At 60.7% G+C, this 57671-nt stretch carries 42 protein-coding genes and 1 tRNA gene (1 of these 43 running past the window's edge); 10 read left to right on the forward strand and 33 right to left on the reverse strand.

Features of this window, described 5'->3' with window-relative positions; all coding sequences use genetic code 11:
* The first annotated feature begins 289 nt into the window (after positions 1–289).
* Entirely contained in the window at positions 290–2092 is a 1803-nt protein-coding gene (locus tag CRI93_RS02585; RefSeq protein ID WP_098061061.1) for an ABC transporter ATP-binding protein, read from the forward strand.
* Positions 2093–2110: 18 nt separating this feature from the next.
* Here the strand turns inward: CRI93_RS02585 and CRI93_RS02590 are convergent, their stop codons facing one another.
* The 7 genes from CRI93_RS02590 to CRI93_RS02620 all read right to left on the reverse strand — a co-directional run bounded on the left by CRI93_RS02590 (position 2111) and on the right by CRI93_RS02620 (position 9942).
* Positions 2111–3076: a metal ABC transporter substrate-binding protein gene (locus CRI93_RS02590; RefSeq protein WP_098061062.1), complete on the reverse strand. Its 966-nt coding sequence runs from the start codon at positions 3074–3076 to the stop codon at positions 2111–2113.
* Positions 3077–3255: 179 nt separating this feature from the next.
* Positions 3256–4422: a DUF2914 domain-containing protein gene (locus CRI93_RS02595; protein WP_245850272.1), complete on the reverse strand. Its 1167-nt coding sequence runs from the start codon at positions 4420–4422 to the stop codon at positions 3256–3258.
* An 18-nt stretch (positions 4423–4440) separates the two neighbouring features.
* Complete coding sequence (locus CRI93_RS02600) at positions 4441–4848, reverse strand: CBS domain-containing protein (protein ID WP_098061063.1); 408 nt, start codon at positions 4846–4848, stop codon at positions 4441–4443.
* A gap of 149 nt (positions 4849–4997) precedes the next feature.
* Complete coding sequence (locus tag CRI93_RS02605) at positions 4998–6575, reverse strand: SLC13 family permease (RefSeq protein ID WP_176521637.1); 1578 nt, start codon at positions 6573–6575, stop codon at positions 4998–5000.
* Positions 6576–6647: 72 nt separating this feature from the next.
* Positions 6648–7754: a sensor histidine kinase gene (locus tag CRI93_RS02610; RefSeq protein ID WP_098061065.1), complete on the reverse strand. Its 1107-nt coding sequence runs from the start codon at positions 7752–7754 to the stop codon at positions 6648–6650.
* 80 nt (positions 7755–7834) lie between these two features.
* Positions 7835–8752 carry a universal stress protein gene (locus CRI93_RS02615; RefSeq protein WP_098061066.1) on the reverse strand — a complete coding sequence of 306 codons (918 nt, stop codon included), beginning with the start codon at positions 8750–8752 and terminating at the stop codon, positions 7835–7837.
* A gap of 365 nt (positions 8753–9117) precedes the next feature.
* Positions 9118–9942 (reverse strand): class I SAM-dependent methyltransferase, encoded by an 825-nt coding sequence (locus CRI93_RS02620; RefSeq protein WP_098061067.1) that lies wholly within the window; start codon positions 9940–9942, stop codon positions 9118–9120.
* Positions 9943–10143: 201 nt separating this feature from the next.
* Between CRI93_RS02620 and CRI93_RS02625 the strand changes: the two genes are divergently transcribed.
* From CRI93_RS02625 to CRI93_RS02640, 4 genes are all read left to right on the forward strand, one after another.
* Positions 10144–10692 (forward strand): macro domain-containing protein, encoded by a 549-nt coding sequence (locus tag CRI93_RS02625; RefSeq protein ID WP_098061068.1) that lies wholly within the window; start codon positions 10144–10146, stop codon positions 10690–10692.
* A 7-nt stretch (positions 10693–10699) separates the two neighbouring features.
* Complete coding sequence (locus CRI93_RS02630) at positions 10700–11464, forward strand: acyl-[acyl-carrier-protein] thioesterase (protein WP_176521638.1); 765 nt, start codon at positions 10700–10702, stop codon at positions 11462–11464.
* 320 nt (positions 11465–11784) lie between these two features.
* Positions 11785–12930, forward strand: a complete 1146-nt coding sequence (locus CRI93_RS02635) for a cysteine desulfurase family protein (RefSeq protein ID WP_098061070.1) — start codon at positions 11785–11787, stop codon at positions 12928–12930.
* A 39-nt stretch (positions 12931–12969) separates the two neighbouring features.
* Entirely contained in the window at positions 12970–13551 is a 582-nt protein-coding gene (locus tag CRI93_RS02640; protein WP_098061071.1) for a DUF2480 family protein, read from the forward strand.
* 15 nt (positions 13552–13566) lie between these two features.
* On the opposite strand, the gene CRI93_RS02645 is transcribed toward CRI93_RS02640, so the two are convergent.
* The 7 genes from CRI93_RS02645 to CRI93_RS02675 form a co-directional block, all read right to left on the reverse strand.
* The gene (locus CRI93_RS02645) at positions 13567–14373 is read right to left on the reverse strand and encodes an alpha/beta fold hydrolase (protein ID WP_245850274.1); all 807 of its coding nucleotides are present in this window, start codon (positions 14371–14373) and stop codon (positions 13567–13569) included.
* 113 nt (positions 14374–14486) lie between these two features.
* The gene (locus tag CRI93_RS02650; RefSeq protein WP_098061072.1) at positions 14487–17141 is read right to left on the reverse strand and encodes a serine/threonine-protein kinase; all 2655 of its coding nucleotides are present in this window, start codon (positions 17139–17141) and stop codon (positions 14487–14489) included.
* Between the two features lie 272 nt (positions 17142–17413).
* A complete protein-coding gene (locus tag CRI93_RS02655) occupies positions 17414–18022 on the reverse strand; it encodes a porin family protein (protein WP_176521639.1) in 609 nt (202 codons plus the stop codon).
* Positions 18023–18235: 213 nt separating this feature from the next.
* Positions 18236–18308: transfer RNA gene (locus CRI93_RS02660), tRNA-Ala, on the reverse strand.
* A gap of 95 nt (positions 18309–18403) precedes the next feature.
* On the reverse strand, positions 18404–19354 hold the full coding sequence (locus CRI93_RS02665) for a ribose-phosphate diphosphokinase (RefSeq protein ID WP_176521640.1): 951 nt from the start codon (positions 19352–19354) through the stop codon (positions 18404–18406).
* 58 nt (positions 19355–19412) lie between these two features.
* On the reverse strand, positions 19413–19748 hold the full coding sequence (locus CRI93_RS02670) for a hypothetical protein (protein ID WP_098061075.1): 336 nt from the start codon (positions 19746–19748) through the stop codon (positions 19413–19415).
* Between the two features lie 112 nt (positions 19749–19860).
* Positions 19861–20562, reverse strand: a complete 702-nt coding sequence (locus tag CRI93_RS02675; RefSeq protein WP_176521641.1) for a metallophosphoesterase family protein — start codon at positions 20560–20562, stop codon at positions 19861–19863.
* Positions 20563–20846: 284 nt separating this feature from the next.
* On the opposite strand from CRI93_RS02675, the gene CRI93_RS02680 reads away from it, so the two are divergent.
* Entirely contained in the window at positions 20847–22085 is a 1239-nt protein-coding gene (locus tag CRI93_RS02680) for a D-alanine--D-alanine ligase family protein (RefSeq protein WP_245850275.1), read from the forward strand.
* A 3-nt stretch (positions 22086–22088) separates the two neighbouring features.
* Here CRI93_RS02680 and CRI93_RS15025 read toward each other — a convergent pair whose 3' ends face one another.
* The 5 genes from CRI93_RS15025 to CRI93_RS02700 all read right to left on the reverse strand — a co-directional run bounded on the left by CRI93_RS15025 (position 22089) and on the right by CRI93_RS02700 (position 34193).
* Positions 22089–22553: a hypothetical protein gene (locus tag CRI93_RS15025; RefSeq protein ID WP_141491531.1), complete on the reverse strand. Its 465-nt coding sequence runs from the start codon at positions 22551–22553 to the stop codon at positions 22089–22091.
* Positions 22550–23110, reverse strand: a complete 561-nt coding sequence (gene xrtX, locus CRI93_RS02685; protein WP_098061078.1) for an exosortase X — start codon at positions 23108–23110, stop codon at positions 22550–22552. Before xrtX ends, CRI93_RS15025 begins: the two co-directional genes overlap by 4 nt.
* Positions 23111–23436: 326 nt before the next feature.
* Positions 23437–23886, reverse strand: a complete 450-nt coding sequence (locus tag CRI93_RS02690) for a fibronectin type III domain-containing protein (RefSeq protein WP_098061079.1) — start codon at positions 23884–23886, stop codon at positions 23437–23439.
* Positions 23887–24011: 125 nt separating this feature from the next.
* Positions 24012–32558 carry an Ig-like domain-containing protein gene (locus tag CRI93_RS02695; RefSeq protein WP_098061080.1) on the reverse strand — a complete coding sequence of 2849 codons (8547 nt, stop codon included), beginning with the start codon at positions 32556–32558 and terminating at the stop codon, positions 24012–24014.
* A 438-nt stretch (positions 32559–32996) separates the two neighbouring features.
* A complete protein-coding gene (locus tag CRI93_RS02700; RefSeq protein WP_098061298.1) occupies positions 32997–34193 on the reverse strand; it encodes an MFS transporter in 1197 nt (398 codons plus the stop codon).
* 661 nt (positions 34194–34854) lie between these two features.
* Here CRI93_RS02700 and hmgA point away from each other — a divergent pair.
* The 4 genes from hmgA to CRI93_RS02720 all read left to right on the forward strand — a co-directional run bounded on the left by hmgA (position 34855) and on the right by CRI93_RS02720 (position 39228).
* Entirely contained in the window at positions 34855–36171 is a 1317-nt protein-coding gene (hmgA, locus tag CRI93_RS02705; protein ID WP_098061081.1) for a hydroxymethylglutaryl-CoA reductase (NADPH), read from the forward strand.
* A gap of 35 nt (positions 36172–36206) precedes the next feature.
* Complete coding sequence (locus tag CRI93_RS02710; RefSeq protein ID WP_098061082.1) at positions 36207–37292, forward strand: mevalonate kinase family protein; 1086 nt, start codon at positions 36207–36209, stop codon at positions 37290–37292.
* Entirely contained in the window at positions 37285–38280 is a 996-nt protein-coding gene (mvaD, locus tag CRI93_RS02715; RefSeq protein WP_098061083.1) for a diphosphomevalonate decarboxylase, read from the forward strand. The genes CRI93_RS02710 and mvaD overlap by 8 nt, the downstream gene beginning before the upstream one ends.
* A gap of 141 nt (positions 38281–38421) precedes the next feature.
* The gene (locus CRI93_RS02720; protein WP_098061084.1) at positions 38422–39228 is read left to right on the forward strand and encodes an isopentenyl phosphate kinase; all 807 of its coding nucleotides are present in this window, start codon (positions 38422–38424) and stop codon (positions 39226–39228) included.
* 105 nt (positions 39229–39333) lie between these two features.
* On the opposite strand, the gene pgm is transcribed toward CRI93_RS02720, so the two are convergent.
* From pgm to nuoD, 14 genes are all read right to left on the reverse strand, one after another.
* Positions 39334–40992, reverse strand: coding sequence for a phosphoglucomutase (alpha-D-glucose-1,6-bisphosphate-dependent) (gene pgm / locus CRI93_RS02725; protein WP_098061085.1), 1659 nt, complete (start codon positions 40990–40992; stop codon positions 39334–39336).
* Between the two features lie 110 nt (positions 40993–41102).
* Positions 41103–41645 carry a crossover junction endodeoxyribonuclease RuvC gene (gene ruvC / locus CRI93_RS02730; RefSeq protein ID WP_098061086.1) on the reverse strand — a complete coding sequence of 181 codons (543 nt, stop codon included), beginning with the start codon at positions 41643–41645 and terminating at the stop codon, positions 41103–41105.
* Between the two features lie 38 nt (positions 41646–41683).
* Positions 41684–42436 carry a YebC/PmpR family DNA-binding transcriptional regulator gene (locus CRI93_RS02735; RefSeq protein WP_098061087.1) on the reverse strand — a complete coding sequence of 251 codons (753 nt, stop codon included), beginning with the start codon at positions 42434–42436 and terminating at the stop codon, positions 41684–41686.
* 120 nt (positions 42437–42556) lie between these two features.
* Positions 42557–45361: a phosphoenolpyruvate carboxylase gene (locus tag CRI93_RS02740; RefSeq protein WP_098061088.1), complete on the reverse strand. Its 2805-nt coding sequence runs from the start codon at positions 45359–45361 to the stop codon at positions 42557–42559.
* A 156-nt stretch (positions 45362–45517) separates the two neighbouring features.
* Positions 45518–46072, reverse strand: coding sequence for a DUF421 domain-containing protein (locus tag CRI93_RS02745; RefSeq protein WP_098061089.1), 555 nt, complete (start codon positions 46070–46072; stop codon positions 45518–45520).
* A 274-nt stretch (positions 46073–46346) separates the two neighbouring features.
* Entirely contained in the window at positions 46347–47333 is a 987-nt protein-coding gene (locus CRI93_RS02750) for a sulfotransferase family protein (protein ID WP_098061090.1), read from the reverse strand.
* A gap of 84 nt (positions 47334–47417) precedes the next feature.
* Entirely contained in the window at positions 47418–47627 is a 210-nt protein-coding gene (locus CRI93_RS02755) for a DUF4177 domain-containing protein (protein WP_098061091.1), read from the reverse strand.
* A gap of 248 nt (positions 47628–47875) precedes the next feature.
* Positions 47876–51193 (reverse strand): CheR family methyltransferase, encoded by a 3318-nt coding sequence (locus CRI93_RS02760; protein ID WP_176521642.1) that lies wholly within the window; start codon positions 51191–51193, stop codon positions 47876–47878.
* 531 nt (positions 51194–51724) lie between these two features.
* Positions 51725–53470 carry an NADH-quinone oxidoreductase subunit G gene (locus CRI93_RS02765; RefSeq protein ID WP_098061093.1) on the reverse strand — a complete coding sequence of 582 codons (1746 nt, stop codon included), beginning with the start codon at positions 53468–53470 and terminating at the stop codon, positions 51725–51727.
* Positions 53471–53521: 51 nt separating this feature from the next.
* On the reverse strand, positions 53522–54028 hold the full coding sequence (locus CRI93_RS02770; RefSeq protein ID WP_176521643.1) for a DUF4920 domain-containing protein: 507 nt from the start codon (positions 54026–54028) through the stop codon (positions 53522–53524).
* Positions 54029–54052: 24 nt separating this feature from the next.
* Entirely contained in the window at positions 54053–55399 is a 1347-nt protein-coding gene (nuoF, locus tag CRI93_RS02775; protein ID WP_098061095.1) for an NADH-quinone oxidoreductase subunit NuoF, read from the reverse strand.
* A gap of 141 nt (positions 55400–55540) precedes the next feature.
* Positions 55541–55924, reverse strand: a complete 384-nt coding sequence (locus tag CRI93_RS02780; RefSeq protein WP_141491534.1) for a hypothetical protein — start codon at positions 55922–55924, stop codon at positions 55541–55543.
* Positions 55925–55984: 60 nt separating this feature from the next.
* Entirely contained in the window at positions 55985–56662 is a 678-nt protein-coding gene (locus CRI93_RS02785) for an NADH-quinone oxidoreductase subunit NuoE family protein (RefSeq protein WP_098061097.1), read from the reverse strand.
* Positions 56663–56743: 81 nt separating this feature from the next.
* Positions 56744–57671, reverse strand: the 3' portion of a protein-coding gene (gene nuoD / locus CRI93_RS02790; RefSeq protein ID WP_098061098.1) for an NADH dehydrogenase (quinone) subunit D. Its footprint extends 455 nt past the window's final position; the window shows 928 of its 1383 coding nt (coding positions 456–1383); its start codon lies off the right edge, out of view — the gene reads right to left on this strand; it ends in the stop codon at positions 56744–56746.

Raw genomic sequence — 57671 nt, forward strand, 5'->3', positions numbered from 1 at the left:
CACGTAAGGCATAGGCAGACGGGTCTATTCTTCAGCACAGGTCATGGTTTGTCTCACGACCTGTACCGCTGGAGGATAGGCCCGTTCTGTTTTGTTAAGACCCGCCTGAGTTTTGTCATGTACTGTGCGCGGACCCTCTCTTCACTGAGAGAGCCCTATTCTTTATGTATGCGCATAGAACATGCCACGATTGTATTTCTTTGTCTCTCTCTTGAACGCGGCTTTCTGAAACCGCGTATCTATTGATCGTGGTTCGTTTCTGCCGAATCCCTTATTTACCTCTTGCTGCATGGCTGATGATTCTTCGTTCCCTTCTTCGTCCTCTTCAGCGCTTCCGACCCGGCTGTGGACGACCGTCCGCCGCATTCTGCGGCTGGCCTGGCCGTATCGCTGGCGGCTTGGTGGGGCGGTGTTAGCTACGGCATTGGGTGCGATGGTTGCACTGGTGGTGCCCCTGGGACTACGCGAACTGCTGAACGCGGTCTTTGAAACCGCCAACCGCGCCCTGCTCGACCGCCTCACGCTGGGCCTGCTGGTGCTGTTTGTACTGCAAGCCCTGTTCAGCTTTCTGGGCCGGTACGGACTGGAGTGGACCGGCGAGCGCGTCGTTACGGATCTGCGCAAGCGGCTCTACGCTCACCTGCACGGGCAGTCGCTCCGCTTCTTTGCCAATCGCCGCACGGGCGATCTCACCTCGCGCCTCACCAACGACGTCAGTTCGGTTCGCGATGCCGTCACGCAGGCCCTCGCCGAGTCGTTTACGCAGGTGCTCTCGCTCGTGGGCTCGGTTGCGCTCATGATTGTGCTGAACTGGCGGCTGAGTCTCATCATCTTCGTGGTGGTGCCCGTCGTGACCGCCGCCGCCATCGGGTTTGGGCGATGGATTCGCCGCCTGGCGCGCACGCTCCAGGATGAACTGGCCGACACCACCGCCATTGCCGAGGAGTCGATTGCAGGCATTCGCACCGTGAAGGGCTTCGCGCGCAGTGCCTACGAAACGAGCCGCTACCATGAGGCCGTGGAGCGCCTTTTCGACACGGCGCACCGCAAGGTGTGGGCCTCCGCGCTGTTCTCGGCCTTGGTTGGGTTCCTGTTCTTTGGCGCGCTTGTGGCCATCTTCTGGTACGGCGGCCTCGAAGTGCTGGCCGGACGCCTAACGACCGGCGATCTCGTTGCGTTCATCTTCTATGCGTTCAACATTGCCCGCAGCGTGGGCGGACTCTCGCGCCTGTACAGCACCCTCAACAGCGCCGCAGGTGCCTCCGAGCGCATCTTCCAACTGCTCGACGAGCCCGCCACCGACACCGATCCGAGCGGCATGCCTGCGCTTCCCCCGATTAACGGAGCGGTTGCGTTCGACCACGTCACGTTTGCCTATGACCCTGGCACGCCTGTACTGCACGACCTGTCATTCGCCGTGCCTGCCGGCCAGACCGTAGCGCTCGTAGGTCCCAGCGGAGCGGGCAAGACCACGCTTATGAGCCTCATCCCGCGCTTCTACGACCCGCAGTCCGGTTCCATTCGGGTGGATGCGACGGATATTCGCTCCGTGACGCGGCAGAGCCTGCGCGAACAGCTTGCGGTGGTTTCGCAGGATGTGCACCTCTTTAACGACACCATTCGCGCCAACATCTGCTACGGCAACCTCGACGCGTCAGATGCTGCGATTGAAGACGCCGCCCGCGCCGCCAATGCTCACGGGTTCATCGCGGCCCTCGATGACGGATACGAGGCCGCCGTGGGCGAGCGCGGGGTGAAGCTGAGCGGTGGCCAACGACAGCGCATTGCCATTGCCCGGGCGCTGCTGCGCGATGCGCGCATTCTGCTGCTCGACGAAGCCACGTCGGCGCTGGATGCGGAGTCGGAAGCCGAAGTGCAAGACGCGCTTACGCGGCTCATGGAATCGCGCACCACCTTCGTGATTGCGCATCGCCTGGCCACGGTGCAAGATGCTGACCGCATCTTGGTGCTTGACGACGGCCGCCTGGTGCAAGACGGCACCCACGACGAGTTGCGCACCCAGCCGGGCCTCTACCAGCGTCTGGCCGACCTGCAGTTTCGGGAAGGCTCCGACGCTTCCGCATCCCCCTGAATGCGTTCGTAGTTAGTGCTACTCAGCCAGCGCGTCACGGAGCATGCGGGCGTTGTGCCGCATGAGCGCCATGTAGGTGTCGATGTCCGCTCCGCCCAGCGGATCCAGCGCTACCATGGGCAGCCCGGCGCCCTCGGCCACCGCCTGTGCTGCCGTGGCCGGAAGCTGGCGCTGATACACTATCGCGCGCACATTGGCGGCCTGCGCACGCTGCGTAAGCTGGTGGATGCGCCGCGCCGACGGCTCGTGCGCGGGGCTGGTCTCAACCACAGCGACCTGCGACAGTCCATAGCGCCGCACGAAGTAGTGCAGAAACGGCTGCGAGGCCATAAACGGACGATCCTGTACTGGCGCGAGCATCTCCTCCAGTTCGTGGTGCAACGCCTGGAGCGAGTCCGTAAGGGCCTCGGCGTTCGACTGGTAGGTGTTGCAACCTTCTGGATCAGCGGTGCAGAGCGTATCGGCCAAAGGCGGCACCAGCGCGCGCACGGCCTGCGGGTCGAGCCAGAAGTGGGGATCGAGCGTGCCTGTGCTGTGGTTGTGCGCTGTGTCATCATGCGTCGTGTCGGCCCCCGATGCACGCGTGGATTCCGAAGCGTGGCGGTCTTGCGGGAACGTATGCACGTACTGCGGGGGCACCAGATCGAGAAGCGCATGCGAGCGCGGGGCCTGCATGTTGGCTGCCCAGCCGTCGAGCACATCGGCACCGTAGAAGAGCGCCTGGCTCTGGCGCACTGCCCGCACCGTCGACGGGCGCGGCTCGAACGTGTGTGGCGAGTCGCCTGCGCTAAGCACCGTGCGTGTGGTAGCGCGGCCCTCGGCAACCGGCGCAACAATGGACGCCAGGACGGGCAGCGTGACCACGTAATGCGGCTGCGTAGTAGCGCGGGATGCTGCCGAATCCGGCTCGTTCTCGCATCCCGCCACCAACCCCATCATCCACACGCTTGCTACAACATACGCGATCCACCAAGTGCGTGTCATTCAGAACGAGGTCTGGTGCGTGCTCTTACGAGATGCAGGCGAGGCGGCCCAAAGCGGACCCTCGGCATCAACTCCGCCACGGCTACATACCAGGTGTGTATAATGTTGACACCGGTACGTGAACCCTTGTCCAAGAAGCTGTCCAGTGCTGTCACCGATCTTATTTTCTGCCAGCGCACCTACTCATAGAGACGGGTCTGAAACGTACGCTCGTCTGCGTTGGAGGCGGCCACGACCTCGAAGTGCACACGCCCCAGCATGCGTCCGCCCGTTGTTTTTACGTCGATGCGCCACTCGCCGGGTGTGATGTTGCTCTTAAACGTGTAGCCACGATACCCCCGCATGCGTCCGCCCTGCACCGTGTACGGAATGCGATCAGTCGTTTGCCAGGTGGGGGTGTCATCGCTTAGCGAGCGGCGTTGCCAGTGATGCACAACGCCGGTTTCGAGGGCGGTAGGCGCAAAGATTGCGGCAAAGAAATAGACACTATCGCCTTCGGCATAGGCAAAGGGGGTGCTACTACGGCGCCAGAAGCGCGTCCACGGAGGCGTTTCGTAGGTCAGTTTGTAGCCGTCGGGGGTTACCTCTACGTTGTGATACACGTTGCCTGCCTGCATAGAGAGCGGGACCGGCGGAATCCAGTTCTGCACGTATGCGATGTTCATAGCCACGAGGAGCGCCCCCATGGCCGCAAACGTGCGCGCAAGCTGCTGGGTGGATTCGAAGGCGCCCCACCGATCCAGCAGCATCGCCAGCCCCCCAACCAGCGCCAGGCTGAGCAGTCCCCCGGCCACGAACAACGCGTAGCTCATGCTCCCCACAACGATGGGCAGGAAAAACGTAAAGAAGCAGAACGTGGCGAGGAAATACAGCCCCAGCATGAGGACCAGGTTGATCGAGTCGCGCCAGATAAACTCGTTGGCGACCAGCACCCCCACCAGAATCACCAGAAACACCGCCGATGCGGTGAGCGAGGCGCTACGCGTAAAGTAGACCACATACGCGCTGAACAATCCGCCCATAAAGAACTGCACCCCCGACACCGAGAACGGCCCGATGGTTTCAAGCAGCGGCTGTGCAGGCAGGCGCTGCACCATGCGGAGGGCCGCCAGCACAATGCATCCGCCCAGCAGTACCAGGTAGGCGCCCAGAATGAGGTTGTCAACGGTATGGTCGATGCGGCGCAGGGTCATGGCATCCCAAAACACACCGCCACCAAAGAACACGGCGGGGGCTATGTCGGCATAGCGCATGTAGAGGCGGCGCATCCACCGGTAGTGGCGGTTGCGCTCCAGACGATTGGCCCACGCGGCCCAGGGCCCATCGGCAGTAGACGAGAACTCCATACAAGCAGGCGGCCCAGGCTATGCGGCAGTGTAGTAGCGCAGCAGGTCTTTCGTGGTGATGATGCCAACCAGCTCGTCACCCTCGACCACGGGGAGTGCCGAGATCGCACCATCCAGCAGTACAGATGCGGCTTCTTGGGCGGGTGTATCGGGCGTTACGGTGTGAGGCGTCTTGTTCATGAGCTCGCGTGCGGGCTGGGCGAGCGTGCGCACGTCGCGCTGCGTTTCGGCGCTTGTGTTGAGAAATGGACTCAGCGCCTTGAGCACGTCGCGGTTGGAGAGCACGCCCGAGAGCGCCCCGTCATCGTCCACTACCACGAGGTGCCGAAAGCCGTGCTGCTTGAGCAGGTTCTGCACTTCGAGCAGAGGGGTATCAGGATGAACGCTGATGACGTCGCGCGTCATGAGAGCAGATACAGATTCCATAAGCTTGTACGGGTGGTAAGCGATCAGGAATACGAGCGGAGGAGCAGTGTTTTCAATCTATGCATTACAAAAATGGCAAGTTCATAGGCCGTGGGACTTTCGTCTGAATTTGTGCAAGCGCGGGTGGTTTCTATGCAGACGCTGCTCGGTTATGCCGGTATCCAAAACGCAATGATCGGTCCTCCAAGCGCTACGATGAGCAGTACGGCCACGGCCCCAATGAGCAGGCCCGCCCGCACGAAGTCGCGCGTGTTACATACGCCGCTGGCATAGGCAATCGCGTTGGGCGGCGTGCTTACGGGCAGCGCCATTGATACAGAGGCAGCCAGCGCAATGCTTATCGCCACCTGCACGGGGCTCAGGGCCCCGGCGGATCCAGTTGCCAGAGCAACGCCCACGGGAACGAGCAAGTTAGCCGCAGCGGTGTTCGACATGAGCGTACTGATGAGCACGGTAGCAAGTGCCAACGCCCCAATCACAAACGGCCCGCGCCCAGGCACAATGCCAATAAGCACTTCATCGAGACCTGTCTGCTGCATGCCTACGCCAAGTGCAATCCCCCCCGCAATGAGAAAGAGAATATTCCACTCCAGACTGTCGAAGTCGGCCTGTGTGAGTACGCCCGTAGTGGTAAACGCAACGACCGGAAGCAATGCCACCACGGCGGTGGGCAGCCCATGCAGGCTATCGGTGCACCACAGCGCAATCGTTACGCCCATCACGCCAAGTACGAACAGCCCGCGCGTACCCAGTGAGACATTGGAGGTCGGCAGGTCGATGTCGTCTTGGCGGGGCGGATACATCCAGTACAGCACGGCCCACGACAGCAGCAGCAATCCTGCAGCCAGCGGCACCGCCACCAGCATCCACTCTAAGAACGAAATCGAGTAGCCTGCGCTGTTCAGAAAGCCAATGGCCACGGCGTTGGGCGGCGAGGAAATGGGCGTGCTCATCCCGCCGATGTTGGCTGCAAACGGCACGGCCAGCACCAAGCCTATGCGCAACGGATCGGACGTATCGACGTCGGCGATGATGGGCATTACGAGGGTGATCATCATAGCGGTGGCAGCCGTGTTACTCATCCACATGGAAAAGAGTGCGGTGATGAGCATGAGCCCCATCATAACGTGCCGGGGCTGCGTGCCGAAGCCTCCCAGGATGAGGCGTGCCAGCGCGCGGTCCACATTTTCCTTGACGGCCGCACGGGCCATGATGAATCCACCCAGGAAGAGCACAATGATCGGATCAGCCAGCGGCGCCAGAAACACCTCGTACGAGGGTCCAGCCCCGCCTGTGAACCCGAGTCCCGGCCATGCTCCCGGATTGGCAAGCAGAATGATTTCGAGTCCGATGATAAGCAGCCCGGTGGCAAAGAGCGGGAGGGCCTCGGTGGCCCAGAGCAGTGCGGCTGCCGCAAAGATGCCCGCCATGAGCGCCGTTTCGCGCGGTAGCACGGGGGCCGTTGCCACGACAATGCCTACCGCAACCAGCAGCGCACCCAGTACAATAAGCACGTTTTTGGAGCGAAGCGGAGGGGGCACATGCCGGATGCGACGCCGCGTGCGATGCCAGGCAATCTCGGCGCGTACCGACGACCGGCTCCACACCCGGCGCAGCTGCCTCTCGGTGGCATGCAGCAGGGCTTCGACTTCACGACGGGCCCGCGATTCACGCCGTGCTCTACGCTCAGACGTGGCGTCGTGCTCAGGATCGGAGTCAGCAGGCATAGGAGCGGGAGCGTTGGGCGGGGGCAGCATAGACAGTATCGAGGCACTGTAGTCTGCACTGAGCTACGTCTGTTAGGACACGGCGGAAGCCTCCAAGACATCGCGCGGAAATTGCACCACGAAGGTCGTGCCATTGCTGGAGGTATCGGCTACGTCGATGGCACCGCCCAGTGCCTCGGTAAAGGTCTTGCAGATCCACAGGCCCAGCCCTACCGAGTCAGTTCCGGGACCGGCGTCGGCGCGATAGGCGTCGAACAGCTCATCGCGCAGTTCTTCTGAGATGCCCGGCCCTGTATCCGACACAGCAAAGACAATGGCGTCTTTGGTGGTGCGCATTGCAAGTTCTACCGTGCCACCGGGGGGCGTGTACTTGAGCGCATTCGTGCCTAAATTATTCAGGATCTGCTCCAGCTTACCAATGTCGGTGTGCAGTTCCAGATCAGGCGGCTCAGCGCGCACAGTGAGGTCATGGTTGCGGTTGTGAGCCAGCATGTGCAAGTTCTGGCCCACCCGCTGCATGACGGCGTCGGCCCGGTCGGTTTCTTTGTGCAGGGTGATTTTTCCTTCGCCATAGCGGGCCATGTCGAGCATGGACTGGAACACATCGAGCTGGTACTCGACCGTGTGCTCCACCTGCTCGGTGAGGCTACGCACGTAGTCCATGTTGGGCTGCTCGGTATCCAACTGCTTAGAAATAACGTCTACCGCCATCAGGACCGACGAGGCAGGGCCGCGCGCATCGTGGGAGACAATGCCGAGCATGCGATCCTTGAAGGCCAGCAGCGTGCTCAGCTTGGTAAGCGTGCGCTGCGTGTTATGCATCAGTTGCCCGGCGCGGTCGTTGAAGTGCGTGGGCAGGTCGGGCGGGTCGTGGGTGTCTACGTAGTGCTGCATGGCCTCGGCCGTACAGCGAAGGGGCGCAAGCAGTCGGTGTAGCACCCAGAGCGTGCAGCCCGTGCCTATGAGCGTAGCCCCGAGCGTAACCTGCAGGATGGGCCCTGCCTGCTGCCACGTTAGGCTCGACAGCGCCGTGTACCCGACCGCTGTAAGCAGTGGAATGTGCGTGCCCAGAAACGCGACAAGAAAGATCTTGCCTGTGTAGGAGCGGGGTGCGGGCAGCTGCGAGAGCGCGCTGTAAATGCGAAGTGCATCGGCATGGGAGGAGGAAGCCGAAGCCATAGCACGTTAAACACTGTGAGACGGATAAACCAAGCGCAGGCCTTCTGAATGCACTGTGAGGCCCCATTTCCGAGTAGCACCTATAGCACGTTGGCGAAAGAGCGTGCGGTAATTACGGGCCCTACTGCTTTCCGAAGGACCGACTCGGCCACGCTGCCCAGCACCATACGCTCCATACCAGTGCGGCCCTCGGTGGCCATCACAACCAGATCGTGAGGGGCAGGGGCCGCTTCGCAAATCACGGAAGCAGGCCCACCGCTGTGCACCTTCATATCGACAGAAGGTGGGTTGTTCAGATCAACCGTCGCCTGCTCGATCCACTCACCCAGCGCGCGGTATACGCGGCGCTTGAGGGACTCGCTACTTGCACTTTGCGTCGTTTCACCAACCTCAATGCCGTACACGAGCGGTGCCGAGGGCTCCTCAATGGCATGCACCACAACCGCTTCAGCCTCCACCCGCTCTGCTAACTGCAACCCGTACGCCAGCGCCTGCCGCGACGGCTCCGAGAAGTCAATCGGAATTACTACGCGCTCGGGTACGGTGGGAGGCTTGCTCTCGGCGGTAGCGCGCACGGTACATACCGGACACGGCGCGGTGCGTACGACTTCTTCGGCCACGCTGCCCAGCATGGCCCGGCGCACGCCCCGGCGCCCTGTGGTGCCCATCATAATCAGGTCGATTTCAGCGCGCTCGGCATAGCGCACGATGGCCGGTCCGGCAGCCTCACCGCGCTGCACCTCGTGTTTAACCGACACGCTGCCCGGATCGTAACCCGACTGCGCCATGTCGCTGTGGGTACGGTCTTTTAGTTGCTCGCGCAGCCGCTCCAACGGACCCGAGCGCTGCTCAGCGGGCTCAAACGGGTTGTCGTTCGTTACCTGAATCGCCAGAAGATGCACGGTTGAGCCGATGGGACGGGCCCATGCAAAAGCGGCATGCAGGGCACGGTCGGAGGAGGTTGAGAAATCGCGTGCAACAAGGAGATCGTTGATCATAACAGCCCGAAGCAGATCAGCCAGAAGGTATGCGAGTTGCCGTAGCGTCTGTCTGACATCGTTGGGAGTCGATGTGTATCGACCGTGAAGACGCTATGCGTGGATAAACATACGCATCGGCGCGCACGGTGTCCAGTCTACAGCCTCCGATCTCTGCCTTCAGGCGAATTGGGGCGTAGCGCGTGCGGGATTTCCCTACACGGCGGCTCGATGAACGCATAATAGCATCTTCCCTGATAAAAACCTTTTCTGGGGCGAACGGTCCCCCGTTCGCCCCGCCAGTCTCCGACGACCACCTGGGTTCAGGCTGCTGGTAGCGTTAAACTCTTGCCCGAGAATCTTTCTTGCGGCAAGCCGTGCCCTTACTACTGCGCGGGCTTCTGTGCTACCACGAGTACGCCGGTGCCGGTGTCGTTGTCATGCGCTACATCGCGGGCGTTGAGCCACAGGCCCACGGGCAGCACCATCAGGTAGTAGAGCGGCAAGAGGAGCAGCGCCGCCCAGGTGGCGCCCAGCATCTGCATGGGCCGCTTGATGAGCCAGCGCCACGCGGTGGAGCCGTACGGACCATAGGTGTACGTCTGCTCAACCGGCGTAAGTCCGGCGCGCTGCAGCTTTTCGCACAGCGCGTCCATGTTGTACCCATCGCGCACATGCTCGCCGATGAAGCTGTCGTCGGTGTCGGCTTGTACGTCGGAGCCGCCCTGATCCGAGGGCGTGTTGATAACTACGTATCCACCCGGACGCAACACGCGCTCGAAGTGCTGAAACACGCCCTCGTCGTCTTTGATATGCTCCATCACATCCACCGACAGGATCAGGTCGTACGGCCCGCTCACCTGCAGGTCGGTCAGGTCGTCCTGGATCCAGCTGATCTGCGGCCCCACCGAGGTCTGGTCGGCAAAGTGCTGGGCGCGGCGCAGATAGTCGGGCTTGATGTCCACCGCATCCACGTGTACGTTCCGAAAGGCCCGTGCCATGAAATAAGCGTACTGCCCGAAGCCCGTACCGGCATCGAGCACGCGCACCGGGCGCGTTTCAGGAAGTGACGCCAGCAGGCGGCGCACGGTGCGGCGCACGTACCAGGCGCGCAGAAAAAGCAGGTTCAACACGCCGTAGAACAGGCGTTGCAGCCACGGATGGCGGCTCATCCACTGGCCCAGGCGGTCTTTGATCGGGTCGTAATCCATGCAGGGGGGAGGCGACGACAAACAATACGATAAAGGGGGTACGCAAGGCCGAACGATGCGCATCGGGGTTTGTGCCAATGTAGGGAGCAAGCGGTCTGCTATGCCTCCCCAAGAAATGCTGCACGGGTACGATCAAGGAACCAACGCGGATGCGCTTGATTCGCCCTGTTGCGTGTACTTGCTTTCTGCTTCTCTCTGTTTATGGACGTTACGCTGGACAAAATACGCATTGAACTGGTGCAAGGCGACATTGCCAACCAGCCGGATGTGGAAGCCGTCGTCAATGCAGCCAATGCACAGTTGCGCTCGGGCGGCGGCGTGGCCGGGGCTATTCACCGTGCGGCAGGACCCAAGCTCGCCGAAGCCTGCAAGCCGCTGGCCCCCATTCAGCCTGGCGAGGCGGTGTGCACCGAGGCGTTCGACCTGCCCAACGACTACGTCATTCACGTGCTGGGTCCGGTGTACGGGCGCGACGAGCCTGCGGCGGCCCTCTTGCGGTCGGGATACGAGAACGCGCTCGACCTGGCCGAGGAGCACGAGGTTTCCTCGATTGCTTTTCCAGCCATCTCTACCGGGGCATTTGGCTACCCGATGCGCCCAGCCGCCCACGCTGCGCTCGGCACCATGCTCACGAACGCGCCCATCCTGGAGCACATCGAGCTGGTACGGTTCGTTCTGTTTGATGCAAAGGCGATGTCGATCTTCGAAGACATGCTCGCCGAGCTCCGCGACGATCCTCTCATGGGATAGCCCGCACATGAACGCCTCTGTTTCGGCATACACGGCCCACGCACCGCTCCAGCCCCGCGATGCCACGCTGCACGGTACGCTCTCATTGCCTGCGCTCTGCGCCCACTTGCAAGACGCCGCCGGTGCGCACGCCACCCAGCTCGGCGTGTCGCAGACCGATCTGCTGGCGCAGAACCAGTCGTGGGTGCTGGCCCGCCTTCAGGTGGAGCTCGATCGCCTGCCCACCTGGCGCGATACGCTGACCATTGAGACATGGCCGTCGGGCCTTTCGGGCCCCTTCGCGCAGCGCGAGTTTCTGTTTCGGGTGGATGCAGAGGCCGTTGGCCGAGCCACCAGCACCTGGGTCGTGTTCGACCAAACACGCCGCCGCCCTGCGCGTCCGCCGCAGGTGCTGTCCGAACTTACGTGGCCCGACCGTCCGCCTGCGCTCAGCGCCGACATCCCCGAGGTGGAGGTGCCTGCGCAGCCCGACTACACGCGCCGCTTTCGCGTTCGCTTTCATGACCTGGACCTGAACCGCCACGTCAACAACGCGCGCTACGTGGCGTGGGCGCTGGAGACGCTACCCATTGGCTGGCTGGATGCGCATGCCGCACGCGGACTGACGCTGCACTTCAAATCCGAAACCACCGCCAACACGCCCGTAGCGGCCACCGCTACGGTGTTTGCCGGCGGCCCCGAGCATGCGCCGCTCCGCGTGGTGCATCATCTCTACCACGCCGACGACGACACCACGCTCGCCCTGGCCGAAACACGGTGGGCCGTGCGGTAGGGGCCGCTTCGGCGAGGGTGCACCGGAGACGCCTGCTGACCGAGCTATTCGCTATTTCCAGCGTGCAACCGGGCAGAGGGGCCCGAAGGGTCATGCTTTTTGTGCCATGCGACAAGGGGAAGCGGGGGTCGGGTTCGGGCTGGCAGAAGCGTTCTCCGCATCGCGCCTTTCCTTAGCCCGGGATCAGAAGCGTTCTCCGCATCGCGCCTTTCCTTAGCCCGGGATCAGAAGCGAAGAGGAGCCCATCGCTCCGAGAAACCCACCTGCGCGCCCGGCAGTTTACAGTGGTGCATGCTTCCCCCGATGCATCCCTCTGTGCCATGCCGCGCTCGGTCTATCTCGACTACAACGCCACCACGCCGGTTGCCGACCGCGTGTTCGACCGCATGAAGCCGTACTTTACTACGCACTACGGCAACGCCGCCAGCGGCCACTCGCACGGCTGGCGCGCCGAAAGCGCCGTGGATGTAGCCCGCGAGCAGGTGGCTGCGCTGCTGGATACCGAGCCCGAGCGCCTCACCTTTACCAGCGGGGCCACCGAGGCGCTCAACATGGCCATCAAGGGCATCGCGCAGCATAGCACGGTCGACCGTCCGCACATCGTGACGGTAGCCACCGAGCACAAAGCCGTGCTCGAATCGTGCCAGGCGCTGGAGCAGCAGGGCACCGCGCGCGTCACCTACTGCCCGGTAGACGCAGAAGGCCGCCTCGACCCCAACACGCTGGCTGATGCGCTCACCGACGACACGGTGCTGGCAGCTGTGATGCACGCGAACAACGAAACCGGCGTGCGGCATCCTGTAGCCGACTGCTACGATATCGTGCGCAACCACCGCGCGCTGTTCCTGACCGATGCCACGCAAGCGCTGGGCAAACTTCCGGTGGATGTGCAGCACGCTGACCTGCTCGTGGGCTCGGCGCACAAGCTGTACGGACCCAAAGGCGTTGGCGTGCTCTATCGACGGGCGGGCGTGCAGTGCCCCCGCTTCATCGATGGTGGCGGACAAGAGCGCGGGCTGCGCGGCGGCACGCTCAACGTACCTGCGGTAGTTGGATTTGGAGCGGCTGCCGAACTTGCAGCCGAGCGTCAGCCCCAGGATGCCGAGCGCTGGCGCACGCTGCAGGCCACCTTCGAATCCGCCCTGCAAACGCGTTTTCCAGACATCCGTATTAATGGAGGCGAAGCGGAGCGGCTCCCGCAGACGACGAACGTCACATTGCCTGGCACCAACGCCGAACGGCTGGTACAGGCCCTGCGCACCGTGTCGTGCGCTACCGGAAGCGCCTGTGCCAGCACTGACCCCAAACCCAGCCACGTGCTGCGCGCTATGGGCCACTCGCCCGAGGAAGCGCACGCCTCACTCCGCTTCAGTGCCGGACGCGCCACGACCGAGGACGACCTGCTATACGCCGTCGATGCACTGGAGCAAGCGCGTCCGCTGGCCCGGTCGGCGCACCCGGCGTAGCTTAGACCATCTGTTCTTGCGAACCAACTCCGAATCCCCATGGACGACCTGACTGGCGATCTTACCAACCGCGTTGCCCAGAGCGACATCACGGTCTTCAACCTCGCCGACCTGTGGGACGATGCGCCCGTGGCCGAACTTGACATTGAACCGTTTCTGGTGCAGGGGCTCATGCTCAAGGAAGAGCCCTTCCGCAAGGCGGTCAAAGACTACGACTTCAGCCAGCACGAGGGTGAACACGTGGCCGTGTACTGCTCAACCGATGCCATCGTACCTACATGGGGCTACATGCTGCTGGCCTCGAAGCTGGAGGGCGTGGCCCGCTCGGTGGCGTTTGGCCGCAAAGATGATCTGATTCGCGACTACTACGTCCGTGCGCTCGAGGCGAAAGACTGGAGCCCGTACGCCGATAAGCCGGTCGTAATCAAGGGGTGCGGCGGCGATACCGTACCTGATGTGGCGTATCTGATTGCCACGCAGAAGCTGCAAGGCGTCGCCCGCAAGCTGATGTACGGCGAGCCCTGCTCCTCCGTGCCCCTGTGGCGGCGTCCGCAGAAGAAAAAAGAGCCCACGGGCCCCGCAAAAGCCGTCTCGGCCAACCTGCCCACGCCGGGCAAATAGCACATCTAACGCGACCTATGGGCGACTCTTTTGCTGCTCCACACGCTCTATGAACGCGCGTAGCAACGCGTTCACCGCATCGGGACGCTCCACAGGGAGGGCGTGCCGTGCATCCGCAACAACGGCAAGCTGCGCATTCGGCATGGCGTGCGCATGCTGTTGTTTGGCGGATGCAGGGGTGTAGTCATCGTCGGCGGCAAGTACCAGCACCGGATGCTGAATAGCGGGCAACCGATCTTCGACGCTCCACCCCACGAGTCCGTCGATGGAGGCCAGGTACGCCTGCTTGTCGTTTGTGGCCCATCGCTCAATGAACTGCGTGCGCAGCTCCTGCTGGTCGGCTTTGATGAATAGCTTGCGGGCCAAGAGGCGTCCGACCCGGCGCATGCCGAGCGCCTGCACAGCGCCGCGCCGTGACCAGTAGAAGGCATAGTCGCCAAGCCCGTTCAGCTGCACGCCGGGCACGCTGTTGATAATCGTGCCGCTGCGCACCACTTCGGGCGTGTGAGCCAACAGCTCGTACGTAACCATGCCGCCCATTGACAGGCCCACTACATGTGCGGGGGCAGCGTCGATCTTGCGTAGCCACACCGCCACATCACGAGCCATCTGCGCAATGCTGTACGGCCCCTCGGGCGTGCTGGTATGGCCGTGCCCACGCAAATCGCACGTCAGCACGCGAAAGTCGGATGCAAGGGCCTCGACCTGCGGTGCCCAGTCGCGTCCGCTTGACCCTAATCCGTGGACAAAGACCAGCGGTGGCGCGTCGCGCTCGGTGTCGGTGTAGTGCAGCGCAATGTCGTCAACAGCAAGCGTAGGCATGTGGCAGTTGGGCAGCGAACAAGAGCATCGGCACGGTATAGCAGATGCGGACCACAAAGAGGCGGTTCCACAATGCACTTACGGACCGCCGCGAAACGTTGCTTGGCGTTGGACTATGGCTGAGGTTGCGTCTGCGCTGCGCGCTGCACCTCGCGGGCATACTGCAGACGCTGGCTGGACGTAGACAAGGCGTTGTTGCCGTCCAGCGATGCGAGGATGGCTGTGCCTGCCTGCAGCAACGAATCGGCCTGGGGCATCCGTTCTCGTTGTTGGGCAATTAGCGCTCCGTAGTGCACGTTGGCCAGCCCCCGCTCTAACGACGAGTCGGGGTGGATGCGCTGCACAGCCTGGAAAGCGTCGTCAATGCGAGACTGGCTAACGGCCTCGTCGCGGAGGGCATTACGTACGTATCCCAGATCGATTTGCGTACGCACCACAAACGAGTGGTCGGGGTCCAGCGTAGTTTCAAAGATGCGAAGCGCCTCCTGAAACGCTGTCTGTGCCTCTGGTAGACGGTTAGTGTACAGATAGAGCGTGCCCATTTCACGCAGCGTCATAGCCGTACCGGTATGCGGGTCCTGATGCAGGGCCCGGCGCACCGATAGCGTCTCCTGAAAGAGCGAATCGGCCTCCTGAAGAGCACCCTGGTCCCGCACCGCCATGGCCAGGTTGTTCAGGGTGAGGGCCACCGTTTCGTGTTCGGTACCATAGATGTCGCGTCGCATCTGCAACGCCTCCGTCAGCAGCGTCGTAGCGGCTTGAAAGCGTCCCTGATTCATGTAGAGCGCGCCCAGGCTGCTCAAGCTCGTCGCCAGCTTCGGATGCGGAGTCTCCAGCACAGCCCGTTGTCCATGAATAGCCTGCCGATACCGCTCCTCGGCAGCAGCATAGTCCCCCAAATTATGCAGCGTAATGCCTGCGCGCTTCACACTCTCCAACGTTTCGGGGTGCTCTGCCCCCAGCGCATTCCGACGCAGCCGGACGTTGTCGCGATGGAGCGCCAGGGCCTGATCGTACTGCCCCTGACGCCGCAATACATAGGCCAGCCGGTGCTGGGTGCGGGCCCGGTCGAGTAAGCTCGCTTCCCCATGCTGATTCCAGATGTCGAGCGATCGACGCAGCGCGGTTTCAGCTTCCTCAAAGTCGTCAACGGCTGCCAGCAGTGCCCCTTTCTGTTTTAACCCTTCGGCCCGCTCCACATGGGTGGGCGGAAGATGACGGCGTTGCAGTTCGAGGGCGCGCTCAATGAGCGGGCGTGCATCGTCGTACTCTCCCACCCGTCGGTACACGCGGCCCAGCGCCAGCCGCACCTGCGCTTCCACTTCGGGCTGCCCGTCGATATGCTCCACGCGTGCCAGCCCATGGCTTAGCAGATCACGCGGCGTGATGGCTCCGCCCCGAGCCTCCGCCGGATCGCCCATCTCAATAAGGTCAACCATGAACGATGTAACCGCAGCAGCGGCTTCGGCGTGACGCTCTGCGGTTGTGCGTTCTGTTGAAAGGCGATGCACATGGAAGAGGCTCAGTCCCACAAAAAGAAGCACTACGCCTGCCGCCACCACAACACCAGACCAGTTGCGCTCCACAAACTTGCGCATACGGTAATGCCATGTTACACGTTGGGCCTGCACCGGACGGTCATTCAGGTAGCGGGTTAAATCGGCAGCAAACGCCTGGGCCGAGCGGTAGCGGCGTGTCGGCTCCTTACGCAGTGCCTTCAGCACCACGGTATCCAGGTCCGTTGTGAGGGACGCGCCCGGTTCGCCTGTCCATGTAGGCAATTCAGACGCTGACCGGACTGCCGATGAAGGCGGTGGAGGCGCTGTGTCAAGAATGGCTTCTTGAACCGACGTATCGGAATTACGAAACGGATGCGTGCCTGTGAGTATGTGATACGCTAACACACCCAGCTGGTAAATATCGGTCGCAGTGGTAATGGTGTCGCCCTTAATCTGCTCGGGGGCCGCGTAGGCAGGAGTCATAGGGCACTCGCCTGTGCGCGTCAGAGCCTGCGATGTGTCGTGCGGGGTGGGATGGAGGAGCTTGGCGATGCCAAAATCAAGCAGCTTTACGGTACCCGACTCTGTAACCAGGATATTGTCGGGTTTGAGATCGCGATGCACCACCAGATTCTGATGAGCATGATGCAGGGCCTCGCAGATGGTACGCAGGAGCTTCAAACGGCTTTTCAGCGAGCATGCATGCGCCGCGCAGTAGTCGGTAAGCGGCACCCCGTCCACATACTCCATGACCAAGTACGGCTGCCCTTCCTCTGTGAGACCGCCATCAAGCAGACGTGCAATGTTGGGATGATTCAGCCGCGCCAGGATCTGGCGTTCGGCCTGGAAGCGCGCCACACGATGATCCGTCTCGAAATGGCGCGGGAGCAACTTGATTGCCACATGCTGCTCGTAGTGCCCGTCGGCCCGCTCAGCGCGATACACGACGCTCATGCCTCCGGTGCCGATACGTTCAATAAGCCGGTACGACCCCACATACGAATCAGCTTTATCCTCATGGGGCAAGACCGCATTAGCCAGCGTCTCGTCGCCCAGTAATGAACGCGTGGCTGCTGCGCCTCCTTGATCCAGAAAATCTATAGTTTGCTCACTGGCACAGAGCATCGCCTCCACTTCGGCGCGCAAGTCCGGGTCATTACACACCTCATTGAGGAACGGCGCTCGTTCCTCGCATGGCTGCTGCAGGACAAGATCCAACAGCTCCATCGCACGCGTCCACTGCTCCGTATCGATATGCCCAATACTCATAGCATGATGGTGCCCACCCTAAAACAATCCGTGTACTGACGCTCCTGTCTTGTTTAGAGGTGATTTAGAGGGTCTAACGAAACACAACTTCAATTTTTTTACATATTGATGGTATATTCAGTATACCAGAGATCTCTCTCACTGTCAACCTCGCTCAACATGACAACCCGCTGGAGCGAACGGGGGACCGTTTGCCCCAGCAAAGATTTTTATCAGGGGAGTTATCGTTTAACGTCTATCCACTACCCCAAAATAAGGAATCAAAACGGGCTCTAAAACAGGACCCCGAGGGTCACACTCATCCCCCGATTCTGAAGCGAACCGCCTGTGGGCTCGTCCATAAGTTCGGTGAGACCTCGGTGGTACTGCGCATCGACCCAGATCGTCTGGTAGTTGATGTTGATGTCGATCCCTGCTCCCAGCACGGCACTTATCTCTGTGCGACGTATCTGGTCGCGCAACGCGGGCACTTCTGGAGAGGGGCGGTCTGCTGTTCGCTCGGCGCTCATGTTGAGTCCGACTGCAGGTCCAGCAAGCACACGCGCAGCTATGTCAGCCCCGACAGGCCACCGAGCCCCCAGCATCAGCGGAAACTCAATGTAGTTTATCTGCATGGCGATGGTCGTCGACCCGTTGGGAGTGGACTGCTGTTCGCGGGCCCCCTTTTGCACATACGCTGCGCTGGATTCGATCATGAAATAGTCCGACAGCGGTATTCGAGCAGTGCCTGCAAGCATCCACCCTGTACGGCGGTTGGAATCGCTCCAGGGCTCTGCTCCCGACACAGTCGTGAATGTGCGTCCGGCCTTGATGCCCAATTCGGCATTAAGCTGGGCCTGTGCGGGCTGTAGACTGCTTCCAAGGCTAACAATGAGAAACAAGAGCGGGATCAGCCCTCTGCTACCGCTGTGCCTGCCTATCTCTGTATTTCTGTCCACTGTATTGATGGGGCGTTGAGTGTATACATTGTGGGGTGGAGAACATAGTTGATACAGGGGACAGATGTATGTTATACAAAGATATGCCTGTAACATGCAAACAGCACATAAAAAACCCCCGGCTTGGCCAGTGTGGCCACGTCGGGGGTCGGGCAGTGGAGCTAAGCGGATTCGAACCGCTGACCTCTGCAGTGCGATTGCAGCGCTCTACCAACTGAGCTATAGCCCCATTGGATATGTGCAGTGTACCGTAACATCTGCTACAGACCTCGGTTCCGACCTACATTTTCTGCGATGTGATCTTTCATTTAACCCTGTGCCGACTTACAGCTCGCCTGTCGGTAGCACGGCGCTGAGCTCTTCGGCACACGTGGGAGCCACATCAACGACATGGAGGCGTTCTGCAAGAGGCGTGTTAACAGTGCGGTCATCAGGAATGGTATCGGCGATCAGCACGCCTTTGACTCCGACCTCGGCCAGTCGGACCGGAGCGGGGTCAACCAGCAGTCCATGTGTAGCTGCTGCCCACACGGCGTGGGCCCCGTGCTCGTAACAGGTGCGCACCGCCTGCGCCATGGTACCCCCTGTGCTAATCATGTCATCAACCACGACAACGGTACGGCCTTCCACATCCCCCGTAAACGCATCATGCGTCACGGCGTCGGGACGGATGCGCTGCTTGTGCACCATAGCCAGTTCAACGGCACCGCGTGCGGGCGTTGATAGCGCCCCAGCCCAAGCACGCGCTCGTTTCCACGCTCCTACATCGGGGGCACACACCGAAAGAGGCACCTGTGCTGGTAGATGCGCATAGAGCGCCTTTGCCATTGGCGGGACCGCATTCACCGACCACGCCGAACCGGTAAACGCGTTGTGCAGCGCCGCAGGCGTGTGCACGTCTACCGTAAGCAGCGCGTCCATCCCGGCGTAGTGCAAGTGGCGCATCACAATCTGCAGACCCACCATGTCTGTTGGAGCCGTTTTGGTGTCGCTGCGCGCATAGCCCAGGTACGGCACCACGCCGATGCATCGCTCAACGCCAGCGGTTTTCAGTTGGTGGATGCCAAAAACCAATTGCATGAGGCGGTCGTGCAACGAATCCGTCTGCGTGGCGGCCAGCGACGCCACCACAACCGCAGTGTGCGGCATTGCTCCAGGATGCCACTGCACCTCCAACTCGCCATCGGGAAAGCGCCTTACGCGGGCCTCCGTACAAGCAATTCCGAGCGCATCACTGAACGAGCGGGCAAAGGCAGCATCAGAGGGCAGTGTCATGCAGCCGCAAGAAGTGCGAGACATCATGTTGAACGGGTCGATATGACAAAGGCGCGGGTTACACGGCTCGGTCTTCAGCGCACTGCGGACAGTCGAGCCACTCCTCCGCTGGGATTGAGGTAAGGGCCTGCGGACTGGCACCACGCTCGAACACGGGACGCATTAGAATGTCGCCTGCGCTGTATGTGGTGCCGCATGTATAGCAGGCGGCCTCGTGGTGGAGCTGTACGGGTGTGTAGCCTGCAATGACCCACCCGTCGTGGCCGGTGTGAGCAGCTAAGCTTTCCAGCGCAGCGCGTACGGTGCGCGACTTGTTGCCTCCATAATAGGTCGTGGCCAGCTCATCCAACAACGCGACGGCCTCGGCATCGAGCGTGAAGTTCAGTCGTTTCATAGCAGGCTAAAATACGCACAAGGAGTAGCTGCTGCGTGTACTGCAGATGCATCCAAAAGATCAAAACGAACCGGCCCCTCCCAACGCACGCAGGCCAACGCACGCATGAGACTCACTGTCCCTCGCGCAGGCGGTAGGCAAGACGTTCAGGAAGCTGCTCGGCCTCTATGCGGGCTGCTGCAGCGTCTACATCGTAAGAAAACCGTACGCAGCGATGAATTAAGGCCTCGGTATCGAAGAGCACCAGGCTACCTTTGGGGGTATGGTCGCGGGGCTGTCCCACACTCCCTACGTTGATCAGGTATCGGTGCCCGGCACGAACTTCGAACACGCCCAGTGCATCTGCAATGACGGCGGGAATGTGCGTGTGGCCCATGAAGCAGAACGGCGTATCAAAATGCTCAAACTGCTTACGAATGTCCTGGTACGCAGACAGATGCTTCCACGCGTCGGGAGCATCGGGCGAGGCGTGCACGAGCGTGCACGGACCTACCGTATCTACCAGCGGAAGGGTGCGCAGAAACGCGAGCTGGTCTGCGCTTAGCACCGAGCGATGATACGTAGCTGCGCGTTGTGCGTCCTGCGGAAGCTGCTCCATGCCCGTGCCCGTAGCCACCGCCCGGTCATGATTGCCCTGCACCACATGCGTGCAGTGCTCACGCACAAGATCGACGCACGGACCGGGGTCTGCGTTGTATCCCACGATGTCGCCCAGACAGTAGATAGCCTCTACATCAGCCTGTTCAGCAATGCGCAGAGCCGCCTGCAGCGCATGCAGGTTAGCATGAATATCGGAGAGAACAGCGAGCCGCACAGAACAAAAGGATTGGAATGTTAGACGATGAACGGTGCAACATACTGAACGTTGAGGTAGCCTACAACCGGAAGAGACACACAGGCGTGCTGTTTGATACGCAATCAATGCAGTACGTAAGGCCGTTCTTCCCTGAATCAAACCCTAACCGGTTGTGATGGGTATGCTGCACGTCACCGCTATACGGGCCATACGCAACGGTTTTGTATGGGCTGATGCCCACTGTGGGTGTCGCGTTCCACACAGGCATCCCACCCCCTTTTGAACTTGGATAACATGGCATTGTGGATTCTTCGATGTGTACGGTTGGCGTGGTATTGGGAGGCGTAGCGCCGGAGCACGAGGTGTCGATCATCTCGGCCTTGCAAGCCGCTGCCGCACTCGACCGCGAGCGCTACACCCCCGTGCCGCTTTACATTGCTAAAGACGGCACCTGGTACACCGGCGATGCGCTGCTGGAGGTAGACACCTATCGCGATCTCGACGCGCTCCGGGACGCAGCCACCCCTGTGGCGCTGCACCCTGGCGGATACGGCACGCTACGCGTTGTGGAAGTGCCCCCCGAATCGCGCTGGGAACGCCTGCGCCGCCCCCCACTGCGCCGCGACATCGACGTGATGCTGCTGGGCTTGCATGGAGGACCTGGCGAGGATGGCAGTGTGCAGGGCCTCTGCGAAGCGATGGGCGTGCCCTACACCGGCAGCGGCGTGCTTGGATCGGCCGTGGGCATGGACAAGGGGCTCTCCAAACAGCTCTGCCAACAGGCGGGCATCCCGGTCGTCGACTTTGTCACGCTACGCGATAACGACTGGGCAGGGCGCGAAGACGAACAGCTTACACGCTGCCTGGATACGCTGGGCTTGCCCCTCATCGTGAAGCCCGCACGGCTGGGCTCGTCGATTGGTATTGCTCGAGCCGACACGCGCGCCGCGCTTGACGCTGCTATCGAGGATGCCCTGCGCTACGACGACAAGGTGATTGTGGAAAAGGCGGTGTCGGACCTTCGCGAGATCAACTGCTCGGTGCTGGGCACCCCGACTGAATCCACCGCAAGTGTTCTGGAAGAGCCTGTTCCTTCTGCCGAAGAAGACGTACTCTCTTTTCAGGACAAGTACATGCGCGAATCCGACAATAACGCGGGCGGCACAAAAACGGGCGGGCCCGAAGGCATGGCTTCGCTCGATCGCATCATTCCTGCCGAGTTGGACGATGCCACCACCGCATCCATTCAGGAGATGGCCGTACAGATCTTTCAGCTGTTCGAGTGTGCAGGGGTTGCGCGCATCGACTTTATGATAGACCGCGCAACGGGCACCGTGTACTTCAACGAGATTAACACCATTCCAGGATCGTTCTCGTTTTACCTGTGGGAGCCGAGCGGTATTCCCTTCGACGAGCTCATGCACCGCACCATTCAGGCTGCTCAGCAGCGGTTTACTGAAGCCCGCGGGCGCATCCGCACCTACGATGTGAACCTGCTTTCGGAGCGTAGTCTGTCGGGGCTGAAGGGAAGCAAAGGATAGCCCCTACGCATGCTGGCGATGCCGCACCCACAGCGCAACGGGCACGCCCAGGCTGTACAGATCCACGCCATAGGTTTGCAGGAAATCGGCTACCCCAAACGCACCGGGCCATGCCATGAGTGCTGCGCTCCATGCAGCGACCATGCATGCAAAGAGAAGGCAGTGCCCGGCCCAAAAGAAGAGCCAATATCCGTGCTTAGGGAATGCAGCGACAAGAAAGAGCGCCGGGAGAAGAAAGGGAATTCCTGCAGGGGCAGGCAACGACGTCTGCGTTCCGCTGGAAAGCGTGATACGGACCGGGCCCCCTCGGGCTTGCACTGCCGCTTCAGAAGGCGCGCTCCACTGCAATACTGGCACAGCCGCTTCGTTAAGCACAACTCCTCGCATCGGGCGCCAGGCCGTCCAATATCCAATGAACAGCAGTCCCATTAGTAGCAGGCGGACAGCAATCGTACGGAGGGTGCTCATGACGAAAGAGCGGGCGTCTGAGCAGGCGCAGGCGACGCGTCGTTGTCAGGGTGCGAGCGCGCATCATCGTTGAGGTGGACCCATGCCATCCACAGTCCAAATACGATAACGTAGAAGAACGTCGTCATTCCGAACGAATGCATGGGGTCGAATGCAGCGGGCCAGTACATCTGGAAGCCCAGCATAGTCACAACTCGGAATACGTTGGCCGCATAGATGGCAAAAATGCCTACGGGAATGAACCATAGGCGATGCCGCCATGACCCAGGAAAGGCGACTACAAATCCAATAAACAGCCCGATTGTCGTAAGCCCATTGCACCCGTTGATGATGCGCACGCCTGGAATGCCCGCCATAAGCACCGTGCGATACTCAGCGAAGGCGTCGAACCCAAGTGTGTTGATAATTGAAGCGGTGACATACGCCACATTCACTGAAAGCCATTCGTCCAGCCGCCCATCAGGGAGTAGATAGAGGTCGTAGACGACGTACCACACCCCATAGATTGCAAGGCCCTTAAGCAGAAACTGGAGTACCGATTGATAGCGCGACCACATGCGCAATGGGCGAGTGCATTAGGGGAAATACGGAAGAGTGGTATTCTGTCGTCATTGTCTGCGTTCCCTGACATTTGCCTGTGTGGATGCTACGGAATGCACATGCTTTCAAGTATCGGTACCGGTCTGGCACTGAGAGGGAGCATCCCCAGCGCTTTTGGGGCTCCAAGCAACTGCACTCGGGTCGGTTCTTCCCCCAATGACAATACGCCTGCCGCTGCGGTTAAGCAGGGCAGGCGCATTGTGCAGATGCACGAAAACGTCGTGCTGATTTCGATCAGCGCTTTTATGTCGGGCTCTGCATCGTGATGAAAGGTTGCGGTTGATTATGGACGATCAGGCGGCCCCGCAAAGGGCGTTACCGCCGCTTCGTTTGAGGCTTCGCTCTCGGCTTCACCGCCGCCCGTGGTAGACGTTACACGGTAGTAGTACGTGGTGCCGTTTTCCAATTCGGCATCGGTATACGAGCCTCCAGAAACACCCGTTGCCACAGGTTCTTCTGGAAGCGCCCCACCCGACGAGGTGGTCCGATACACGCTATACGACACGATGTACGAATCTACCGGATCAACGGTATCCCACACGAGCTCAACTTCACTGTCGCCCGATGCGGCCTCCAGCCCCGAAGGGGCAGTTGGCGTTTCAGGGGTTGGCAGTTCCGGCACCTCAACCAGGTTGCTTTCGGAATCACACCCTGTCTGTACCAGCAGGCCGAGGGATAAAACCCCCACGAACAGGAGCTGAACAGCGCGTGATTGGCGTAGAGAGAGCGTCATAGCGGTCGAAAAGTTCTTTATAATACGCATGATTAAGCAGGTCGATAGACAGAGACTGTGAATGCAGAGGCCTCTCGGCCCCCGCCGGACTCATCCCGGCGGGGAGAGAGGAAACGGGGTACAAATTAGCGCACCACCGTGATCTTCTGCGTCAGCGTCTGCCCGCCGACGTGCAAGCGCCCGAAGTAGACACCGCTGGCCAGCTGGCTGGCATCAAACGGCACTTCGTGTACCCCCGCCTGCTTGCGCTCATTCGTGAGCGTAGCGACGCGGCGGCCCAGCATATCGTACACTTCGAAGCGTACGTCTTCGGCTTCGGTGAGCGTGTACTGCACGGTGGCCTGGCTCTGTACCGGATTCGGATACGCCGTGAGCGTAAGCTCGGTCGGCAGCACCTCATCAACAGCACCATCCACAAAGGCCTGTGTACCAATAGCCACACGCAGCGTAATTTCGTCGCTGTCGGGCTCAAGCGTGACCGTCGAGTTCGTGCTCAGGTCGTACGTGGTGCCCGCGCTTGGATGTAGCAGTGCAGCCTCGCGCCCATTCAGGGCCGTCAGATCGCTAAAGCGAATCTCGACGGGTCCCTCTGCCTGGGTGCGCAGCGTAAGCGTGAAGGTTTCCCCCTCGCCGCTCATCGTGCGCTGCGACCGCATCAGGGGCGGCTGCGTCTCTGCAGAAGCAAGAGCCTGGTCATCAGCATCCGGCTGGATGCGCAAGCTGACTGCTTCGAAGGCGCTTGGCGGCCCCACAAGGGGCTTGGCCGTTGCGCTCGACTCCGTGACCCCCAGCTGTACCGTCGACGTTACGTCGGGCCGGTCAACCAGCGTAGCCGCCATGCTTATCAGCGGATCGGTGTCGGGCGTAGCCGCTCCCGCCGTTTCAGAGGGCGGTTCGGGCTGTTCTTCGCCAGGCTGGAGAACCAGTTCGTTAAGCCCACCATCGTTCAGGAAGTAGTAGGCTTCTCCGCTCATGGCGGAGCCCAACGTTTCCGATTCGCTGAAGGCTCCATTGAAGGCCCAGAGCGGCTGGAAGCTGCCCTCGTTGAGCGCTTCTACTGCAGCCCAGTCGAGGTCCATACCCATCGGGTTCGATACAATGTTCCAGCCGTCGTGCAGCGGCACGGCGACGCGCCCGTCAGGACGGTCGAGCTCGATGGCATTGTATTCACCTTGGTGCTCCCAGGCGCTCTGCCCGGTGAGCCAGAAGCCACGGCCCGGTTCAAAGGTGAAGGTTTCCGTTCCATCGTATTGAACCAGCGCGTCGGCATCGGCACCATTGTCCCAGTACGCTTGCCAATCGAGGCCCACTTCACCTGCTACCACATCGCTCATTGGGAGGCTAATGTCTCCCGGCAGTGCCACAAGGCGGTAGTTGGTGGCATCAGCGGCCTGACCGCCAAAGTCGCGGCTTACATCCACAGCGAGTTGCCCCACCGTTGCCGCAAACTCAGCGCGAGCTTCGCCATCGGCGTTGCTGGCGGCAATCGACACCGTCGATATGCCAGCGCCGGTCGGCGTCACTGTCAGCGTGCTCCCTTCCAGTGCCGCATCTACCAGTGCTGGATTCGAGGCTTCGATGCTATATTCGAGGCCATCGCCAATGGGGTCTGTGAACACCGTGCTGAGGTCTACCTCAAACGGCGCTCCTCCCAGAGTGAGCTCCTGATCGGCCGGGGCATCGGCGATCGTCGGGCCATTTTCGCCGACAACGGAGAGCACAGCTGGCGTGTAGCCAAACGTAGCCCGTGGGTCGTTCGTGGACACGCCAAGGCCGAAGCGACCTTCCTGTCCGTACACACCCACATCCAGACCTTCCGAATCGAAGGTAACCTGCACCGATTCGCTCTCACCGCTTCCGATGGAGCCGGATGCCGGCTCGACGTTTGCGATGAACTGTGGCACAAAGGCAATGTCTACAGCCAGATTGTTCTCGATGTAGTCTGTGCCGAATGCGACCTGCAGCCCATCTGAGCCGTCGGCGTTTTCGACACCTACAGTCGCTCCACTGGTTGGGCCATCCATATCCAGATACTGGTAGCGGATCATGCCCTCCGCTGTCAGAATAATCTGGAAGGTGTACGCATCTTCTGTTTCACCCAAGGCAAAGGGCGGAACCTCATTGTACTGAACGATGAAGCGATTATTTTCGCTATCGTCGTACACGTAGACGTTGCCTCCTGCATCCGGATTCAGGTCTACCCAGAACGGAGCCACAATGCCATTGGGGGCACCAGGCGTTGGGATTTCCTGATTGATGAAGTAATTCCCGCTCGGGCTATCGAAGAACAGGAATCCGTTGTTATCCACACGGACGCTTGTCTTCGCTTCTCCGTAGAAGTCAAACTCGAACGGCAGATCAACCTCAACGGACGGTGTGCCGAGGAAGTCATCGGTAAGGTCGAGTGCTACAGCATTCTCGTTTTCGCTGATGTCGACCCACTCGAAGGAGGGACCGCCGAACTCGTTACTATCGATCCAACGATAGCCAAAGCCGTCGGGCCCGCCTGCACCCAGTTGCACCGGGTGTCCTTGACCCGCATGCGGGTCGGCATCTCCTTTCTCAAAGGAGCGCGTGCCGTTCACTACACTGGAGGTGTTGTTTCGCTCCACCCCGGGCTGGCTCAGTACGTTCTGAGCAGCAAATGCCGGGAAGCTGTAGTTGAGCGTGCTTCCACTGTCTCCATCGTTGGAGATCGTGAGCGGGACGTCCTCCTGTGTATTCGTTTGCTGCACGTTCTGCAGGACATCGGGGTTCAGCGCGAGCGCCGGAGGCACAAGGCCTTCGCCTTCTACCGGCAGCGTCACTGTCTCATCCTCTCCGATGTTCGTCTGCAGCGTGATTACTCCAGAACGCGTACCAACGGCCGTCGGAGCAAATTCTACGCTCACTTCAGTCGTATCATCGCGCACGTCAAACGCCAGGTCGTCTTCGATAATGAAGTCCTCAGAGTCAGACGTCACGCTGTCGATGATGAGCGGGTTGCCACCGGCATTGCTGATTTCGAACGTCAGTGTTCTGCTGGCGCCAACCAGTGTGCCATCAAAGGTGAGCGATTCCGGATCGAGTGCGACTTCGGGCGGCCCGGCGTCTACCAGCATATCTACCGGTACGTCGAGCACACTTTGCAGCGGATCGTTATTCAGGATCCGGATGCTTCCCGTGTATGGTCCTGGCTGAATGTCGCCGTTGAACGTGATGGCCAGCTCTTGCTCGCCATCTGGCGTCACGGTGCCTTCGTTGGGCTCAACCGTCACAGCGTCTGCCGGAAGCGGACGCACGCCCGGTTCACCTTCGACTTCAGAGAAGCCGTCGGCACGCAGGAGCCAGTTGCCGGGAATGCCCAACTCGTCGTTGTTTCCGAAGAGCCCGTTGTTGGGCAGGTCTTCGACGTCAAGTGCGTTCGGTCCGGCCAGGACGGTCCAAGAGGCGCCCTGCGGCGAACTGCTCTCATCGAGCGGTGCCGGAAACTCTCCGTCGGCATGATCACGATAGATCGCTGCCACGAAGAATACCCCCTCTACCTCCACCGGAGCAATTTCCTCGGTGGTGAAGGTATCTGTGTGCGGCGCTTCTACCGTTGTTTCAACGGATTGCAGCAGTACCGCATCGCTGGGGTCGCCATCGTTGTTTGGATCGTTGTAAATCAACAGCTCAGCCGGGCCTCCTTCAGGAAAGCCGCTGCCTTCGCTTGATGCCCACGCCGACCCCAGATTATCGATGACCGTCGCTTCTTCGACGGTTTCAAAGGCATTCAGCCAGAGAATATCACCGCCACCTTGCGTGCCCAGCGCGTTCTCACTCGATCCATCGTCGAGCTGATACACAAAGTCGCTGGCCTGGTAAGGCGCAGCCGACATGAGTCCAGCACGCGAGGGTGTGTCCGAGGCGAGAAGATCCGCGTTGCCGGTGTGCTGCGTGGCAGCATCGGCGCTGTAAGGAGCGGATACGGCAGATGGAGCCAGGTTAGCTGCACCACCCACGATGTTGACCTCATACTCGAGTTCGCCTTCGCCCGCGTTGCTTACGAGAAGCGTTTCTTCAAGCGTCTCCTCGAACGGAACGGTTACATCGAAGGATTCCGGATCGGCTGCAATGGAAGGAGCAGCGAGTCCTTCGCCAACAACAGCGACCTCAGCGGTCGGCTTGTTCTCGGCATTGCTTTCGATGGCAATAGTGCCAACTCGCACGCCGGTCTCAGATGGCGTAAACTCGACCTCAATTTCAGCCGTCTCGTTGTAAGCCAATGGTCCGGCAGACGTCGTAAGCGGCGTGAAGTCATCCGCGGCCGACGTAATGTTAGCGACCTCAAGGGTATCGCTACCCAGGTTGGTGATGTCGAACGTGAGGGTACCCGTGCTTCCCACCAGACGCTCATCGAACTCCAGCGTACGCGGATCCAGCACAATCTGTGGCGGACCGGCGTCAATGAAGAGTTCGACAGGCACATCGAGGGGGCTGTTCGCAAAGTCGTTGCTGAACAGGCTAATGTTGCCCTCGTAGTTGCCGGGATCAGAAGCCGTTCCATCGAACGTAACGGTGAGATCCTGGCTTCCGCCCGGCTCAACCGTTCCTTCGTTTGGAGCAACAGCAACGATGGGCGCGCCCGCATCAGCGCGGAGGAGCCAGTTCCCCGGCAGGTCGACATCATCGACGTTGGCCGGAGGCACATCGTTGGCCCCAAGATCTTCCGCATCAAAACTGTTCGGTGCACTGGATCCAACGACCCACGAAGCACCTTCTGATGTGTCCTGATCTTGTGGAGCCGGGAACTCGTCTGCTCCCTGATCAACATAGAGCGCCGCCACGAAGAATACACCTTCGACCTGTGTTGGGGCGATGGAGGCTTCCGTGAACTCGTCGGTGTGCGGGCTTTCAACCGTCACCTCAACGCGATCAAGCAAGACCGCATCGCTGGGGTCTCCGTCGTCGTTCGGATCTTCGTAAAGCAGGAACTCAGCAACGCGTCCTTCAGGAACACCTTCCTGTCCAGAAGCTCCCCAGGCCGAAGCAATCGAGGTTATTGTGGTTGCGCCGTCGACAACTTCGAAAGCGTTCATCCACATCACGTCGCCCCCATCGGTCAAGCCGATGGCATCTTCGGAGCTTCCGTCGTCTACCTGGTAGATGTAGTCGCTGGCCTGGTAAGGCTGTTGCCCTGCCGGGCGTGCATTGCCCGAGGCCTGAAAGGCATCGGCGTTGGCCGAGCTGGTGCGTCCGGCAAACGGAGCAGCTACCGCACTCGGTTCTACGTCTTCGCCATTGGTGCTAAACACCGCCTCGTATTCGAGGTCGTTGCCGCCGCTGTTGCTTACGCTAAGCGTGCGCTCGGCGATCGATCCGAGATCGACAGTTACGTCGAAGGCGTCTGGATCTACAGCGATTTCAGGCGCTTCCAACCCTTCGCCACTCACGGAAACCGTAGTTTCAGGAGCGTTGTCGGCATTGCTCGCTACTGTAACTGCTGCATCGAACGTACCGACCGAGGTTGGAGCGAACGTGACCGGAATGCTTACCGGGGCGTCGTCGAACGCCACTGTAATTGGCGTTTCAACGTCAACCGCGAACTGGTCGCTATCGGACTCGATGCTGGTGATCTCCAGATCTTCGCCGCCGGTGTTGTTGACGGTGAAGGATGCTGTAGCTTCTCCATTTTCGAGCACCGGATCGAACGCAATTTCAGCCGGATCCACCGCAATTTCGGGCGGGCCCGCAGTTACGCTGACGTTGAACGGAATGACAGACGTTGCTGCATTCGGATCGTTGCTTGCAAGCGGCAGGGTGTTTTCGTAGTCCCCTGCGCCCACGCCGGTTGCATCCAGCGTTACGGTGATATCATCACTGCTTCCACTGGAGAGCGACCCGGAGGCCGGGCTCACATCAGCAATGAAGTCGGGGACCGCGGCAATGTCTACCGCCAACCCGTCTTCGACATAGCTGGTATTGAACGCAACTTGAAGTCCATCCAATCCCTCTGCATTCTCGACTCCAACCGTAGCTTCTTGGGCTGGGGTCATTGAAAGGTACTGGTAACGGACCGCTCCATTGGAATTCAGGATCACCTGGAAGGTGTTTGAACCATCTCCACCAAAGAACGGGATATCCGTGTACTGAACGATAAACTGATTGCCATCGGCCAGATAATGGACGCTTCCACCGCTCGACGGATCAAGGTCATCCCAGAACGGGGCGATAATGTCGTTCGGATCGTCCGTATTCGGGATTTCATCGTTTGAAAAGTCCGTCCCGTCGGCTCCAAACGTCAGATATCCATTCGACCCAATCGTGACTTCTTCTTTGGTCTCTCCGTAGAAGTCGAAGCTAAAGGGCAAGGACACCGTTTCCGAATCGTCATCACCAAGTGTGACGGAGGTGCCCTCACCGGTAATGTCGGTCCAGTTGAAGGACGGTCCGCCCGGCTCATTGCTATCGATCCAGCGGTATCCGAACTCATCGGGTCCACCCGCGCCTAACAGCACCGGATGACCGGCTCCAGCATTGGGATCTTCGCCCTTGCTAAAGTTACGTGTCAGCCCAAGGGATGACGTATCGTTCGTTTCGATGCCCGACTGGCTCAGCAGATTCTGAGCAGCGATGCTGGGGAAGCTGTATTCGAGCGTGCTTCCCGCACTTCCGGTGTTTTCAACAGTGAGGCTTGTTGTCGTCGTACTGTTGATCTCAAGCGACGCATCTACCGACGCAGGGCTAAATGCCAGCTCGGGAGCCGGGCCTGTATTGGCAGACGGCGAGTTCGAAAGGTCGGAGCTATTGCCAAGTGCGTCAATCGCCTTGATGGAAAAGTAGACCTCTTCCTCAAACGGAAGGCCCTCGGCAGTGAAGCTTTCAGTTTCGCCTGCTTCCTGCGGGGCTGGTAGGCCCTCGATAGGCGTTGCCGCGTCGAACGCAGCCTCGCTATCAATCGGGCCATCCGTGCTGTAACGCAGATCATAGCCCGTGGCTGTGCCTTCATTTCCTGCTTCTCCGGTGGCCGTCCATTGCAGATTCACGACGGCGCCGGGCGTAATGTTGTTAGGCGTGACCACAGTCAGATCCGTAATGGGATCGGGCGGCGTGTCTTCAGCACTCAGAGCTGCAAACGCATTTACGCGCGGGCCGATAGGTTCATCGGCGATCGTTTCGTCGCCTGTACCCACGAGACGCGCCTCCACCTGCTCAGCCGTAAAGCCGGGCTCGTTCGACGCAATCAGGGCCGCGGCTCCTGCAACGTGCGGTGCTGACATGGAGGTACCGACCCATATGTCGCCCCCATACGTGCCTTGTGACGTATGAATGGTGCTGATGGTGGGATGGTCGAACGCCTCGCCTGTAGGAGCAGAGATGTCTACCCAGTCGCCGAAGTTCGAACCAGAATATTTGTCGTCATTGTGCTGCGTACCCGCAACGGTAAAAGCAGGCTCGTAATAGCCCGGATACCATTCGTCGTCCGAGTCACTATTTCCAGCAGCAACCACTACGATGCCTCCATCCATGGGGGCATCTGGGCCACCTGCTTCAGCCACAAAGTAGTCAATGGCGTCAAGCAGCGGCTGTTCAAACACGCCAGGACTGGTGTATCCCCAACTATTGTTGGAGATAATAGCACCGTTGTCGGCTCCGTAAATCAGCGCTTCGGCGAACCCTGTCACGCTGCTTCCGAATGTCAACCCTGTCATGATGCGCACGCCGCTATCGGCGGTGCCATCACCGCCGGCTACGCTTGCTACGCCTTCATTATTGTTGTTGCGCGCAGCAATCGTACCTGACACGTGCAGACCGTGCGAGTTGCCCTCTTGCGAGGGGTCTACAATTTCAGGATTCGCGGTGCCATCAGCAAAGTTGTAGCCGTAAATGTCGTCGACATAACCATTGCCGCAGGTGTCGGTCCCGTCTTCTTCCTCACACGGGTTGATCCAGTAGCTGCCCTGCATATCGGGATGATCGAGCTCAATGCCCGAGTCAATCACCTGAACAATGACCTCCGAGCCCCCCATTTCGATGTCGTGGGCCTCAGGCAGATCAATGTCTGCATCGGGCGTTCCCCCCGTTTGTCCGGTATTGTTGAAGTGCCACTGATCTTCGTAAAGCGGATCGTTGGTCACATCGAGCCGTCCTTGCTCAACGTTCTCGACGAGTGCACGAACACGCTCAGTGCGTTCCGCGCGCGTCCCAACCTGCTGCTTTTTCAGCACATGGTCAGCCATTTCGACATTTGCGTCGGCATGGAAAGCGCTCACTGCGCTCCGCGTGATGCTCTCGGCATCTTCGGCCAGATACACGCGATACCACCGATCGAGCCCCCACTTGGCGTGGCGCTCGGCGTGGCGCTGATCCGTCGGAAACATGCGCTCGATGCGCTGGGCATCGAACTGGGCACTCAGCGCATCAATGCTGCTGATGCCCATCTGCGCAACATCGCCTGCATTTGACAGGCTGATGCCCGACTTTGCACTTTCGCTCACCTTAACGTGAAAGACTCCGTTTACGAGCGCATCGCTGGGCGCATCGTGATTCAGCGCTTGTCCCCAGGCCGTCGGGGCCAACAGGAATAGCGCCATCATCACCGGCCAAGCGCGCGCTGCACTTGATTGGATCCAATCCCACATTGCGGCCATGTGCCCCTCTGGGGGCCCCGTGCCATTATGAGATGGATCTGTATCGTTCCAATGATCCATAACTGCAGTTGGTGTACGGTCAGAAAATTGCGAGTACCGTGTACTGGCTCCATCTTGGTGGAGACCGGATGTACCTGAAGACACACTGGGTCCCTGTAGCCGCTGGAGTAGATTGCCGTACGGCGGTAGGGGGCGAACGCCCTTCCATGCACACGGAAAGCCGTCCACTGCCCAGCATTCTTAAACTGTCTCAATAAGGCATCGGCGCGCATACAACGATACGAACTGACTCGATTATGCGCTTGGGGGACAAGCAGGTACGGCTTTGAACCGCACCTTTTGCACGATGCGTATATTATCGTAACATGACGCTCACAGAAGGGCAAACATGAACTTCACTTTTATCGTGAACAAGGGATGAACTGACCTGCAGATGCGGAGGTGTGTTTTTTGTACGATGGCAGACGTAAGGCAGTATCTGTTGCGCACGATGCTGCCTTACTCGCCAGCGGCCACAGGCACCCATGCGCTGTAGTAATGCTGTGCACCAAGCATCACAATCGACATCCCAGCCAGAAGCATGGCCAGTCCAGCAAAGGCTACGCCCCACCCCCACACATCGGCAGCAAAGCCCGTTGCCACGCTGCCCGTTGCCCCTAACACCATGTAGCTGGTGCGGATAAGCCCAAATCCGGCACCGCGCTCATCGGCGCTGAGGTGGTCCATGAACTTCGGAAGCAGCGCAGCCCCCCAGCTCATGGCAATGCCCACACAACCAGTGGCTACAACGAGCGCCTCCATGCTGCTTCCTACCACAAAGAGCCCGTACCCTACGGCTCCAACAGTCGTTGCTAACGTAGCCGCAGGGTACCGCCCAATACGATCAGAGAGCCCGCCCACAAGCGGCTGTCCCAGTCCCTGCACCACGAAATAGGCCGAGAAAAAGACACCGGCTCCTGCTTCTGTGTATCCATGGTGGGCGACCAGAAAGGTGGGAAGAAATGACGCAGTGGCCTGCCACACAAACGCCCCCACAAATGCAAGAGCGCCTGTCCACAAGATCGGCGGACGCGCCAGCAGCTCGGCAATAGGGCGTACCCGAATGCGTGTCCATACGGCGGTGTCTGGACGGCTTGGGGGGGTGTCGCGGACGGTCTTCACGAAAAGAAGAGCGGTGGGGATGGCCACCATAGCGCCAACGGCAACGGCGTATCGCCATCCGAACATAGCGCCCAGTGTACCCGCAGCAACCGGCGTAAGCACTCCGGCCAGGGGCGCTCCAGCAGAGTGGATGCCGATCGCTGTACCCGTTTGGCGGAACGTGCGCGTAAGCAGCGAGGTCGCCGCGCTGTAGTGCAGCCCGGCCATTGCCCCGAGGGCCACCGCTGCAGCAAAAAAGAGCGCGTACCCGTCTGCAATTGCCAAGAGTCCACTGGTTATAGCGGTACCTACTACCGCTGTGAGGACAACAACCCGCTCGCCCAGCCGATCGCCCAATAGGCCGCTGGGAAACTGCGAGAGCGCATAGGCCATCCACATCCCCGTAAGCGCAGCACCAATGGCCCCGTTCGACACCCCGAACTCGGCACTCATAGCGGGCACTACTGGACTAATAGCCAAACGCGCAGCCATCGTCGCGAAAAAGGCCAGGGTACATGCGGCCAATACGGCTCCGTTATAAGACCACAGGTTCACAGCGCAGTCAGCTTTGGGCGTAAAGATTGCGAACACCTGCGATACGAAAGGGAACCCGCTGCGGTCCTGTAGCGCGCAACGTGCCTGCAACATTGCCGGGCATTCCATCGGATTATCGCATCCGCAATTCCGTACTCATCAGCAGGTGTAGCAATAGCTTCCCACTTTGCGTAATGCACCTGGTGTAATTTGGGACGCGTACTTGTTACGTTATCTGATCCTTGTTTCAGTCGGGGCTTCTATGATGGGCGTTGTACAAAAACGGAGCAGTCCTCTGTACGTAAACCGTTCCAGGGTGCCCCTCTCGGTTTTAACAAGGGCGTTACGCCTACTACCCCCAAAATCACGAAGCCATAATGAACAATGCCCAATCCACAAATCTATGAGCAACGCTTGCGTGCGCCAATGCTTTTACATATGCCGTCGATACTTTTGTAAGTGATGCGCGGGGCCTGCTCAACGAGCCACAACCTGGCTCGGAGCCATGCATGAAGAACCCATGCGTGCAGACGCCCCTTACTCTGAGTTAGTTTACATGCTCGGCTCTACACAAGTCGAGCGGTCTTCTTGGCCCTGTGCGGGCTCCGATCCCGACATGTAAACATCTCTTGCAGATGAACGTGGTAACGAGAGTCCTTTGAATCTAAATACCTGTAGGGCAATGAATAGCGGTAGCCCCACCAACGGTACAGCCTCGGCGCGTACCACCCTCGAAAAACCAGCCCCAACGCAACGCGAGGAGCTTATTCAAGCCCTGGCCACTGGTCAACTCTCCCTCCACAAACTTCCGAAGGACCTCCCAGCGCGCGAGGCGGCGTCGATCCGGCGCGAGGCGCTTGAGCAAGCGGCCGATACCAAAACCAAAGGACTTGATCACTATTCGTTTGATGCTGAGGTCGTGTCGACCCGCAATTGCGAGAACCTCATCGGCGTGGCCCAGGTGCCCATGGGCGCGGTGGGTCCGGTACCGGTGCGCGGCGACTACATCAATGACGACCGCTACGTGCCACTGGCCACCACCGAGGGCGCCCTCATCGCCAGCGTGAACCGTGGCTGTGCCACCCTGCGGGCGGCCGACGGGGCTATTGTGCATGTGGAGGACGTAGGCATGACGCGTGCCCCCGTGTTTCGCACATCGGGCATCCGCGAGTCCACGGCCTTTACGGATTGGGTCGAAGACAACGAAGATGAGATTCGCACACAGGTTGAGGCTACCAGCCGCTACCTCAAGCTGAAAGACATCCGCCCGTTTTCGCTGGGCTCGACCGTGTTTCTGCGCTTTCGCTTCTCCACCGGCGACGCCATGGGCATGAACATGGCTACACTCGCATGCAATCAGGTCATCCAAGACCTCATTGTGCCCGAAACAGGCGTCGAGTTTGTCTCGCTTTCGGGCAACTACTGCGTCGATAAAAAGCCTTCCGCCGTAAACGTGCAAGAAGGTCGCGGCAAGCGTATCTTTGCCGAGGTTGAGCTTAGCGAGGAGGTGCTGAAGCGCTACCTGAAAACGAATGCGGAAGACCTCACCGAGGTGCAGTACCGCAAGAACATGCTTGGCTCCACCGCAGCGGGTTCCATGGGCATGAACGCCCACTACGCCAACATGGTGGCGGCCTTCTTTGTGGCCACAGGCCAAGACATCGCGCAGGTTGTTGAGGGCGCGCTGGGCACCACCTGCATCGAAAAACGGGGCGACGGCGGCGTGTACATCTCCATCTTTATGCCGGATGTGCCGCTCGGCGCCATTGGGGGCGGCACCACGCTGCAGACGCAGTCGGATGCGCTCTCGCTCATGGGCGTGGCGCTCGACCCCGACGAACCGGGCGCTGCGGCGATGCAGGTAGCTGAACTGCTGGGGGCAACCGTGCTCGCGGGCGAGCTCTCGCTCATGGGGGCTCTCAGCTCGCACCACCTGGCACGGGCCCACAATGACCTGGGCCGCCCCACCCCGCCATCGAACGGCCACGCCGCACAGTAACACCGCCGCCCCGTCGCTTTTCTGGATGCGCCTTTATGCACGAAACGACCGTCCGCGCCCCGGCCAAGCTAATCCTGATGGGTGAGCATGCGGTCGTATACCAGCGGCCCGCGCTGGTGGCCGCTCTCGGCCTCTGGATGCATGCCACCGCCGCTCCCAAGACTACTGCTGGCGTTACGCTTCAGGTGGATGCGTGGGGCCACACCGAAACCACCACCTGGCCTGCCATCCGGGCCTATGCCGACGAGATGCGGTCCCGCTGGCGCGACTATGCCGCCTACCCCACTGCCGAGGCCTTCGCGCACCTGCGCAGCACCGACCCCACGCACCTCATTAAAGTGGCGCTGGGCGAGGCTGCCCGCGCTGTCGACATCACTCCGCAGCCGCTTACGCTTAGCGTGCAGTCCGATCAGCCGGTGGGGGCCGGATTCGGAAGCTCGGCTGCCCTCGGAGTGGCGGTGGCGCGCGCTTACCTCGAAGCCCACGAGGCGCCCTTCACCCACGACTTGCTCTTCGACATTGCCCTCAACATCGAGCGGCGCCAGCACGGCACCCCCTCGGGCGTCGACCCCGCTACCATTCTACGTGGCGGGCTCCTGTGGGCCGAGTCCGACAATGACGCGCTGCACTGGCACTCGGTGGAAGCGCGCGCGCCGGTGCTCTCCGACATCCGGATCTTTCACACCGGCGCGCCCAACGAATCCACCGGCACCGTGGTCGATGCCGTGCGCGCCCGCCGGACCGACGACCCCGATGCGTTCGAAGCCATTATTGACCGCATCGAGGCGGCGACGCGTGCGCTTCGCGATCTGCTCTCAGCCCCCGACGTGTCGCCTTCGGCGCTGGTCGACCTCCTGCAAGAGGGTGAGGCCTGCCTCGAAGCGCTCGGCGTAGTGCCCCCAGCCATCCGCCACCACATCCGCCAGATTGAAGCACATGGCGGAGCCGCCAAAATCTCGGGCGCGGGTGCCCTCACCGACCCACATGCCGGCTCGCTGATCGCGTATCATCCCGATCCGACCACCGACCTCTGGGACGACCTGTCTTCGTTCTCTTCGTTTAACGTGCCTCTGTGTGTGCAGGGCGCACATCCTCTTCAATCCGCCCACGTGCATGGCTAAAGCAACCGTTGAAGCTCCCTCCAACATCGCCTTTGTGAAGTACTGGGGCGTCGAAGACATCGACCGCGCCATTCCGCGCGCGCCGTCGCTGTCGATGACGCTGCGCCGCTGTGCCTCACGCACCACTGTTGCCTTCACCCCCGATGCCGACACCGACGACACGGTGCTCATGGCCGATGCCGAGGGCACCCTGCATCCTGCCGATGACGGCTTTGCCGAGCCCGTCGTGCAGCACCTGAATCGCCTGCGCACCTGGGCCGACCGCCCCGGCTCATTCCGCGTGGCCACACAGAATAGCTTCCCCGCCGCTGCCGGACTCGGCTCCTCGGCCTCGGGCTTTTCGGCGCTTACCCTGGCGACGCTCAAGGCGCTCGACACCTGGCCCGATGCCGCCACCCGCTCGGCGCTTGCCCGTCAGAGCGGCTCCGGCTCCGCGGCCCGCTCGGTACTCGGCGGATACGTAGCCTGGCCCCACGGCGACAACCACGCCGCCGAACCGGTTGCCCCGCACACGCACTGGGACCTGCGCGATGTGATCGCGGTCGTCGAGACCGATCCTAAACCCGTCTCCTCGCGCGAGGGGCATCAGCGCGCGCCCAGCAGCCCGTTTTACGAAAAACGCCTGTCGCATCTGCCTGAGCGCATGCAGACCGCCCGCGCGAGCATCGCGGCGCGCGACTTCGACCGCCTGGGTCCGCTCATCGAAACCGAAGGCGTAGAACTGCACCTCATCACCATGTCGTCGCAGCCGCCCATCTACTACTGGAAACCCGCCACGCTCAAGGTGCTGGAGGTTGTGCGCGCCATGCGATCCGACGGACTCGCCGCCTACGCCACGATGGATGCGGGCGCCAACGTGCATGTCATCTGCCCACCCGAAGACGAGCCGCAGGTCGCCGCTCGCCTCGATTCGATGCACGCCGTCCACATGGTCATCCGCGACGGCGTCGGACCCGGCCCCACCACCGACGTCGATCCGCTGTTTTAGCATTGTCTTTCAGGGGAACGCACAGCCCACTGCCTCCCTGATTGCCCGGATGCAGTTCGCCCGGCCCCGGCCTCCCGTAGCGGGCCTCGTATGTGAGCGGCCGTGCTCGTCTCATTTGCCTCTGCCAGTTTGCCACGCGCCATGCGCCCAGTCACCTTTGTAAAGTGGGGCGGCAGCCTCATCACCGACAAAACGGGCCGCTTCTCCGTACGCACGGATGTGCTTGAGCGCCTGGCCGACGAGCTGGCCCGCTACCACGCCGCCCCCCCCAACGCGCCGATCGTGCTGGGCCACGGCAGCGGCTCGTTCGGACACGTTGCCGCCCGCGAGGCCGGGTTCGATCCCGGTGCCCCCCTCCCCGATCCGGCACCCGCTTTGAGCCAGATCCAAAAGGCAGTGGATACCCTGCACCGGCATGTGGTACACGCCCTGCGCAACGCCGGACTCCCCGTGTTTTCGTGGGCACCGTCCAGCGCGTTTGTCACAACCCGAGGCACCCCCGAACGTAGCTCATCAGATCCCGTGCATCACGCGCTCTCTGCAGGAGCACTCCCCGTCACCTACGGCGATGTCACGCTCGACACCAAGCACGGGCTGAGCATCTGCTCCACCGAAACCGTCTTCCGTACGCTTATCGACGCGCTGCAGCAGCAAGGCCCCCCTGTCGCTCGCGTGCTCTGGTGCGGCAACACCGACGGTGTGTACGACGCCAACGGCCACACGCTGCCCGACCTCACCGCCGAACAAGCTCGCACTATGATTGGCGATGTGCATGACCCCGACGGCACCGACGTCACCGGCGGAATGGCATTGCGCCTGCGCACCGCCAGCGCCCTTGCCGAGCAAGGCATCGACTCGCTGCTACTGAATGGCACCGTGCCGAACCGGTTTGCTGCGGCCCTCCGCAACGACCCCGATGCGCACCGCACACACATTGCTGCTGGGTAGCTATCGCATAGCTGTCGCCAGCAGCACCTCAACGCCAAACGGCCCGCCACCGGGGCGAGCCGCTCATGCTTTCGGAATCAGGTGGATGAAGCGAAAACGTCGTGCTTACGCGGTCTTGGGCGAAGCGTCGAACGCACGATTGACGAGCGCCTGCGCATCTTCGTGGATCTGGTTGAGATGGTCGCGACCGTTGAAGCTCTCGCCGTAGATCTTGTAGATGGCTTCGGTGCCCGAGGGGCGCGCCACAAACCACCCGTTCTCCGTCTCTACCTTGAGTCCGCCAATGGCCGCGTCGTTGCCGGGCGCGTTGGTGCGGATCGTCTGAATGGGCTCGCCTGCGAGTTCGTCTTGCGTCACCAGATCGGGCGTCAGGTTTTTGAGGACGGCCTTCTGTTCGGGCGTGGCCGGTGCATCCACCCGCTCATACACCGGGTTACCAAACTGCTCGGTGAGTTCGTCGTAGCGCTCGCTGGGGTCTTGACCCGTGCGGGCCGTGATTTCGGCGGCCATGAGTGCCGCGATGATGCCGTCTTTGTCGGTGCTCCAGACTGTGCCGTCCTTGCGCAGGAACGAGGCCCCCGCGCTCTCTTCGCCTACGAAGCCGCAACTGCCATCGTAGAGCACATCCACGAACCACTTGAAGCCGACCGGCACTTCCGTAACCGGGCGCCCGTAGTCCGCGGCAATGCGGTTAAGTAGGCGCGTGGTAACGACCGTTTTGCCCACGCCCACATCATCGGCCCAGCCGGTACGGCTGCTGAGCAGTGCATCCACCATCACGCTCAGGTACGCATTGGGCGGCATGAGTCCGCCGTTTTTTGTGACGATGCCGTGGCGGTCGTGATCGGTGTCACACGCAAAGGCGACGTCGTACTCATCTTTCAGGTTGATGAGCGACTGCATCGCGTAGGCCGACGACGGATCCATGCGGATCTGGCCGTCCCAGTCAAGGGTCATGAACGAGAACGTAGGGTCGACCTCAGTGCGTAGCACCTCCAACGGCAAGTCGTACGTGTCGGCGATGGCTGTCCAGTAGTGCACGCCGGCTCCGCCCAGCGGGTCGACGGCAAGGGAGAGCCCCGACTCGCGAATGATCTCCATGTCGAGGACCGCGTCCAGGTCGTCGACGTAGTGACGCAGGAAATCGTACTCTTGCGTGGTGTCGGCCCGCAGGGCCTGCTCGTAGCCGATGCGCTTCACATCGGCCAGCTTGGTGTCGAGATGCTGATTGGCGCGGTTCTGAATCCAGTTAGTGGCCGTGGGCGTGGCCGGGCCGCCGGTAGGACCGTTGTACTTAATGCCGCCATCAGCGGGCGGGTTGTGCGAGGGCGTGATGATGACGCCGTCAGCCTGCCCTTCGGCGCGTCCGTCGTTGTACGTTAGAATGGCGTGGGATACAGCAGGGGTGGGCGTTACCCCGTCATCGGCGGCAATGCGCACATCAATCTCGTTCGCAGCGAACACTTCCAGACACGTGGCCTGTGCGGGGGCCGAGAGGGCATGCGTATCCATCCCCAGGAACAGCGGCCCGGTGATGCCTGCTTCATCGCGATAGTCGCACACGGCCTGGGCAATGGCCAGGATGTGCGCTTCGTTGAAGGTGCGGTCGAAGGCCGTGCCGCGATGGCCCGAGGTGCCAAACGATACGCGCTGCGCCGCTACTGACGGATCAGGCTGGTCGTTTTGGTAGGCGGCAAGCAGTGCCGATACGTCGAGCAGTTGGTCGCTGGGGGCCGGTTGTCCGGCTAAGTCGTGTGTGCTCATAGTGGAATCGGGAAACGCTATGGGAAAGACTCGTGGGTTCTATGATAACGAATGTCGTGCGGAGATCCTACTCGCTGCTTCCCTCCTGCCAAAAAAAGTCTGGAGCGCTGCTACTGCACGCGATCCGGGTTCGCATCCACAAAGCTGCCCCAGCCGCTGTACTGCTCGGTGGCGCCGTGCGAGCGGCGGTTGGTGTGGCAGAGCGCAATGGCCAGCGCGTCGGAGGCGTCGAGGGCGATGGCATCCGCCGTACCGTCCATCTCCAGAATCGCGTGGATCATGTAGCGCACCTGCTGCTTCGACGCGTTGCCGTTGCCGGTCACCGACTTCTTGACTTCCTTGGGCGTGTACTGCACGACATCCAGATCGTGGTTGAGTCCCGCCATCATGGCGGCGGCCTGCGCGCGCCCCAGCTTCAGCATCGACTGCGGGTTTTTCCCGTACACGGGCATCTCAATGGCCAGCACCTCCGGGTCGTGCGCCTCGATGAGCACCGCCACCTCGTCGTAGATGCGCTTGAGCCGGTCGATGTGCGGCGTATCGCTATCCAGCCGAATGACACCCTGGGCCGGGGTCGTTTCGTCGGATCCGGTCACCCGTACCACGCCGTAGCCCGTACAGTTGGATCCGGGGTCAATACCAAGAATAATCATGCCGATGCGCTATTGTCGAGGGAAGTAGCACGCAGACGTCAGTCGTCGGAGTGGAGCGAGAGCGCCTCGCCATCATCGGCGAGCGTCGTGTACACCGCGTCCACATCGTCGTGGTCCTCAATGGCTTCGACAAGCGTGCGCACCTGCTCAGCATCCGAATCGTCGAGCGATACGGTGGTGGCGGGGATGCGCACCAGATCAGCCTCGTCGACGGGAATGTCAGCCGATTCGAGGGCGTCTTCTACGTTGGTGAACGTTTCGACCGGCGTGGTCACGACGTACGTGTCGTCTTCGGTGCGCAGATCTTCGGCGCCCGCCTCCACCACCCGCTCGAACAGCTCCAACTCATCGACGGCATCCGTGGGCACCTGAATCTCCCCTTTCTGCTCAAAGAGGTAGCCCACGGATCCATCTTTCCCCAGATTGCCGTTGTGGGTGCTGAACAGATGCCGCAGATCGGCCACGGTGCGGTTGGTGTTGTCGGTCATCGCCTCGATAAACACCGCTACGCCGTGGGGCGCATAGCCCTCGTAGCTGACCGGCTCATAGTCTTGGCCTTCGAGTTCGCCCGTGCCTCGCTTGATGGCACGCTCGATGGTGTCCTTGGCCATGTTCTCGGCCTCGGCACGCTCAATGGCGTTGGCCAGCGTCGCATTCATCTCAGGATCGCCCCCGCCCTCACGGGCAGCTGTTGCGATCTCGCGCGAGAGACGCGCCCACACCTTCGACTTCTTCTTGTCCTCTTTGGCTTTCTGCCGCTTGATCTTCGACCATTTATTGTGTCCAGCCATGCCGTATCCGGAGTCTATTTGCAGAGTGCTGGGTGTGCAGTAGATTTGATACGAAAGGGATGCAGAGGGGATTCGTAGGAGCGTGACGTCCCTCCCGTTGGCCGCGTTCTCCATGATGGATCACCCCGTGCTTCCCAGCCCACTGCTTATCGCATTGAGGACAAGCAGCATATCGGGTAGCATCGCTTCGGCTTCGTCGGTCTTGCCATGCTTCTTCAGCGCGCGCCAGGTGCTAATCTGGTCGATCTGCAATTGATGCAGGGGCGTCAGGCGCTTCGATCGCAGATCGATCATTTCGTACACGCGCGGGCGGCGCTCCCGGAGGTCGTGGCCGTACAGCGTTTCCAGCATTGCTCGGGTGGTGTGGTACGCATCCACAATCTTGTTCAGGTAATAATCCGCGATCTCCTGATCGTCAACCAAATGGGCCCACTGCTCCATGATACCGGTATCCACAAGGGCAATGGCCGACGATGCGTTGGTGATCACGTAGCGAAACGGCATGTAGTTGATCGCATTCGCGCTCAGCGTCTTGAAGTCCGCCGGACGCTCGTTTTGCAGCGTCTTGAGCGCGCTCCCTACGCCGTACCATCCGGTCAGGAAGTAGCGGCTCTGGCTCCAGCTAAACACCCAGGGGATGGCCCGGAGATCATCGAAGGTGCGCTGACCGGTACGCCGTGCCGGACGCGACCCGATGCGGCTCTTTTCGATGATGTCGATGGGCGTGGCTTGCGCAAAGAAGCGCACAAAGTCATCTGACTGTACGAGGTCCTGGTAGCTCTCCAGACTGTGCGCGTACAGCCGGTCTACAATCTGCTCCAGATGCGCTCTGCTGGTTGTCAAGTTCGGAGCAGGTGTGTTGTCCGACGCATCGGCTACGACGTTGGTCTTATCGAATACCCCGAGCGTGAGCCCGGTGGTGCCGGCCTGCAGGAGCTCCAGATTGTAGAGCGCTGTAACGGGATTTGCGTACTTGTTTGCAATCACCTCGCCCTGCTCAGTCAGCCTCATATCGCCGTGCATGCTTTCAGGCGGCAGGCCTGCGATGAATCGATGCGTGGGGCCCGCGCCCCGGCTGATGGTGCCGCCGCGTCCGTGAAAGAACTGCAGGCTGATGTCGTGTTTGTCTGCGACATCGTTTAGTGCGCGCTGCGCCTTGTTCAAGCTCCACAGGCTGGCCAGGATGCCTCCGTCTTTGTTGCTGTCGCTGTATCCCACCATGATCTGTTGCGACCGGCGACCGTCGTGCTGCCTGGCCTGATGGTCGATGCTTCGCTTTGTGATGGGGTGGCTCAGAAACGCGTCCAGAATCTTGGGACCTCGCTCCAGGTCCTGAATGGTTTCGAGCAGCGGCACCACCGGAAGCAGACACACCATCTCGCCCTCTTGCTTTTGGAGCAGCCCGGCTTCGCGGCAGAGCAGGTACACGACCAGCAGGTCGGAGAGGCTTCGGGTCATGCTCACAATCAGCGAACCGATGCCCGCGCTCCCATATCGCTCGATGTACTGGTAGAGCACCCGGTAGCAAGACAGCACGGCGTCGGCCTCCTCCCCGATCTCCTGCGTGGGGCGCACAAACGGACGCGTCGTCTGGAGCTCCTCGTTGAGAAAACGAAGCCGCCGCTCTTCGGTCCAGTCGGCAAAGTGGGATCCGTCTTCGATCCCGGCTTCCATGAGCAGTTGTGCGACTGCAGCATCATGAAAGCTGCTGTTCTGCCGGATGTCGAGGGCAGCAAGATGAAACCCAAACGCTTCTACATTGCGTGCTACGGGCTCAACATCACGCGCGCTGATGAGTGCTGCGTCGATCTCGTGTAGCGACTGCGTGAACAGGTCGAGGTCGTCAAGCACGGCCTCTGCCGATTGATAGTAATGATCGGGATCGGGGTCGCGAACCGGATCACCATTTTTGGTGAGCGGCAGCCGCTGCTGCATCAGGTTGAGATACTGCCGCCAGGGCTCGCCTGGGTTTCTGTCGAGGGCCGAGGCCGCATCGATGGCGCGTTCAGCAAGCTGGTCGATACGCGCACGCAGGCGGTCGGGCACGTCGACTTCGAAGGCCGACACGCTCACCTTCTGCGCCAGATCGTTCAGTCCAGATTTGAGCTGCTGAAGCGCATGTTTCCGGAGCTTTAGCAGGGTCGCTTCCGTTACCTCGTCCGTAACAAACGGGTGCCCGTCGCGATCGCCGCCGACCCAGTTGCCAAACCGCACCTGCGGGAGCTGCGTCCGGCTGTCGATCAGGTCGGGATCAAATCCGGTCTCCCGCCAGGCGGTGCGTAGGCGCTGATCGAGCGCGGGAAGCACGCTGGGGAAGACGTTCACCAGGTAGTGAAGCACGTTGCGAAGCTCATCTCCAATGGAGGGTTTCTCCAGGAACACCTGCCCGGTCAGCCACAGGCGCTGCATGGCCGCCAGGATATCGTCTCTGATCTGCTCAGCCTCGTTCTCCGACCACATCTGGTTCTCCCGTTTCACCATCAGCAGGTAGATCGCCCGCAGCTGGTCGATCACCGTCGAGCGCTTCGACTCCGTGGGGTGCGCGGTGAATACAGGCTCGATCCGCATTTCAGGAAGTCGTTCGGCGATCTGCTTGTCCGTAAATCCACTTGCTTGCAGGTCGTCGAGCGTTCGGCCCCAGAGGCCAGAAATGCGGGTGAGGCCGTGCTCGTCTTCCAGTGTGCGGCGGAGCTGCACGGCAGCGTTCTCTTCCACAATGGTCATAAGCTGAAAGACCAGCGTGAACGCTTTGCTGAGCTTCTGGGGATCGTCCAGTGAGTTCGGACGCTGTTCGCCATTGAAGAGAGCCGCAATTTCGGCCTCCCCCGACTCCCGAAGCATCTGAACAAAGCAGTCCTGAAGATACGAAAAGTCCTCTCTTATTTTCGGGAGCTGGATGCTGTCGTCTGTCGTGCTAAAATACATAATGGTTTGGGAGGTGGTACGGGACAGGTCGTGTGTGATGCGGCACTCATATCCATATGTCGGACAACGCAGTGCTCTTTTCTCGCGATGACCGCACCACAGAGGGTGCCAATACGGAGACGGCCAGAACCTCTTTGATGCTGGTGTGCCCTAACGTTAAGCTGCATCCGACATGAATGGCAAGTGCTCTGCCCCACGGACGCCCGCAAATACCCACGGGTCCACCTCATCCGTCGTTTTCATCACCGCCACGTCTCCCGATGTCTCGAACACCACAGCCAGCACCTGACTCGGATGGGTCACTCCAGCCAGCCGGAGCTTCGAGCGGAGGTCATCTTCCGACATCCGAACCGTATCGAGATGGTCGGAGAGGACCTGCGCCCCAGCCATCACGAGCACCGGCTCGTTGTCGACCAGCTGCTCGACGGTAGCGGTAAGACGGCGCGACGTCGAGACCACGTACTGGATCCCATAGAGCATGGCCATCCCGAATGCACCAGTGAGCAGCGTCGGGGTAGGCGCGAGGATCGTGGAGGCGAGAACCGAGCCAAATGCGACGGTGATGGCGAAGTCAAAGCTCGACATCTTCGCAAAGCTCCGCAGCCCCGTGATACGCGTGAGAATGAGGAGGGCGATGTAGATACCAAGGGCCGAGAGCATGACCATAAGCAGGGTCGTGCCGCTCGTCGTGATCCAGCTCCAGTCGATCATGCTTGTCTGAGTTTAGGTGGTGAAATGATGTTGACACGCGGTCTAACGCAGGCACTCTGCGCCCAGCGACATTGGCACGCCACAATGCAGGCGCTTAGGGTCTACATCCACTCAGACCAAATCCGGTTGCCGCATTACGGGGAGCACGTACGCTGTTGAGGCTCACCCCCGTCATCTCGTCGCGGGGCCTGGCCCCCATTCTTGTGGACGGCTGGACGTGTTCTCGTTCATCCTTAGCTCCCTCCATACCCCAACGACGCATGCAAAATTGGTATCAGTCCTCGTTTACGGGGCGGTTTGCCCAATCATCAGCATATACAGGGGGATGCGTGGCTGCGTACCCTGCCCGCACAGCCTGAATATGCTCCGATGGCGCGTTTTTCCATGCGGCAGCCCGCTCTTTACTTCGGCGAGTGGTGCTGTAGGGATTCGAGGAGGAGCCGCCAGACGCCGCGCTATGAGATGCGATCGCCGCGGGCATCGATGCGTCGTCCCATGCAAGTCCTACGTCGTGGCACAGGCGGCGCACCATGCCTTCGGGATCGGTGCAGAGCGTTTCGTATTGCACGGCGGTGTAGGCGTCGTCGGGGCACGCCTGCCGCACGGCCCGATGCGCCAAGCCCTGCACCGCGCCGATCTGTCCCCAGAATGATTTGGGCACAGCACTTGGGTCAAGCGGGCTCTCGGCGAGGCGTTCGGGGCTGACGTACTCACGCAGCGTCTGGCTCGTCCATCCGCGCCGGTACATGCTCTGGGCCACCGCCACCGGATGGCGCACGAGATGAATAACGGTGGGGGCGTAGTGCTTTTGCATCCACCCGACTGCAAACGGATTGACCTCTTTGATGAGCACGCGGCGCTCATGGCGGTGGCGCAGGGCCCAGTCGCGTGAGGTGCGTACGGTGGCGTAGGAGAACGCCGGGCATCCGGCAAAGGCGCGGTCGGCGTAGCGGCGGTAGTGCTTCGGGGCATGGTGGGGGCCTGCATCGGAGACGGCGTATTGCACGTCGGGGTGCCAGCGGCGGCGCGCTTGTGTGATGGGCTCGCGCAGGTAGCAGGCGTTGTCGGCATACGCCAGCAGCCGCCCCAGCCAGCTCGATCCGCTCCGCGGAAATGCCACGAGCAAAATGGGCGGAGACTGCGTGGGAAAACGGCGTGCCAGCAAATCACTACATCCCCCCAGGTTCGCCCACCATACCGGCGAGACGCGGTGTATCAGTCGTTCGACCCAGCGGCGGAGGGGAGACGGCGAGGACATCATAGGCAGTGGGCAGAAGCATGAGGATGAGCGCGCACGACCACATCCAGCCCCTCTGGGCACCCCCTGCCAGAAGACGTGCTTCCGTCAGTCGGTGGCCGTGTCGCGCTCGAAGTAGAGATAGACGTAGACGGCAAATCCGTACGAGGTGGCGTCGGTAGAGGCCAGGCGCCAGCCGTCGGCGGTGTACCGATCGAGCAGTTCCTGGATTTCCTCAGACGAGGCCTCGACGATGTGGTTTTTGTTCGTGGTGACCTTCGAGTAATACGTGCGTGCTTCAACCTTATATTCGGTCATGGCGGCGTGGGAGGCCAGGGGTAGAAAGAGTGCGGACCGCTCAACGCGGACGGACCCGCACACAACCGTTGCACAGCAGCGGTTCCCCGATTTCTTGCATGTCTTGCATGGCATCGCCCACGTAGGTCAAGCGGTTTCAGGCCGGGCCATCCCGACCGGCTTTCACTGAACGCTGCGGCGATGCTCCGTGGACGGATGATTTCAGGATAGCTGCCACAATGAGGACGTACGCGCCACCACCCAAAAGCTCATTCTGCACTTTCAGGCGCTGCCTTCTCTGTTAGCTTCTCGGAAGGCGTTGTGCCTGCATCGTTGGGCACGCCGATTGTAATGCGCGTGCCTGCGCCGGGCTCAGCCTCTACGTTGTACCAGCCGCCAATCATCTCCAATCGCTCACGGATGCTAAAGAGCCCCTGGCCTTCTTCCGTCTCCTCGGTGTGCTCAGCAGGATTGAACCCAGCACCTTCATCACTCACGGTGATACGCACTGAATCATCATCTGCCGTCACCGTGACGCGGGCTTCGTCGACGTCTGCGTGCTTGACCACGTTGAACAGCAGTTCGCGTGTGGTTCGAAACAACAGGGTGTGCACGCTCGACTCCAGAGGCGGGCACGGCGTTTCCGTCTCCAGATCTACGGACAGGCCGTACGAGTTCTTCATGTGCAGGGCCAGCCATTGGAGCGCATCACAGAGCGAATCGTCCCCGATAGGTGGCATCAACTCCGACGACAGGTGCCGTGTAGTCTGAATGGCCGCCTGAAGTTCATCAGCCACTTTCTGCAGGATCTCGCTGGTGTCCTTGTCGGAGGTGCCCTCGTTGGAGGCACTCTCGTTCGAAGATTGGAGTTGATTCACGCGTATCTGGGCCGCCACGAGCAGTTGCTGCAGGTCGTCGTGTAGCACCTGACTCAGACGCTGACGCTCGCGCTCTTCGGCCACCGTAAGCGCTGCGTTCAACGCATGTACCTGCTCGGTGCGCTGTCGCAGGCGGTCGGTGGCGGCTTTTAGCTTTAGCTCCGACTTTTTGCGGTGCGTGATGTCCATAAACGTAAAGACCACGCCCTCTACCGCATCATCGATGGTGCGATAGGGACGAATCCGAATCAGAAACCAGCGGTCGGTCTCGCTCTTCACCTCCCGCTCAAGGGTCGTCTGTTCTTTCAGAACCGTGCGTGCATCGGCATCCAACTCCGTGTACTCCAGCCGATGCGTGAATGCGCTTATGGAACGGTCCGTATCCTCCTTCTGAATGTTGAACAGGTCTTTTACGGGCGGCGTAAATCGTTGGATACAAAGCTCCGTATCCAGAAATAACGTCCCGATATCGGTTGCCACAATCAGGTTCTGCAGGTCGCTATTGGCCTGATGCAGTTCGTTGACCTTGGCTTCGAGCTCCGCGTTCACCGTTTTGAGTTCTTCGTTGACCGATTGGAGTTCTTCCTTGCTGGTTTCCAGCTCTTCAGTCATCGACTTATATTCTTCGTTCATCGACCGGAGCTCCTCATTTGCTGCGCGCATTTCTTGCTTCGAGGTTTCATGCTCCTCGATGGTTGTGCGCAACTGATTCTTAGTCCAGCTCAGCTCCTCCCGCAGGTCGTCGCCTTCCGAATCCCTGCTCACCTTAGCGTCTGCATCCCCATCGAGACGATCGGACACTACTCGATCTTTGATAAACATGACCAGAGCCATCCCATTCGCGTTTGCAGACGAGGTGCCTTTCGAGGGGGATACGAAAAGGCGGATCCACTCGGTAGTACCATTTAGCTGGACCTGCACCGGGGCCGCATTGACCTCTTCTTCGTCAGCAAATGCATTGCGCAGCGATGTTTGCAGCTTGATCTGCAGCTCGGGGCGCACCACTTCCACGATATTTGCGCTTGGCGTACCGGCGGGATGCTCCAGATAGCGCCCCACGCCTCTGGAGAGATGCACAATCGTATAGTTTTTATCGACGACCGCACTGGGCGGCGCATAGGTCTCTAACATGCGCCGGTGGATCTGAGCAGCCGTCGAACTGCTCGCAGACGGACTGGTTTGCTTTGTCTCTCTCCAGCGCGGCCCGTTGAGCGCCAACAATGTGGAGGGAAGCTCAGGAACCGTGGTGTTTTCATTCCGCGTGCTTTGGTACAAGCAGTGCGTCTTGTCCACGAGCCGAAACAGGTCGTCTACGCCACCGGTTGATTCGGAGCTTCCCAGAAAGAGATAGCCGCCGTCGTTAAGCGCATAGTTAAACAGCTTGAACACCGAGGTCTGCAGTTCGCGCCGCAGGTAGATCAGGAGATTGCGGCACGAGATCAGATCCAGCTTCGAAAATGGAGGATCCCGCAGCAGATCGTGCAGCGTAAAGATGACGCGCTCGCTTAGGATATCCTTGACTACATACCATGTCTCTTCATCCCGAAAGTAGGTGTTCAGGTAGCGCGTGGGTACATCGGCCGCAATCGACGCAGGGTAGCGTCCGGCCCGAGCCTTGGCCAGCGCCTCTTTGTCGAGATCCGACGCAAAGATCTGAATCTGCTCGGGGTTGATATCGTGTGTGGCGGCCTCTTCCATCAGCAAGATGGCCAGCGAATAGGCTTCTTCGCCCGTAGCACAGCCCGGTACCCATACGCGAATCGGAGTTTCCTTATTCTTATCGGCGTAGATGGCAGGAAGGACCTGATCGCGTAGCGCGCTGAATGCCTCTGGATTCCGAAAGAAACTACTGACGCTAATCAAGAACTCTTTTCGTAGGCGCTGTGCTTCGGCGGGTTCGTCTTCGATAAGATCGAGGTAGGCAGATAATGAGGGCACCTGCCGTACCTGCATACGACGCTGGATGCGGCGCAGCATGGTGGGCCGTTTATACCGGTCGAAGTCTTGCCCGGTATGCATACGCACCTGAGCAAAAATAGCGCGCAGCGTCTCCTGCATGTGAATCCCGGCGCCTACATCGTCGGGGGCGTCTACCGTCTGGAGTGCATGGATGGGGGTGCTTCCCGTCTCGATGCGCTCGGCCAACTGGGCAGCTGGAAGCACAAAGTCGGCTTCCTGGAGCAGTTCGATGGCAGCGCGAGGCATGCTGTCATATCCCGCTTCATCGGGCGACTGCACCCCTGTAAGACCACACTGCACCGCGATGGCACGCATTCCCACTGCACCATCGCTGCCTGCTCCCGACAGAATAACGCCTACCATCTCCAGATCAGATCGCGCCAGCGAGCGAAAGAAGTGGTCGATAGGCGCTACTCGCCCGGCCGGGTCTTCGAACGCGGTCGAGATCAAGGTATTGCCGTCCACGTCAAGCGCATGCCCCGGTTCTACCACGTAGACGTGTCCGGCTTCCATATCAGCAGGCTCCGTCACCTGACGCACGGGCATCGACGTGCAGTGCTGAAGCACCTCTGCCAGCTCGCTTGACTGGTCGGGGACCAGATGCATGACAACAACGAAGACCATGTCTGGGGCCTCCGAGAGTCCTGAAAAGAACTGCTTCAGGGCCTCAATTCCGCCTGCCGAAGCACCGATTCCCACCACGCGAAGGCGTGACGTAGAATTTTCTTTGGGGGCCTGCGTGGGGGCCATAGCATCCATATGGGACTGTAGAGAGGGGCGCACGACAGGTTTGACTCGCGCGACGGGTTACTTGCGTACGTAAAGGTATGCGACCTGTGTGCCATCATTAGGGCATCTGCTTAGATACGATCGACATGATGCCTAATGTGGGGAGAATTGCGTGTACCCAGTACGTTATAATGAATCCGGTTTCATTGGTATTGTTCAAATATAGTGAACGACGGTGTGGGAACCCCTGCTCTTCTGGATCAGATGCTACTGTGCGCACGGATCATCACACAAATGCAAAAGCGCCCCGTCCGTCTCCGAACAGGGCGCTTGCAGAATACTTTTGGGTAGCGGTTCAATGATAAGTGATTGTCATATGGCCGACATCATCGGAGCCAGACAACCCCCTCTGTCTATCAACATCTCCCCCTTGGAAAAGGGGGAGAAACCCGAAGGGAGAGGGGGTTCGAATAAGACAAACCTACATTCTACGATAGCCTTATCACTTAGCGTCTACCCACTACCTACTTTTGTTCTGCTACAGGTGCGCGGTTACGCAGGCTCGCCCGCTTCGGCATCTTCAAGGGCCACGCCTTGCAGGCCCATCGCGTCGTAGGTGGCCCCCTCAAATGCATCGAGGGCCGACTGCACCTCGTTCATAATGGCCTGGGGTCCCTTCGCATAGTCGAGGTCGAGGCCCACACGATCGGCGATCTGCGGCAGAATCTCCCAACTGGGCTTGCAGTTGATGCGGTGCGACTCGTTGTGCCAGCGATCGAACGGCGTGCCGTGTTCGTCTTCGCGGCTGGTGCCCATCTCCATCATGAGCGTGCGGTTCACGCCCTGAATGGCCTTTGCCGGACGCACGCGCTGGGCGCGTCCGTCCTGGTTTACGTAGGTGCCTACGGTCTCCACCACCATGGCGGCGGGCAGCGCCACATCGACAGCAGGCAGCGTTTCGTTGGTCGTGTTGTAGTAGTGCAGAATCACATCCACATCCTCAAGGTCGGCCAGCGCGCACAGCTCCGACGCAACCGGGTCGTCTTCGAGCACGTAGAGCACGTCAATTTCGCCGTTCTGGATGCGCGTGCGCAGCATCTGCATGTCAGCTTCGCGGATGCCAAGGCGCTCGCAGCCCTGCGCATTGGGCGTCTTGTCGTCGGTGATGAGCCAGTCGTCGCCGGCCCCGGGTTCGATGTGCGGCATGTACACCGGCGTATCGGCCCCAAGGTGCTCAGCCAGCTGGGTGAGCAGGTAGTTGTCTTCAACGGTCGCGTAGGCAGACCCGACAAACTGGATGCGGTCGCCGTCCACCGGGCCCAGCAGCGCGGCGGCTTTCGCGTAGGCTTGCGTCCAGTTGGCGTTCACAAGCTGTCCGTTGCTGCGTACCTGCGGACCTTCGGGCCGGTCGTCGTTGAAGCGGTCGTAGACGAGGCGATCTTCGTCGGGCAGCCAGTATTCGTTCACCTCCATGTTCTGGCGCGGCGTAATGCGCAGCACCTTGTTGTCGCGCACCCAGTACTCGCAGTTCGCGCCGGTGGCGTTGGTGGTTACGATGGAGGGCGACGAGCTCATCTCCCAGATGCGCGCCTTGAAGCGGAAGTCCGAGGCCGTGAGCGCGCCCACCGGGCACAGGTCAATCGTGTTCATCGAGTAGGCCTCGTCAAAGTCCTCGCCCGGCGCGGTAATCGGGTAGTTGCGCACGCCCCGGTTGTTGATGGTAAGCTGCCCACTCTCCGAGATCTCGTCCGTAAAGCGCGTGCAGCGCGTGCAGTTGATGCAGCGCTCGGCATCCAGCGTAACGCGCGGGCCGAGTTTGACGCGCTTCGGCTTGTGCACTTTGCGGAACTCAAAGCGCGAACCTTCGGGGCCGTACTTGTACGCCTGAATCTGCAAGGGACAGTGCCCCGCCTGGTCGCAGATGGGGCAGTCGAGCGGATGGTTGATGAGCAGGAACTCCAGCGTGTCTTTCTGCGCCTCGCGCACGGCATCGGAGGTGCGATGCGTTTTCACGACCATGCCGTCTTGCAGGCCAATCGTGCAGCTGGTCTGCATCCCCGGCATAAACTGGATGTTGGGGTTGCCCTCCTCATCGGTCACCAGTTCGCCGGTGGCGCGGTCGCGCTCGGGCGTGCCCACCTGCACCAGGCATTGCCGACAGTTGGCCGGGATGGACATGGAGGGGTGGTAACAGAAGTGCGGCAGCTCGATGTCGTGATCGAGGCAGAACTGCAGCAGCTTGTCGTGACGGTCGTCATCGTAGGTGTAGACCTGGCCGTCAATTTCAACAGTAGGCATAGCCGGAGCGAACAATTGGGTCAACAGAACAAAAGGGAGGCGCACCAACGGCTATCCGTCGGAGGCGGTAAGGCGGACGCCATCAGCAATTAGGTGATACGACGAGCCGGTGGCATCGTTGGCGGCCGCATCAGACTTGGGCGCTTCAGCCCCATCGCCGTGCCCGTCGTGCGAGGGCGGGGATTGGGCTACCAGGCGGCCTTGCACCGCAGCCCAACCGCTGGCTGTGGTAGGCACGGTAAATGCGTATTCCCCCGCGTCGGTTCGCGCCACTTCGACGCGCAACGGTGGCGTGTCGGCGCCGGTGGACAAGGCAAGCCAGCAGCCCTTACGCTCGCACACCGCTGAGACGCGCCCTTCGAGCACCACCGTCTGATCCGCGAACTGTGCCGGACTGGCAGCAACACGCTGTACGGGAACAGCCGATCCAGCGTCTACAGCAGCGCCGTGGGTCGTCTGCGACGGAGCGTCGGGCGCGGTGTCGCCTGATGCACATCCAGCCATACTGACAACAAGAGCCAGCGCAGCAACAAGGGAAAGCAGGTCAGAACGCAACATAGGCATAGGCATGGTAGATACAGGCTACGCGGCGGTGGCGCCAGCGGCAGAGAGATCGGCCCCGGTGGGATGCACCGACGGCTTGCACTTAGCTTCGAAGTCCTCGCGGAATCGCTTCACCGTGTTGCGCACGGGCCAGGCGGCGGCATCCGCAAAGGCGCAGATGGTGCGGCCCTCCATCTGATCGCACAGATCGAGGAGAAGGTCCAGGTCGCGCATGTTGCCCTCGCCCTCATCGATGCGCGTTACGATGCGCTCCAGCCAGCCGGTGCCTTCGCGGCAGGGCGTGCACTGGCCGCAGCTTTCGTGCTGGTAGAAGTGCGTCACGCGGCGCAGATACGACACCATGTCGGTGTCTTCGTCAAGGATAAGCATGCCGCCAGTTCCGAGCATCGATCCCGCTTCTTGCAGGCTCTCGGAGTCCATCGTCACCCCGTCGATGCCGTCGCCCCGCAGCGGCGGTACCGAGCAGCCGCCCGGCACAACGGCCTTGATGCCTTTGTCGTCGATGACGCCCTGTGCCACCTCGTCGATCAGGTCGGTAATGAGCATCCCGGTCGGGTATTCATACACGCCCGGTCGGTTCACATGGCCGCTAATGCCGTACAGGATGGGACCTGGGTGCGCTTCGGCGCCGGTGTTGGCGAACCACTCGCCGCCGTTCTCAATGATGAGAGGCGCATGCGCGAGCGTTTCCACATTGTTGATGGTTGTGGGACTGGCCCAGAGGCCCTTCTGGGCCGGAAACGGGGGCTTGTACCGCGGATAGCCGCGCTTGCCCTCCAGGCTTTCCATCAGGCTCGTTTCCTCGCCACAGATGTAGGCCCCGGCACCTTTGTGGAGAACGATATCCATGGAGAAGTCCGTCCCCATAATATTGTCGCCCACATAGCCTTTGTCGTAGGCCTTTTGGAGCTGGGCTTCCATGTGGCGGATCCAGTCGGCGTATTCGCCTCGGATGTACACGTAGCAGGCGTCGAGCTGCATAGCGTACCCCGCAATCAGAATGCCCTCAAACATGAGGTGCGGGTTGTACTCCATGATCTGCCGATCTTTGAACGTGCCCGGCTCGCTCTCGTCGGCGTTGCAGGCCAGGTAGCGCGGGCGGTCGTCGGGGTCGGGCATAAAGCTCCACTTCAACCCGGTGGGGAAGCCCGCTCCGCCACGTCCACGCAGGTTCGAGGCTTTCACCTCATTGGTGACCGACTCCGGCGTCCAGTCATCATTTTCGAGGACGTCACGCAGGCGGTTGTAACCGTTGGCCTCGTTTTCGTAGACCTCCAGCTTATGCAGATTACGAATGGGGGGCAGCAGAACGCGCTCGTAGTTGCGCCAGTCGCCCGCTTTGGTGGCTCCGTTGGTCAGTTCCATAAGGGATTCGGGGGTTCGGCGGCACGCAGCGAGGGGCTGCCAGCCAGATGAACGATAACAGATGCGAAAAGAGCAGGGGACGCTGCTTAACTAATGCAGATGCTGTGCACGTGGTAGTGCGCAGCGCACGGAAGCAGTATGCTACTCGTCAGAAACCGCAGAGGCCGGACGCGTCCATGCGTGCAGCAGGTCGAGCGTGCGGGCGCGCCGGTTCCAGTGCATGAAGAAGTACACCGCCCCGGCACCGTGTAGGGCCGCAAAACTACAAGCGGCGGCCATTACGCCCAGTACGTGAAGCGACGACAGTGAACGGGCCTCGGTCAGGTACTGGTGCATGAGCCCGGTGGGCAGCACTACAGCCAGCAGTGCCATCACGCTGCCCAGCCCGTAGAGCCACGTGCGCTGCTCATACCACGCGGTGCGAAGCTGCGCCACGGCACGGTGGCCCTGCCGCTGCACCATCGCCTGTTCGCGCCGAGATAACCTGTGCAACAGTGCATCAGGAAGCGAGCCGGGAGCATCCATTGCGGGCAGCAGGCTATTCAGGTAGGTGGCATACGAGCGAGCGGCTATTGACGACGTAGTTTACTTGACCGCTTCTGAGCGGGGCGGTGTTTGGTACGTTTCGGTGGCCTCTACGTCGGAGCGCCGATTGCCACCCATCTCGTCTTCGTCTTGCGGCAGCGTCACCGACACAAACGGCGGCATATTGCCGTCTTTCAGGTCATCGAGCAGCGCATCCACTTTGTCTTTGGTCAGGTTGTGCACGTACGGGCCGTTGGTCACCTGCATCATGGGCGCCGAGCCGCAGCAGCCCAGGCACTCCACCTCTTCGACAGTGAACAGGCCGTCGTCGGTTGTCTCCCCTTTGTGGATGCCAAGCTTTTCTTCCAGGTAGTGCAGGATGTCGTATCCGCCCATCATCTGGCAGGAGAAGCACGTGCACACGTCGAGCACAAATTTCCCCTTCTCCTCTTTGTAGTACTGCGTGTAGAAGGTGGCCACGCCGTACGCCCGGGCGTAATCCATGTCGAGCGTGTCGGCACACAGCCTAATGGCTTCGGGCGGCAGGTAGTCGTACTTTTCTTGCGCCATCCAGAGCAGATCCATGATGGCCGACTTTGGGTCGGGATACTTGGCTTTGCGCTCCTCGATGCGCTCCTGCTCCTCATCGGTCCAGACCAGCTCCTCATCGGGAATCTGCTGCTCAGGCTGCTGCTCAGGCAGCTTTACGATGGGGCGCTCGATGTCAAAGTGGGACATGTTCGGTGTATGAGTGTGTGGAGTGGATGGACGTATGGACGTGCGCACGTTCGCACGCCCATCCTTTGCATGCTTCCAGCCTTACTTGTCGGCTTCGCCCATCACCGGATCAATCGACCCGATAATGACGACGGTGTCGGCCACGAGCGAGCCTTCCATGATGTATTCCATGCCCTGCAGGTTCGTAAACGACGGCGCGTTCACACGCATGCGGGCCGGGCGTCCGGTACCGTCGGAGGTCAGGTAGAAGCCGAGTTCGCCCTTGGGGCTTTCGATGGCATGGTAGGCGTGCGCTCCTTTCGGGGCCACGGTGCCTACGTCGGTGTACATGAAGTCATGAATCATGCCTTCCATGCTGTAATAGACCTCCTCTTTCGAGGGGTACGCCTGCTTGGCATCGTCGGAGCGGATCGGGCCTTCGGGAATGCGCTCCAGACACTGCTCGATGATGCGCACGCTCTCGCGCATCTCCTCCATACGCAAGAAGTAGCGCGCCAGGCAGTCGCCCTCTTCGCGGGTCGGCACGTTGAAGTCGACCTCGTCATACTTCAGGTAGGGCTCAAAGCGGCGCAGGTCGTAGTCGACGCCAGAGCCTCGCAGGTTCGGGCCTGTCATGCCCAGTTCGAGCGCTTCCTCACGAGTGATGCGCCCCACGTCTTTGTTGCGATCGACCCAGATGCGGTTGCGGTTCAGGAAGTCTTCCCAGCGTCCCAGTTCGGTGCGGAAGCTTTCGGTGAAGGCGCGGATGCGACGGAAGGCCTCGGCCGAGAGGTCGCTGGCTACGCCGCCAATGCGGCTGTGACTTACAGTGAAGCGCGCTCCAGCTACTTCGTCAAAGATGGAGTAGATGTCCTCACGCTGCTGGAACGTCCACAGAAAGCCCGATACCGCCCCGGCATCCATAAGCCCCACGCCCAGCCATAGGCAGTGCGAGGAGATGCGCGCTAACTCGCACATGATCATGCGAATCCACTGGGCGCGCTCGGGTACGTCGATGCTGGCGAGCTTC

Origin of the sequence: Longimonas halophila (genome assembly GCF_002554705.1) — a bacterium.
In the GTDB taxonomy this organism is placed as follows: domain Bacteria; phylum Bacteroidota; class Rhodothermia; order Rhodothermales; family Salinibacteraceae; genus Longimonas; species Longimonas halophila.

Excerpts from the sequence above, each read along its gene's own strand:
- nuoF (WP_098061095.1), bottom strand. The coding sequence starts at position 55,399 with ATGGAACTGACCAACGGAGCCACCAAAGCGGGCGACTGGCGCAACTAC.
- CRI93_RS02765 (WP_098061093.1), bottom strand. The coding sequence starts at position 53,470 with ATGCCTACTGTTGAAATTGACGGCCAGGTCTACACCTACGATGACGAC.
- ruvC (WP_098061086.1), bottom strand. The coding sequence starts at position 41,645 with ATGATTATTCTTGGTATTGACCCCGGATCCAACTGTACGGGCTACGGC.
- CRI93_RS02585 (WP_098061061.1), top strand. The coding sequence starts at position 290 with ATGGCTGATGATTCTTCGTTCCCTTCTTCGTCCTCTTCAGCGCTTCCG.
- xrtX (WP_098061078.1), bottom strand. The coding sequence starts at position 23,110 with ATGTGGTCGCGCTATCAATCGGTACTCCAGTTTCTGCTTAAGGGCCTT.
- CRI93_RS02630 (WP_176521638.1), top strand. The coding sequence starts at position 10,700 with ATGAACGCCTCTGTTTCGGCATACACGGCCCACGCACCGCTCCAGCCC.
- CRI93_RS02670 (WP_098061075.1), bottom strand. The coding sequence starts at position 19,748 with ATGAAACGACTGAACTTCACGCTCGATGCCGAGGCCGTCGCGTTGTTG.
- CRI93_RS02745 (WP_098061089.1), bottom strand. The coding sequence starts at position 46,072 with ATGATCGACTGGAGCTGGATCACGACGAGCGGCACGACCCTGCTTATG.
- CRI93_RS02595 (WP_245850272.1), bottom strand. The coding sequence starts at position 4,422 with ATGGAGTTCTCGTCTACTGCCGATGGGCCCTGGGCCGCGTGGGCCAAT.
- CRI93_RS02625 (WP_098061068.1), top strand. The coding sequence starts at position 10,144 with ATGGACGTTACGCTGGACAAAATACGCATTGAACTGGTGCAAGGCGAC.
- CRI93_RS02785 (WP_098061097.1), bottom strand. The coding sequence starts at position 56,662 with ATGTCCCACTTTGACATCGAGCGCCCCATCGTAAAGCTGCCTGAGCAG.
- CRI93_RS02650 (WP_098061072.1), bottom strand. The coding sequence starts at position 17,141 with ATGAGTATTGGGCATATCGATACGGAGCAGTGGACGCGTGCGATGGAG.
- CRI93_RS02620 (WP_098061067.1), bottom strand. The coding sequence starts at position 9,942 with ATGGATTACGACCCGATCAAAGACCGCCTGGGCCAGTGGATGAGCCGC.
- CRI93_RS02720 (WP_098061084.1), top strand. The coding sequence starts at position 38,422 with ATGCGCCCAGTCACCTTTGTAAAGTGGGGCGGCAGCCTCATCACCGAC.
- CRI93_RS02605 (WP_176521637.1), bottom strand. The coding sequence starts at position 6,575 with ATGCCTGCTGACTCCGATCCTGAGCACGACGCCACGTCTGAGCGTAGA.
- CRI93_RS02750 (WP_098061090.1), bottom strand. The coding sequence starts at position 47,333 with ATGATGTCCTCGCCGTCTCCCCTCCGCCGCTGGGTCGAACGACTGATA.
- CRI93_RS02740 (WP_098061088.1), bottom strand. The coding sequence starts at position 45,361 with ATGTATTTTAGCACGACAGACGACAGCATCCAGCTCCCGAAAATAAGA.
- CRI93_RS02690 (WP_098061079.1), bottom strand. The coding sequence starts at position 23,886 with ATGACGCTCTCTCTACGCCAATCACGCGCTGTTCAGCTCCTGTTCGTG.
- CRI93_RS02635 (WP_098061070.1), top strand. The coding sequence starts at position 11,785 with ATGCCGCGCTCGGTCTATCTCGACTACAACGCCACCACGCCGGTTGCC.
- CRI93_RS02780 (WP_141491534.1), bottom strand. The coding sequence starts at position 55,924 with ATGGATGCTCCCGGCTCGCTTCCTGATGCACTGTTGCACAGGTTATCT.
- CRI93_RS02665 (WP_176521640.1), bottom strand. The coding sequence starts at position 19,354 with ATGACACTGCCCTCTGATGCTGCCTTTGCCCGCTCGTTCAGTGATGCG.
- mvaD (WP_098061083.1), top strand. The coding sequence starts at position 37,285 with ATGGCTAAAGCAACCGTTGAAGCTCCCTCCAACATCGCCTTTGTGAAG.
- CRI93_RS15025 (WP_141491531.1), bottom strand. The coding sequence starts at position 22,553 with ATGAGCACCCTCCGTACGATTGCTGTCCGCCTGCTACTAATGGGACTG.
- CRI93_RS02770 (WP_176521643.1), bottom strand. The coding sequence starts at position 54,028 with ATGTTGCGTTCTGACCTGCTTTCCCTTGTTGCTGCGCTGGCTCTTGTT.
- CRI93_RS02610 (WP_098061065.1), bottom strand. The coding sequence starts at position 7,754 with ATGGCTTCGGCTTCCTCCTCCCATGCCGATGCACTTCGCATTTACAGC.
- CRI93_RS02710 (WP_098061082.1), top strand. The coding sequence starts at position 36,207 with ATGCACGAAACGACCGTCCGCGCCCCGGCCAAGCTAATCCTGATGGGT.
- hmgA (WP_098061081.1), top strand. The coding sequence starts at position 34,855 with ATGAATAGCGGTAGCCCCACCAACGGTACAGCCTCGGCGCGTACCACC.
- CRI93_RS02590 (WP_098061062.1), bottom strand. The coding sequence starts at position 3,076 with ATGACACGCACTTGGTGGATCGCGTATGTTGTAGCAAGCGTGTGGATG.
- CRI93_RS02640 (WP_098061071.1), top strand. The coding sequence starts at position 12,970 with ATGGACGACCTGACTGGCGATCTTACCAACCGCGTTGCCCAGAGCGAC.
- CRI93_RS02755 (WP_098061091.1), bottom strand. The coding sequence starts at position 47,627 with ATGACCGAATATAAGGTTGAAGCACGCACGTATTACTCGAAGGTCACC.
- CRI93_RS02695 (WP_098061080.1), bottom strand. The coding sequence starts at position 32,558 with ATGGATCATTGGAACGATACAGATCCATCTCATAATGGCACGGGGCCC.
- CRI93_RS02600 (WP_098061063.1), bottom strand. The coding sequence starts at position 4,848 with ATGGAATCTGTATCTGCTCTCATGACGCGCGACGTCATCAGCGTTCAT.
- CRI93_RS02760 (WP_176521642.1), bottom strand. The coding sequence starts at position 51,193 with ATGGCCCCCACGCAGGCCCCCAAAGAAAATTCTACGTCACGCCTTCGC.
- CRI93_RS02735 (WP_098061087.1), bottom strand. The coding sequence starts at position 42,436 with ATGGCTGGACACAATAAATGGTCGAAGATCAAGCGGCAGAAAGCCAAA.
- pgm (WP_098061085.1), bottom strand. The coding sequence starts at position 40,992 with ATGAGCACACACGACTTAGCCGGACAACCGGCCCCCAGCGACCAACTG.
- CRI93_RS02615 (WP_098061066.1), bottom strand. The coding sequence starts at position 8,752 with ATGATCAACGATCTCCTTGTTGCACGCGATTTCTCAACCTCCTCCGAC.
- CRI93_RS02645 (WP_245850274.1), bottom strand. The coding sequence starts at position 14,373 with ATGCCTACGCTTGCTGTTGACGACATTGCGCTGCACTACACCGACACC.